We start from the raw sequence: 57,671 nt of genomic DNA, 5'->3' as shown, positions 1-57,671 counted from the left end.
TTATGTGTCAAAGACACAGATTTCGGAACAGGATTTCCATGACCAAATTTTCCATTCTCGACCTTTGTCCGGTTGTCGAAGGCGGCACCATTTCCGAGGCGCTGGATGCCACGCGGCAGATGGCAAGAAAGGCCGAGGAGGCGGGCTATACCCGCTTCTGGCTTGCCGAACATCACGGCATGACGGGCATTGCCAGTGCCGCGACCTCGCTGGTGATCTCGGAGGCCGCGCGGGCGACCAGCACCATCCGCGTCGGCTCCGGCGGCATCATGCTGCCCAATCATTCGCCGCTGGTGATCGCCGAGCAATTCGGCACGCTGGAAGCGCTCTATCCGGGACGCATCGATCTCGGCCTCGGCCGTGCGCCGGGTACGGACATGAACACGGCGCGGGCGCTGCGCCGCAATCTCGATGCCGGGGCCCAGACCTTCCCGAACGACATCGTCGAATTGCAGCAGCTCATGGATGATCCGGTCGAGGGCCAGCGGCTGCTTGCCAATCCCGGCGCCGGCGCGAAAGTGCCGCTCTATATTCTCGGCTCATCCACCTACAGCGCCCATCTGGCCGCCATGCTCGGCCTGCCCTACGCCTTCGCCTCGCATTTCGCGCCCGACATGCTGTTTGAGGCTCTTCATATCTATCGCACCAATTTCAAACCCTCGGCGCAGCTCGACAAGCCTTATGTGATCGTGGGCGTCATGGGGGCGATGGCGGATACCGATCAAGAGGCGGACTATCTATTCACCTCCGCGCTGCAGAGCTTTGTGGCGCTGCGCCGCAATGCCCGCGGCAAGACGCCCCGCCCGGTCGACAGCATGGACGGGCTCTGGACCGAGATGGAGAAAATGTCGATCGAGCACACCTTCCAGTTCGCCGTCGTCGGCGGGCCGGAGAAGGCGAGGGCCAAGATGGAGCGCTTCGTCGCCGACACCAAGGCCGACGAGGTGATCATCTCGGTGCCGGTGCATTCGGTGGAAGCGCGGCTGAAGGCCGTCGGCATGTTCGGCGCTTTGCGCAACGAACTGAAGGAAGCCGCCTGATCCCGCGCTATTTCGGGAACACGAAGCTGACCACGGCCCGGAGTCCCCAACCTTCCGGGCCGTTGTCGGGCGCGGTCGCCCAATAGCGGGCGCCAAGCGTCAGGCTGATCGGCTGTTTGCCCGCCATCACCAGCTTGCCGACCGTGAAGTCGATCGGTACGGTCCAGTCCTCGCCCACCCAGTCATACTGAGCCTCGCTGGTGAGCGAGAAGGTCCAGGCCGACTTCGTATTGTAGGAGATGAAGGGCTGGGTCATCGTGGTTGAGATGCGGCTCCTGTCATCCGCGCCGGCATAGGACCAGACGTGGTTGGTGAGAAGGCCCGTCGTCCATGGCCCGTGCTCAAAGGCGATGACGCCGGTCGGCCCTGCGCCCCATTTCTCAGTTCCGAGTAAATCATCGGTCGCCGTGGGCAGAAGGAAAACCGGTCCCGCGCCCCAGATCAGCCCGTCCACGCCGCTGTCGACGGGCGAGACGAACAGCGACAGCAACGTATCGCCAAGGCCGAACTGGTCGCCGGAAAGGCCGGCGATATCGCTCTGCTGCTCGATCGGCACGATGGTGCGGGTGATCAGATTCCAGTCCTCGTTGAGACTGAAGGGGATGATCGGCTGAACATTGAGCTGCAACTGGTCGCCCTTGTCGGGGCCATAGCCGCGATCGTAGTTGAACTGAAACGGCAGCACCGTCAGCGGCGCGACCGGATTCGAAAGCTGCTTGGCCAGCTTCGCCTGACTGTCGGCATCATCTGCCATGGCCGTGGATGCGGACAGAAGAATGAAAAGAACGCAGCCATATCTTTTGACAGGACAAGGCATTTTTCCGCACCATGACAACCTGAACTGAGATCGAGGCAATCAGAAGATGCGGATTTTTTCAATACGCACAATCATAGGCATGTGAAAGTAATACGGTCCGTTTCCGCTTGCGGGGACAAACGGGCAGACCGACACCCTAATCCGTCTGGTAGACGATCACAGCCTTGGAAAAGTCCCTGCGGCGCAGGTCGGTGCGGCGGATCATTACATAATAGGCGCCGTTCAGGTCGATCGTGTCGCTGTCATAGCCGAGGATCGATACCAGCGGTATCCAGTTCGTGATCGATCCCGCTATTGGGCGCGTTGCCTGGATGAACTGGTCGTTGCGCGGCAATTCCCGACCCGCATCATCCGCGCCGAGATCGATTGCAGGGTTGTACTGGATGATTTCGGGCCAGCCGAAAAGCTGGCTTCCCGACTCGCCATACATGGTTTGGGCGATGAGCCATTGCTCGTGCGGCGGAACATCGGGCCACGGCCAGCGCGTCATCATCTCATAGCTGCCGTGCCCCGGCAGCGTGTAGGAAAAAACGGGAGTGAGGCGCGCGGCGGAGAGTTGTTGTTCTTGCAACCGTTGCTCTTCGGTTTGCGGTGTGTCTCCGTCCGGCATATAGCCCCAGAGCGACAGGCCGAGATCCGGCGTCGGATGGCGCTCCAGAGCCGCAGCTTCGTCTTCGAGATAGATGAGACGGAAGGCCTTCTCGTCCTGCTGTTCGCCGAACCAGGGCAGGAACACGAAATCGAAAAATAACAGCAACCTGCCGCTTTGGGGGATATCGGGATCCATCGGTCCGGCTTTTGCGGCCTCGGCCAGATCGATCTGCATCAGGAAGGCAAGCGGTGCGGTCCGGCTCGCCAGTGCCTGTTTCCGGGCGATCTCGTCATCGAGATCATAGTCCGGGTGCTCCAGCGCCAGCTTCTTCAGCACTTTCACGTCGGTCACACCGGCCGAGGATTTGCCGCGCATCGGCCAGTCGAACCCCGGCGGCACGTCAGGCGCACCGCCGATCTTGGTCTTTCCGATGGCAATGGCGCTGTCGGGCATGGCCTTGGACACATACATCGTCGCCGGGCGCGCAAGCTTCAGGAGCTTGCGGCAGTCAAACCAGCCGACGCCGTGTTCCGCAAGCGAATCCTTCAGTGCGGCAAGGGTGGGGTAGAATGGTCGCGACAACGCCTGCGCTCGCGCGCCAGCCGCGGCCGCCATCGCCGTCAAGCCAGTCGCCAGAAACGATCTGCGCGTCAGCCGCGCCATTGTCACCTCACAGTCGCGGAGCGAAAATCAGGCCGAAAGCTTGGCCATGACCTCGTCATCTACCTCGAAGTTCGAGTAGACGTTCTGGACGTCGTCGTCGTCTTCGAGATTATCGATGAGCTTCATCAGCGAGGTGGCGCGCTCCTCATCGACGGGGATAGTGTTCTGCGGCTTCCAGATCGCCTTGACGCTTTCGGCCTCGCCGAGCGCCTTTTCAAGCGCGGAGGAGACCTCGTTGATATCTTCGAACGCGCAGTAGATGGTGTGGCCGTCCTCGTCGGAGACGACGTCTTCCGCGCCGGCCTCGATCGCGGCTTCCATGATCGCATCGGCATCGCCGGCTTCGGGCTTGTAGACGATCTCGCCGACATGGTCGAAGGAGAAGGCGACCGAGCCGGTTTCGCCGAGCGCGCCGCCGGCCTTGGTGAAGATCGAACGGACGTTGGAGGCGGTGCGGTTGCGGTTGTCGGACAGCGCCTCAACGATCACCGCGACGCCGCCCGGACCATAGCCCTCGTAGCGGACTTCATCGTAGTTCTCGGCATCGCCGCCGGCGGCCTTCTTGACGGCGCGCTCGATATTGTCCTTCGGCATCGACTGCGCCTTGGCGTTCTGGATCGCGAGCCGCAGGCGCGGGTTCATGTCCGGGTCCGGCGTGCCCATCTTGGCGGCGACGGTGATTTCGCGCGCAAGCTTGGAGAACATTTTCGAACGGACCGCATCCTGCCGGCCCTTGCGGTGCATGATGTTTTTAAACTGTGAATGGCCAGCCATGGCTCCGCCCTGTCTTTGTTTGTCTGAATGCGCGCCCTTATACGGGCGGCGGGCCGCGCATTCAAGCCTAGAGCGCCGTGCATCCATTCGGATGCACTAAGGACGCTCTAACCTATTGAATCTACGCATCGTGCTACCAAACGCCCTGCAGGAGCATGATCTGCGGCGGGCGCGGCAGAGAGGCGAGGGACAGCGTGATGGTGCGGCTGTCGGAATAGACGACCTCATAGTTCTCGGCGAACATGGCGGCGAAATCGCGCACCCTGGGGCCGGTGCGGTGCATCGGCAGCACCAGCGAGGAATGCAGGCGTTCAATCACGTTTTTCATGCTTTCCGCCCCCAGCGTCAGCCCGCCGTCAACAGGCACCATGACCACGTCCAGCCGGCCAATTTCTGCGATATGGCTGTCGGCAAGCTCGTGGTGGAGGTGGCCAAGGTGCCCGATGCAGAGGTCCGCCACCTCGAAGATGAAGACCGAATTGCCATCCTCCTCGAATGCGCCCCAGGCGCGGATATCGGTGGTGACGTTGCGGATATAGACGTCGCCGACGACCAGATCGTGGTCGATCGGCTCGCCGGGCGTGTCGCCCCAGCCATGCAGCACCATGCCGATGCCGGGATCGGGCGTCAGGGTGAAATGGCTTTCATGCGCCTTGTTCATGGTGGCGACATCCGGCGGGCCGCCGGGCAGCAGAAAACCGGAATAATCGGTGGCAATCCGCACCCCGCCGGGGCTTTCGATCAGGAAGGTCGAATGGCCGATGAAGCTGATCGAGACTTCCGGGGCCTCATAGGCGACTGGCGCGAAGCTTGCGAACTTCACATGGGGCAGGCGTTCGGCGATCGCCTGACACTGGCTGACGGGCGGGCGCGCCTCCTGGGCGAAGCCCGAAGCGGCGAGCGCCATAAACGCCGGGATAAGCATCGCGCATGAGCGAAGCATTGCCATTCCCCCGATTGTCCTGATCGGGCCAGTGTGCGGGAGAACCGCCGAAAGGTCCATGTGAGGCGGCGTTCCGGCACATCACACATTCGTGATTGCCGGCATTGTCGGCGCCTAAAAATGTCTCCGCCGCTCACTTGCTTTCGGCGCGACATTTCCCCATCTCGATGGCCGACCTGGGTTACTGCGGAGAGCGTGCGGACAATGCGTGAAAAGGTAAAGGCTTTGATGAGTTCCCGTTCCTGGGAGACCTTCATCCTTTCGGTTATCGTCATCAATGCCATCACCCTGGGTTTCGAGACGTCCAATACCGTCATGCAGAGCTTTGCCGGCCCGCTGCTGCGCTTCTTCGATGCTCTGGTGCTGACCATTTTCGTGATCGAGATCACGCTGCGACTTTATGCCCACCGGCTGCGCTTCTTTCGCGATCCGTGGAGCCTGTTCGATTTCACGATCGTCGCGATCAGCCTCGTGCCGGCCAGCGGCCCGCTTCAGGTGCTGCGCGCCTTGCGGATACTGCGTGCGTTGCGTCTCTTGTCGATGATCCCGTCGCTCCGGCGCGTGATCGGCGGGCTGGTGGCGGCGCTTCCCGGCATGGGGTCGATCATCGTGCTGATGGCGCTGGTGTTCTACATCTTCGCCGTGATCGCGACCAAGCTCTACGGCGAGGCCTTTCCCGAATGGTTCGGCTCGCTCGGCGCGTCGATCTATTCGCTGTTCCAGATCATGACGCTGGAAAGCTGGTCGATGGGCATCGTCCGCCCGGTCATGGATGTCTATCCAAATGCCTGGCTGTTCTTCGTGCCCTTCATCCTCTCAACCGCCTTCACCGTGCTGAATCTGTTCATCGGTATCATCGTCTCGGCCATGCAGAAGGAGCATGAGCAGGAACTGCTGGAGGAAAGCCGGCAGGCGCGGGAGCCGGAAATGCTGCAGATACTCTCCGAGCTGAAGGCGCTGAGGCAGGAGGTGGCCGCGCTGAGGAACGAGCGGTCCACGCCGTAAGCGCGGGCCGGTCTCGGTCGGACGACCAAAAGCCTATCACATGGTGGCGATGGTCAGCTTCTTGCCGGTCAGCTTGGCAAGCTGATCCAGTCTTCCTTCCACGCGTTCGCCGATAAAATCGGCGTATTGCTCGGGCACCACGAGTTCCAGATCGAAATCCGTGCTCTTTGCCGGCAGGAAGTCGAGCGCGCCAACGATGCCCGGCATGGAGGCGGAGAACAGGTAGGCGACGCGCAGGAGGCCGCCGAGCAGCTTGGCGCGTTCCAGCAGTTCGGGCGTTGAGATCGTGCCGAGATCGTCGGTGTGGTTGTCGTCGCGCAGGCCTTCATAGCGGTAGTAATTGGTGAGCGCGATGAAGGCGCGGCCGGGATGGGTGATGCCGGTCAGCGCCGAATGGGCGATCACGTTCAGCGATTGGGAGCCCCGGAAATCGGGATGGGCGCGCCAGCTGATATCGGCGAGCAGGCAGGCTGCCTGGCGGTAGCGCGCCTCTTCCGGCGTTTCCTCGATGCCGAAACGGCGCAGCATCAGCCCGGTCCAGGCGGCGATTTCGGCGGCGTGCTTGGGCGAGCGGGCGCGCAGCAGGGCAAGCTGGCGCGCGGCGACCAGCAGCGGGTCCTGGTCCTGTTCCTCCGCGCTCAGGAGCGAATAGAGCAGGCCCTCGCGCACGCCTTGCGCCGAAAAGCTGATCGATTTCGGCTGCATCACGCTCAGCACTTCGCGCATGGCGATCGCGCCGAACGGCAGCAGCATGCGGCGGTTCTTGGAAACGGCCTGCCAGGCCGGGTCCTTCTGCTCCTCGTCGGCGCCGATCCTGTCGAGGAAGGCCATCATCTCGTCGAAGCCGATCTCGTAACCCTGCATCATCGTCAGCGGATAATTGTTGATCTCCATATGGAGCCTGGCGATGTTGCGCCATGTGCCGCCAACGGCATAGAAGGTGCGGCCGCGTCCCTTTTCCAGAAAGGTGACCTTCTTGACCTGCTTTTTGGCGAAGTTGCGCGCCTTGGCAAGTGAGCCTTCCGAAAGCTCCGAAAGGCGGATGCCGCCGAGCGGCAGCGTGATGCCGTCGCCATAGGTCTTGTCCTTGATGTCGATGAGTTCGAGCGAGCCGCCGCCAAGGTCGCCGGCAATCCCGTCCGGCTCGTGAAAGCCGCTGATGATGCCATAGGCGGAATAAAGCGCTTCCTCGCGCCCCGTGAGGACCCGGACATCGATGCCGAGGATCTTCTCCGCCGCCTCGATGAAGGCCGGGCCGTTGCTGGCCTCGCGCGCCGCAGCCGTCGCCAGCACATGCATGGTGACCGAACGGGCCTGGGTGGCAAGCGCCTTGAAGCGCTTGAGAGCCCTTAGAGCCCGTTCCACGCCTTCCTCGTTCATCTTGCCGCTGGCCGCGATGCCGCGGCCGAGGCCGCACAGGACCTTTTCGTTGAAAAGCACGGTCGGCGCGCGCGACAGGCCTTCATAGATGACGATGCGAACCGAGTTCGATCCGATATCGACCACGGAGACAGGGGAGATTCCGCGAAGGCGCCCCTGCGCTTCAGATTCGACCATAAATACCCGGCTTATTTGGTGCGGCCCGAAAGCAGGCCGGCGATGAGCTTCGGCGCACTAGATTTCAGGGCTTCTCCGCGGCCGGACAGGCTCGGATTGGTCATGAAATACTCCTGCGCGTTGAACGGTTCCTCGCCCTCGCGCGGTTCCGTCCGCCGCGAGGTTCCGTCGGGGAGTATCTCGTAGCTCTGCTGATTGTCAATGATATTGCCCAGCATGATCTGGGACAGAACCTGTTCATGCACGGTGGGGTTGGTGACTGGCACAATCGTTTCAACCCGGCGGTCGAGGTTGCGCGGCATCAGGTCTGCGGAACCCAGATAGACATGGGCGTTTTCCGAGGGCAGGCCGTGGCCGTTGCCGAAGCAGTAGATGCGGGAATGTTCCAGGAAGCGGCCGACGATCGACTTGACGCGGATGTTCTCGGAAAGCCCCGGCACCTGCGGGCGCAGGCAGCAGATGCCGCGCACCACAAGCTCGATCTGCACGCCTTCGCCGCTGGCGCGGTAGAGCGCATCGATGATCTTGGGGTCGACCAGCGAGTTCATCTTCATCCAGATCGCGCCGGGAAGGCCGCTCCGGACGTGCTCGATCTCTTCCTCGATATGCTGGAGAATGCGCGGCCGCATGGTCTTCGGCGAGACCGCGATCTGCATGTTTTCTTCCAACTCGCCATAGCCGGTGATGAAGTTGAAGATTTCGGCGACGTCGTTGGCGATCTCGGGATTGCAGGTGAAATAGGACAGGTCGGTGTAGATCTTGGCCGTGATCGGGTGGTAGTTGCCGGTGCCGATATGGCAATAGGTCCTGAGGTTCTGCTCCTCGCGGCGCACCACCATGGAGAGTTTCGCGTGGGTCTTCAGCTCGATGAAGCCGAACACCACCTGCACGCCGGCGCGCTCCAGATCGCGCGCCCAGCGGATATTGGCCTCCTCGTCGAAGCGGGCCTTCAGCTCCACCAGCGCCGTTACCGACTTGCCGGCCTCGGCGGCATCGATCAGCGCGCGCACGATCGGGCTGTCATTGGAGGTACGATAAAGCGTCTGCTTGATGGCGAGCACGTTGGGGTCTCGGGCGGCCTGGATCAGGAACTGGACCACGACATCGAATGATTCGTATGGGTGGTGAACCACGAAATCCTTCTCGCGGATCGCTGCGAAACTGTCGCCGATATGCTCGCGCACGCGCTCGGGAAAGCGGGGGTTGAACGGCTTGAACAGAAGGTCCGGCCGCGGCGCCTTGGTGATTTCCGAAAGCGTGTTGAGCGCCAGCAGGCCGGGCAGCACGGCAACGCGGTCTTCCGGCACGCCGAGTTCGTGGATTACGAACTGGCGCAGCGATGCCGGCATTTCGCTGTCGGTCTCGATGCGGATCACCGAGCCGCGACGGCGGCGTTTCAGCGCGCTTTCGAAATAGCGCACGAGGTCTTCCGCCTCTTCCTCAAGCTCGATATCGCTGTCGCGGATGATCCGGAACGTGCCGTAGCCCTGCACCTCGTAGCCCGGATAGAGCCGGTGGATGAACAGGCCGATCACGTCTTCCATGGTGATATAGCGGATCGCGCCGTCGAGATCGGGGAGGCGCACGAAGCGGTTCATCGAGGGCGGCAGGCGCAGCATCGCGTTCATCGCCTCGCGGCCGTGGCGGCTGACGAGCTGAAGCCCCATGGTGAAGCCGAGATTGGGAATGAACGGGAAGGGATGCGCCGGATCGATCGAAAGCGGCGTCAGAACCGGGAAAATGCCCTGCTCGAACTCATTGGTGAGCCACTGCCGGTCCTCCTCGGACAGCACGCTTGGGCGCACGATCATCACGCCTTCATTTGCCATGTACTGCTGAAGCACGGCAAGGGCGGCCTGCTGCTCCATCTGCAGATTGTCGATTTCGCGCAGGATGTCGGACAACTGCTCGGCCGGCGTCTTGCCGTCGGCGGACAGCATGGTCACGCCCTGGCGCACCTGACCTTCGAGGCCTGCCACGCGGACCATGAAGAACTCGTCGAGATTGGCGGCCGAAATCGACAGGAACCGCACCCGTTCCAGCAGCGGATGGGCCGGGTTCAGGGTTTCTTCGAGCACCCGGCGATTGAACTGCAGCCAGGAGAATTCGCGATTGATGAACCGCGCCGGGCTCTTTGAGAGATCCTCGGCAGCGCCCAATTCGACGATTTCCGAAACGCTCGAAGACAGGTCGTTCATGATGTGCGTTCTTCCTCTTGCTGGCCGGATATCGGCATGCGGTCGTTGATCATTTGCCGCTTAGCCCAGTTTGGCAACGATACTATGACATATAGCAGGTTTGTGGCGATTGCTCCGCATTTCAAGCGGGAAATCGCGTTCAGCGTCTCAACCCGCAGCGGTGCCAAGGGAAGCGGGTTTCCGCCTCTCCTCCGCTTGCGCGGCGAGGGTCAGCGCCCGAAACCGCCCGGGCGGCATTCCGTAGGTCTTGGCGAAATGCCGGGTCATGTGGCTCTGGTCGGCAAAGCCGGAAGCGGCGGCGGCCTCGGCCAGCGGCGCGCCCGCAATGATCATCGCCCTTGCCCGCGACAGGCGGCGCTGGACGAGGTAGCGATGCGGGCTGGTGCCGTAGAGCGCGCGGAACTGGCGGGCGAGCGTGAACCGGTCGAGGCCAGCGATCGCCTCCAGCCGCTGCGAACCGATCGCTTCCTCCGCGCATTCGCTCAGGAAGTCGCGGCAAAGCGCGAGCGCCCGGCGGTCGATGGATTTCGCCGCGCGGCCCCGGCTATCGCCGAGGCGCAGCAGATGGTGGGCGATCTCGGCGATCAGGCCGTCGCGCTTCAATTCGCCCATTTCGCTGTCGAGTTCGTCGAGCGCCTCGATAAGGCTTGCCCTCAGCGACGCATCCTCGGCCACGGGATCGCGGACAAAGGGCAGGGCGGCGGCAAGCCCGTCCACGGCGGCCATGATCTTTTCCGGCGGCAGGTAGATCATCCGGTAGGTGAGCCCGTCCTCGCCGCCGGCGCCGCCGTCATGCAACTCGTCGGGGTGCAGGATGATCAGACGCCCGGGCGTCGAATAGCGCGCCGCGCCGCGATAGGAAAAGGTCTGGACGCCCGCCATCGTCAGCCCCAGCGCATATGTGTCGTGGCGGTGCGGCGAAAAGCCGTTGCCGGAAAACCGCGCCTCCAGCCGCTCGATGCCGTCTTCGGCGGGGGCGGCGATAATGGCGTCCCGCCTGCACGAACGTTCAAGATCGCCGCCCTTCGCCTTCGCTAGGGTGGCGTCTGACCGTTCAAATCCTTTTCCGGAGTTCGCATTCATGTTCGACACCAAATTCGTCATCGTCGTGCGCGAGGATCTCGCCCAATGGCAGAAGCTCAACGTCACCGCCTTTCTCGCGACCGGCGTCGCCGGGGCAGAAGAGGGGCTCTTGGGAGAAGACTACAGGGACGGCGCGGGCAATGTCTATCACCCGCTCTGCGCCCAGCCGATCATCGTGCTCGGGGCCGATGGCGACACGCTGAAGAAGGTGCAGAGCCGTGCGCTGGAACGCGGCGTGCCGGCGGCGCTTTATATCGAGGAGATGTTTTCGACGGGCCATGACGCCGCCAACCGCGCCGTCTTTGCCGAATTTTCGCCGGAGGATGCCAAGGTGGTCGGCATCGCCTTCCGGGCGGAAAAGAAGATCGCCGACAAGATCACGAAAGGCGCGAAGATGCACCCGTGAGGAGATGCCCGGACGTTTCCGGCCGGGCGCTGAGACTTACTTCGCGTTCAGGAAATCCGAGACTTCGAGGATCACGAATTCATTGTCGTCGGCGGCATTCAGGCTGCGGCCGGCCGAGAACGGCAGGTTGTTGTCGTTGCCGACGATGATGTGGCTGTCGTCGATAATATCGACATCCTCGATCGTCACGAACGGCATGGTGTAGACGCCGTCCTTGCCGCCCTGACGGGCGACGCCATCGGGATCGGCAATCGCCATCAGATCGATATAGCCGATCTTGCGGGCAGCGCCGTTGGCGTTGTCGTCGGTCATCTCGATCTTGTAGATGCGCTTCAGCATGGCCGGCTTTTCAAAGCAGCCGGCGGCCGCGTCGGAGGCGCAGGCCATCGACGGATCGCCTTCGCCGCCATCACGCTCGATGACGAGGCCGGTGGTGGCGTCGATCATGTTGAAATCGCCGATATTGGTGCCGCCATCGGCGAACGGATAGAGCCAGTATCGGCCGGTCCATTCCTTGGCGGCGGTGTCGAATTCCAGAACGCGCAGCGCCGGCTGGGCATCGGCCATCTCAGGTTTGCCCTCCACGACGATCGGTTTTTCGAGCATGGCGTAAAGATGCGCGCCGTCCGGCGAGATTGCCATGCCCTCGAAGCCGCCCGAGCGCGGCAGATTGTAGGCGGGCATTTCACCGCCCGGATTCGGCAGCGACAGCGCGACGTTGTCGGGCGACATCACCGGCTTGCCGTCGGCGAGCGTCTCATAGACCGCCTGCAACTCGCCCGCCTTGTTGAACTTCAGGAGATAGGGGCCGAGCTCGTCGCCGATCCAGAAGCCGTCCTCGACCGGCTGGATCGATTCGATGTCGAAATCCGCGCCGGTGAGATAGCGGCTGTCGGAGCCTTCGAGCACGATCGGGAAGGGCACGACCATGTTGGGGTCGGAGAGGAAGATGGTTTCCTTGCGGTCGACCGTGCCGGCATCCCAGTTGAAGCCGATGTGGTGGATCATCAGCGCGGCGTCGGAGGAGTTGGCCTTGGAACCGAAACCATTGTCGGAAAGCGACCAAAACGTGCCGTCGCCCATGGCTTTGATGCCGGAAAAGCCCTGCACCGGCTGGCCGTCGAAGGGCGTTGCGAGCCCGGTTTCGCGCTTGGCGGACATGCCCGGCACGCTGCCGATTTCGGTAACGCGCGGCTGGCCAGGCTTCAGGAACGTCGCCGATGTCTGGATATAGGCGGGCGCGTCAGCCGGCGCGGCGATGATCGTGTTTGCCGGCAGGATGGCGTGAGCGGTGAGCGTTGCCGTGAACTGGGTGTCGTCGGCAAGGGCCGTGCCGGCCATAAGCGTGGCGGCAGCGGCAAGAAAGAGGGTCTTCATGAAATATCCCCGTGTGTTGGAAAACACGGGGAGCGTTAGCGCCTGCTTATGTCGGAGATTTCACGGAGCGATGAAGCTTTCGTGTCAGACGTCGATCATCTCGACCTTCTTGTCGACGAAGCGCAGCGCGACGTCGCCGTTCAGGAGCTTGAGCGCCGGCTCGCCGTAAAGCTTGCGCCGCCAGCCCTTCATGGCTTCCACATCGGCGTTCTCGCCTTCGGCTGCGATCTTGTCGAGATCGTCGGAGGACGCGATCACGCGGGCGGCGACCTGGTTCTGCTCGGCAACGATCTTCAGCAGCACCTTCAAAAGCTCCGCCGCGGCGGCCGCCCCTTCGGGCATGTGCGGCTGGCGGGGCAGGCGCGGCAGCTCGGCCTTCGGAATGGCGAGCGCCGTCTTGACCGCTTCCAGCAGGCCCGCCGCCGGCTGCGAGCGTTCCCAGCCCTTGGGGATCATCCGAAGCTTTGCCAGCGCCTCCGGCTCGGTCGGGTGCTGCTGGGCGATTTCATAGATCGTGTCGTCCTTCAGCACCCGGCGGCGGGGCTGGTTGCGCTCGCGCGCCTCGTTCTCGCGCCATTCGGCGACCTTCTGCATCACCGCGAAATCGAGCGGCTTCTTGATGCGGAGCTTCAGCCGCGTCCAGGCCTGTTCCGGCGGCAGGTCGTAGGTCTGCGGGTTTTCGAGGATCGCCATCTCCTCTTCCACCCAGTCGGTGCGGCCCTCGCGCTCAAGCTCCTCTTTCAGCTTGAGATAGACATCGCGCAGATGGGTGACGTCGGCGAGCGCATAGGAAAGCTGCTTGTCGTTCAGCGGACGGGCGCGCCAGTCTGTAAAGCGCGACGACTTGTCGATATGCGCGCCGGTGATGCGGGAGACCAGTTGGTCATAGGAAATGCTGTCGCCGAAGCCGCAGACCATGGCGGCCACCTGCGTGTCGAACAGCGGCGCGGGCAGCATGTTGCCGAGATGATAGACAATCTCGAGATCCTGCCGCGCCGCGTGGAAAACCTTCACCACCGAAGTGTCTGCCATCAGCGCGAAGAACGGCTTGAGATCGATGCCCTTCGCCAGCGGGTCCACCAGCACTTCCAGATCGGGGCTCGCCATCTGGATCAGGCAAAGCTCCGGCCAGAAGGTGCTTTCGCGGATGAACTCGGTGTCGATCGTGACGAAGTCGGATTTGGCGAGCGTGGCGCAAGCCTCGGCAAGGGCGGCAGTGGTTTCGATCATCTTCAAATATCGTCTCGTTTTTCGCCACCTTTCCTTCGCCTTTGCGGCGGCGATGTCAAGGGAAGGGGCGGCGGGAGCGCGAAAACGCCACCCGTCGAGAGACCTCTCACCAGGCCGATTTCCGCCCTCCCGCGGGGCTTTTCCTTGACAAAATGGCCCCGTCATGCGCTTTTCCGCGCGAATTCATGATACGGGGCCGTTCCGCGCGCCCGAAAACCCGTTACGGAAAAGATTATGCACCGCTACCGCAGCCATACCTGTGCCGCCCTCAACAAGTCCGACGTTGGCCAGACCGCCCGCCTTTCCGGCTGGGTGCACCGCGTGCGCGACCATGGCGGCGTGCTCTTCATCGACCTGCGCGACCATTACGGCATGACCCAGGTGGTCGCCGATCCGGATTCGCCCGCCTTCGCCACCGCCGAGAAAGTGCGCGGCGAGTGGGTGATTCGCGTTGACGGCAAGGTGCGCGCCCGTACCGAGGACACCGTCAACAAGAACATGGCGACCGGCGAGATCGAGCTTTATGCTGAGGAAATCGAAGTCCTGTCGGCGGCCAAGGAACTGCCGGTTCCGGTGTTCGGCGAGCCGGACTATCCGGAAGACGTCCGCCTGAAATACCGCTTTCTGGACCTGCGCCGCGAGACGCTGCACGCCAACATCGTCAAGCGCACCAAGATCGTCGCTTCGATGCGGTCCGCGATGGCCGATGCCGGCTTCGGCGAATATTCGACGCCGATCCTGACGGCCTCTTCGCCCGAAGGCGCGCGCGACTTCCTGGTGCCGAGCCGCATCCATCAGGGCAAGTTCTACGCGCTCCCGCAGGCCCCGCAGCAGTACAAGCAGCTTCTGATGGTCGCGGGTTTCGACCGCTATTTCCAGATCGCGCCGTGCTTCCGCGACGAAGACCCGCGTGCCGACCGCCTTCCGGGCGAATTCTACCAGCTCGACGTCGAGATGAGCTTCGTCACCCAGGAAGACGTCTGGGACACGATGGAGCCGGTGATGACCGGCGTCTTCGAAAAATTCGCCGAGGGCAAGCCGGTCACCAAGAAATGGCCGCGCATTCCCTATGACGAGGCGATCCGCAAATATGGCTCCGACAAGCCGGACCTCAGGAACCCGATCGTGATGGAAGCGGTCACCGAACACTTTGCCGGCTCCGGCTTCAAGGTGTTCGCCGGGATGATCGAGAAGAACCCGAAGGTCGAGGTCTGGGCCATTCCCGCCAAGACCGGCGGCTCCCGCGCCTTCTGCGACCGGATGAATTCCTGGGCGCAGGGCCAAGGCCAGCCGGGGCTGGGCTATATCTTCTGGCGCAAGGAAGGCGAAGACCTGACGGGCGCCGGGCCGCTCGCCAAGAATATCGGTCCGGAGCGCACCGAGGCGATCCGCGCGCAACTCGGTCTGGATGAGGGTGATGCCTGCTTCTTCGTTGCCGGCGAGCCGGCGAAGTTCCACCGGTTCGCGGGCGATGCGCGCATCCGCGTCGGCGACGAATTGGGCCTGACCGACAAGGACCGGTTCGAACTCTGCTGGATTGTCGACTTCCCGTTCTACGAATGGCTGGAAGACGAAAAGAAGGTCGATTTCTCGCACAACCCGTTCTCGATGCCGCGGGGCGGCCTTGAGGCGCTTGAGAACGACGATCCGCTGACGATCAAGGCCTATCAGTATGACGCCGTCTGTAACGGCTACGAGATCGCCTCCGGCTCGATCCGTAACCAGCTGCCGGAAGTCATGGTCAAGGCGTTCGAGATCACCGGCAAGAGCGCTGCCGATGTGGAAGAGCAGTTCGGCGGTCTCTACCGCGCCTTCCAGTACGGCGCGCCCCCGCATGGCGGCTGCGCCTTCGGCATCGACCGTATCGTGATGCTGCTCGCCGGCGCGAAGACCGTGCGCGAGGTCGCGCTGTTCCCGATGAACCAGCAGGCCCAGGATCTGCTGATGGGCGGGCCCTCCGAGGCCGAGCCGGCGCAGCTTCGCGAACTCGGCCTGCGGCTGATACCGCAGAAGAAGGACTGAGAGTCCAGTCATTGCGTTTTGAGAAGCCCCGGTGAGCGATCGCCGGGGTTTTCCGTTTTGGGCGAAAGGTCTCCTGCCCGTATTGACGGGGCGGAGCGGGCCCTGTCTTTCCGCGCCCGCCGGATGAGCTTGTTATACTTTATGCTAATGCCCACCCGTGCAAAGCATAAAATGGCAAATAAATATTGAAGTGAAAAAGAATGGAATATAAATTCTTTTTCGAGCGGCACGGGGAGCGGGCCGCGTTTGGGAGAAAGCCGGCAGGCCGTGAGGAGATGGCCCCGGTTTTGAACGGGAGGAATCCATGAAGAAGCAATTACTGGCCCTTGCGGCCACGGCACTCGCGTTTGGCGCCATGTTGCCCGCCGCGGCCCAGGCCGAAGGCGAGCGTTTCGTGCTGATCTCGCACGCGCCGGACAGCGATAGCTGGTGGAACACCATCAAGAACGCCATCAATGTGGCGGGCGACCAGATGGATGTCGAAGTCGAATACCGCAACCCGGCCACCGGCGACCTTGCCGATATGGCGCGCATCGTCCAGCAGGCGACCGCCTCGAACCCCGACGGCATCATCGTCACCATCGCCGATTATGACGTGCTGTCCGGCCCGGTATCGGACGCCGTCGCCAAGGGCATTCCGGTCATCACCATCAACTCCGGCACCGAGGAGCAGTCCAAGCAGCTCGGCGCGATGATGCATGTCGGCCAGCCGGAATACACCGCTGGCAAGCTTGCGGGCGAGCGCGCCAAGAAGGAATCGGGCGCTTCGAGCTTCCTTTGCGTCAACCACTACATCACAAACCCGGCTTCGGTTGAGCGTTGCCAGGGCTTTGCCGATGGTCTCGGCGTCGAGCTCGGCGAGCAGATGATCGACAGCGGCATGGACCCGTCGGAAGTCAAGTCGAAGGTTTCAGCCTATCTCAGCTCTCACCCTGACACAGGCGCCATCCTGACGCTTGGCCCCAACTCCGCCGAGCCGACGCTGGCGGCGCTGGAGGAAAGCGGCCAGTCGGGCGAGATCTATTTCGGCACGTTCGACCTTTCGACTGCGATCGCTGACGCCATCAAGGCCGGCACGATCAACTTCGCGATCGACCAGCAGCCCTATCTGCAGGGCTATCTGCCGGTGGTCCTTCTGACGAACTACGCGCGTTACGGCGTCATGCCGTCCAACTCGATCAATTCGGGTCCCGGTTTCACCACCAAGGACAATATCGAACTGGTTGAGAAATACGCCGGTCAGTACCGCTAAATGACAGGCGCCGCGAGCCCATTGCGGGCGCGCGGCGTTTTCCTGCCAAACGCCAAGAGGATTGCGCGCCGCTGTGCTGCCGCCTCTTTGCCTGCCAGAAGGAATGATCGAGCCCATGTCCGAAACACGCAAGCCGATCGAGGAAATGGTCGCCGAGGAGCGCATGCGCGCGGTGCCACGCTGGCGCAAGGCGCTGGTGCGCCCGGAACTCGGCAGCATCTGCGGCACCATTCTTGTGTTCGTGCTGTTCATCTTCATTGCCGGCGACAGCGGCATGTTTTCCGCCGAGGGCTTCATCAACTGGGGCACCGTCTCGGCGCAGTTCGCCATCATTGCCGTCGGCGCCTGCCTGCTCATGATCGCCGGCGAGTTTGATCTTTCCATCGGCTCGATGATCGGCTTTTCCGGCATTATCATTGCGCTTCTGACGGTGCAGCTTGGCGTTCCGGCCTGGCTCGCCATTCTCGCGGCCTTCGCCCTGGCGCTCGCGATCGGCGCGCTCAACGGCTATCTGGTGATCCGAACCGGGCTACCCTCCTTCATCGTCACGCTCGCCTTCCTGTTCATCCTGCGGGGGCTGACGATCTATATCGCGATCGCCACCACATCGAAGACCATCATCGGTGGGGTGCGCGAGGCTGCCGAGGGCGACTGGCTGGCTTCACTCTTCGGCGGAACGGTGCTGAAGGGACTGTTCTCCTGGCTTGCTGAGCATGACATGATCGGCACGTTCGTGGCAGGCCCCCGCGCCGGCCAACCGGTGGTCGAGGGCATTCCGATGCTGATGGTCTGGGCGCTGGTGCTGATCATCATCGGCCATTTCATTCTTGTGCGCACCAAGTTCGGCAACTGGATCTTTGCCGCCGGCGGCGATGCCCAGGCGGCGCGCTATGTCGGCGTGCCGGTGAACCGGGTAAAGATCCTGATGTTCATGCTGACGGCGTTCTGCGCCACCGTTTTCGCCACCTGCCAGGTGATGGAGTTCGGCTCGGCTGCGGCCGACCGAGGCCTTCTGAAGGAGTTCGAGGCGATCATTTCGGTGGTCATCGGCGGCGCGTTGCTCACCGGCGGCTATGGCTCCGTCATTGGTGCTGCGCTCGGCGCGCTGATCTTCGGCGTGGTTCAGCAGGGCCTGTTCTTCGCCGGCGTCGAAAGCTCGCTTTTCAGGGTGTTCCTCGGCGTCATCCTGCTTCTGGCGGTGATCCTCAACACCTATATCCGCCGCCGCATCACGGGAGAACGCTGATATGAGCGAACCGCTGATCGAACTTGTCGATATCGAGAAACATTTCGGCCCCGTCATCGCGCTTTCCGGGGTGTCGCTTTCGGTTTTCGCCGGAGAATGCCATTGCCTTCTCGGCGATAACGGCGCCGGCAAATCGACCTTCATCAAGACCATGTCGGGCGTTCACAAGCCAAGTGCGGGGCGCATTCTTGTCGATGGCAAGGAGCGCAGCTTCAACGATCCGCGCGATGCGATGGCGGCGGGCATCGCGACCGTCTACCAGGATCTCGCGATGATCCCGCTGATGTCGGTCACCCGCAATTTCTGGATGGGCCGCGAGCCGGAGAAGCGCTTCGGCCCGGTCAAGGTCTTCGATCACAAGAAGGCCGGCGCGATCACGGTCGAGGAAATGGCGAAGATGGGCATCCACCTGCGCTCCGCCGATCAGGCCGTCGGCACGCTGTCGGGCGGCGAGCGGCAGACGGTAGCGATTGCCCGCGCGGTCTATTTCGGCGCGCGGGTGCTGATCCTCGACGAGCCGACTTCGGCGCTCGGCGTGCGCCAGACCGCCAATGTGCTCTCCACCATCGACCGGGTCCGCAAGGCCGGCGTCGGGGTGATCTTCATCACCCACAATGTCCGCCACGCGCTCGCCGTCGGCGACCGCTTCACCGTCATCAACCACGGCCACACGCTCGGCACCGCCAAACGCGGCGAGATCGGCGCGGAGGAGCTGCAGGACATGATGGCCGGCGGCCGCGAGATGGTTGAACTGGAAAGCTCGCTCGGAGGCACTGTGTGACGTAACGGCGACGCACCAATCGTGCCCGGTTCGCGGCCGCATAGCCCCCCAATCTTCTCGCCCCGGCGGGGAGAGATGTCGCGAAAGCGACAGTGAGGGGGGAGTCTATCGCCGCGAACGCCCTCACGAGACGAAAAGCCGCGCCACCCTCACTGCCCCTTTCGGGGCATCTCTCCCGCCAGCGGGAGAGAGTATTTGGGGGCTATGCGGTAAGGCCATGCGCGATAGCCTTGCCCGCAATGTCCAAACCTGACGCCGTCAGATGCGCTCGCCGGTCTCGGCATCGAACAGGTGGATCTTGTCGAGATCCGGTCTGATGACGAGGCGGTCGTGGGAACCGACGGTCAGCCACTCGCGCTGGGCCACCATGATTTCGTCCTCGCCGATGCGGCAGATGATCTGGGTTTCGGCGCCGGTCGGCTCGACCACAACCACCTCGACATCGATCCCGCTTTGGTCGAGCAGGATGTGCTCCGGACGGATGCCGTAGATCACCTTCCGGCCGCGTTCGACCGTGCAATCTGCTGGCAGGGGCAGCCGTCCGCCGCCATTGCCGACAAATTCAAGCGGACCGTCCGCGCTGATGCGGCCCTCGATAAGGTTCATGCCCGGCGAGCCGATGAAGCCCGCCACGAACACGTTCTTCGGGGTCGCGTAAAGTTCGAGCGGCGTACCGTACTGTTCCACATAGCCATCGCGCATCACCACGATCCGGTCGGCCATGGTCATGGCCTCGATCTGGTCGTGGGTGACGTAGACGATGGTGGTCTTGAGCCGCTGGTGGAGCTGCTTGATCTCCGAGCGCATCTGGACGCGCAGCTTGGCGTCGAGATTGGAGAGCGGCTCGTCGAACAGGAACACCTGCGGCTGGCGTACGATCGCGCGGCCCATGGCAACGCGCTGGCGCTGGCCGCCGGAGAGATTGCGGGGATAGCGGTCGAGCAGCTTCTCCAGACCGAGGATCTGGGCGGCCTCGCCGACCCGGCGCTTGATCTCGTCCTTCGGTGCTTTCGCCAATCGCAGCGAAAAGCCCATATTTGCCTCCACCGTCATGTGCGGGTAGAGCGCGTAGGACTGGAAAACCATGGCGATATCGCGCAGCTTCGGCGCGACGTCGTTGACGACCTTGCCGCCGATCGCGACCTCGCCGCCGCTGATTTCCTCAAGTCCCGCGATCATGCGCAGGAGCGTCGATTTTCCGCAGCCGGACGGGCCGACCAGAATGACGAACTCGCCCTCCTTGATGTCGATATCCACGCCATGCAGGACTTCGACATGTCCGTAGCTCTTGCGGACCTTTCTTACGTCTACTGAAGCCATATCGGTTTCTCACTTGCCAGTTTGCGGCGCGTAGCACCTATCATGTTCATGCGGCCTGCCTCGTCTTTGTGCCGGTGGCTTGAGCGTAGGGCATAAGGGCCGCGTCGATCGCGGCAAGGCACAGATCGCGCGCGCGCGGCGCGACCTTGCCGGTCACCACGTCCGGATAGATCCGGGCCATATGCTGGCTGATCAGCGTTTCGGGGATGTCGCCGGCAAGGCGCGCAAACAGCGCATCGATTGCCGTGGCGGCTTCTTTTTCCGGCCAGTAATAGCGGATCCGGTCGCTGTAGCTGAAATGGCGCTGCAGCCGCTGTTCCGCATCCGAGCCCGTGTAGTGGGAGCGCCAGTGGCCGGGTTTTTCCAGCATCAGGCTTTCCATGGCGGTAAACAGCGGCCCGTGGCCATCCGTGCCATCAAGCGTGGCGGCAATCGCGTCGAGGCCGTAAAGCGCCTCGCGGAGCGCAAAGGTCAGGCCGGGACCGACCTTGAGGATCGCGAAGCCGTCATCGACGAGTTGCGTCAGCGCCTCCACCGGCTGGTAGTCGGTGGAATGGGCCTCGTAGATCAGGCCGGGCAGGTCACTGAGCGCGCCGACCAGCGCGCGGGCCCGCTCGGGCTTGTAGATCGCCACATTGGCATTGCCGAACTCGACGCCCGGCTGCACGACGATGCCCACCACGCGGTCCAGCGCTTCGGCAATGCCGGCGCCGGCGAAAGCATCGCGGTGAACGGCATAGGTGTTCTTCACGGCCTCGGCATCGGTCGGCTCGATGTCGTCAAGGGCGTGGGTCGCCCCGCCCGGCGGCGGCACCTCTGTGCCGATGATATAGACCCGCGGCCGGTGGCCGGCGTCTTTGGCTGCCTGTTCGGCGACCTTCGCCAACCTCGCGGCGCGTTTCGCCGTCAGCTCGTCGGCAAGGGCTGTCGGTTCTCCGGCGCAACCCATCGAGGTGTCGAGGTGGAGCTTCTCGAAGCCCGCCGCGGCGTAGGCTGCGATCATGGTTTCGGCCCGCGCCATCGCGTCGTCTGCGGCGAGGTTCTTCCACGGGTTGGGACCAAGATGATCCCCGCCGAAAATGATGCGCTCGACCGGAAAGCCGATCCCACCGGCGATCTTTTCGACAAAGGCGCGGAAATCCGCCGGCGTCATGCCGGTATATCCGCCGTCCTGATTGACCTGGTTGCAGGTGGCCTCGATCAGCGCCACCGCGCCATCCGCAGCAGCGCGCCTGAGTGCTGCCTCGATCACCAGCGCATGGGCGGAACAGACCGAGGTGATGCCGCGCGGCAGGCTGCCGCCGCGCGCGCCGAAAAGACGGGTGAGCGCGGCGTGGCGGTTTTGTTCGACAGGCTCGGTCATGCGAGCTTCACCACCTTGGTCAGATGGCGCGGGGAGACGGTGTCGAGACCTTTCATCTGCGCCACCCGCTCACCGAGGATCTGCAGCGCCGGCAGCACGGCAAGCCCCGCAAGCGAAAGGCCGGTGTCGAGATCGAGCGAGAGATCGCCCGGACCGCCGAGGCCGATCACCACCGCGCCCTTGTCCTGAAGCTCCTTGACCACCTTGGCCTCCTCGGCCTTCTGGTCGGAATAGAGCATGACGACGGCGGTATCCTCACTGACGAGGCTGATCGGGCCGTGACGGTATTCCAGCGGGTGGAAGGCCTGGGTCACGGTCTGGCTCATCTCCATCAGCTTCAGCGCGCCTTCAAGCGCGATGCCGTAGAGCGGGCCGCCGCCGAGGAAGACGAAATGCGAGCGGTTCTCGATCAGCTGCGGAAGGGCTGCGTCGAGATCGTCCATCAGCTTGCGGGCGGTGTCGATGATGCCGGTGGTCATGTCCTGGCCGATCATGCGCTGACCGAGCAGCAGCATGAGGCTGGCGGACACCGACATCACGATGCCTTCGTCGGGATGGGATGGCGAAACCACCAGCGTATCGCAGTTCTTCGCAAGCGGGCTTTCCGGCTCGACGGTAATGGCGGTCACATGGGCGCCGGCGGCGCGGCTTGCCTTGGCGGCCGCCACCGTTTCGGTGCTTTCGCCGCTGCGCGACAGCGCGATGACATGGGTGTTCTGCCAGTCGGGGAAGAATGCCTCCGGACGGCTCAGCCATTCGGCGCCCGGAACCGCGATCGCTGCGCGGCCGGCGAGATTGAAATAGGCCGCGAGCGACAATGCGAGGTTATAGGATGTGCCGCAGCCGACGATGACGGTCAGCGCTGCGTCATGCGAACCGGGTTTCCAAGTGATCGCCTTTTCCCAATAGGGGAATTGCTCGAAAATCACTTTTTCAGTCGTGTTCATGTTGTCTCCGGTTTATTTGACCGAACCTGCCAGCAGACCGCTGACGAGATATCGGTTCAGGAAAATGACGACGAGGGCAGGGATGATGATGGCAACGGAACCGCTTGCCGTGATCAGGCCGTAGTCGACGAAGTTTTTTGTTACGAATTCGGGGATCAGCACCGTCAGCGGCTTGGTTTGCGCCGGCGAGAAGATCAACGGAATGAGGTACTGGCCCCATGCGCCGAGGAAGGTGAGGATGGCGGTTGCCGTCAGCCCCGGTCCCGCCAGCGGCAGCACGATGTTGAAGAAGATGTAGAGCCGACCCGCGCCATCGAGCTGGGCTGCTTCCTCGAGCGCGATGGGAAGAGATTCGAACACGCTTCGAAGCAGCCAGAGCGACAGCGGCAGATAGGCCGACACATAGATCAGCGCGATGCCGGTATAAGTGTCGATCATGTGCAGGCTGATCAGGATCCGGTAAAGCGGGATCAGTACCGCATAGGCCGGGATCGCAAGCGTGGCCACCACCAGGATGAACAGGGTCTTGCGGCCGGGAAATTCGAGCCGGGTGAAGGCATAGGCGCCGAGCGCGGAGATCGCCACGCACAGCACCGTCGCCAGCGCCGAGGTCACGATCGAGTTGAACAGCGCCGCGCGGAACTGCGCCCAGACCTCGACCCCGCCGATGCGATCGATGCCGATGCCGAAAATGCGGGCGAAGTGATCGAAGGTGATGTTTTGCGGGAAGAAATGGATCGGGCGGGCCGAGAAATCCTCGGTCGGCGTCAGCGCGCTGGCGAAGGTCCAGTAGACCGGTCCCAGCGACCAGATCAGCAGCACGGCCAGGCCGACCCAGATCATCATCCGATAGGCAAGAGACTGTTTCATCAATCATACCGAGTGTTGCGATAGACGCGGAGGACATAGACCAGCGACACCAGAAGGGAGACGAAGGTGATCGTCAGCGAAAGCGCCATGCCGTAGGAGAAGCGCAGGTTCTGGAAGGTCTCGAGATAGATCTGCACCAGCACGGGCCGTGTTTCGAGACTTGCGCCGGCGAGAACCCATGCCTCGTCGAAAAGGTTGAAGGCCTGCACCGTGGCGTTGGTCATCGAGACCGCGATCGCGCTACGCACCAGAGGAAGCGTCACCAGCGTCAGCATCTGCAGATTGGTCGCGCCATCGATGCGGGCGGCCTGATAGAGATGGTCGGGAATGCTCTGCATGGCGGCGAGAACGATGACGATGGTGAGCGGCATCATGCGCCAGACATGGACCACGGTGACCGCCATGATCGCGCTGGTGCGGTCGTTGAACCAGATGTGGTTTTCGAAGGGCAGCCCAAGGGAGGTGAGGATACCGTTCAAAAGGCCGGCGCCCGGCTGGTAGATCCAGAGCCAGATCACCGCGTTGACCACGCCGGGCAGCGCCCAGGGCAGGATGACGGCGGCGAGGATCCACTGGCGCCCGACCTTGACCTGATTGATCAGGGCGGCGGCCAGCACGCCGAAAACGGTCTCGGCGAGAACGGCGAGGATCACGTAGGAAAACGTGTTCATCCAGCTCATACCGAGCTGTTTGTCGGAGAGCATGCGGGTGTAGTTGGCAAGGCCGACGAACGGCGTGCCCGGCTGCATCGGATTGACGCGATGCAGGCTGTCCCAACTCGTGACCAGCATTGGATAGAAGACCAGCGACGCCATGGTGATCAGGATCGGCGCGGCCAGAAGCAGGCCGAGCATGGTATCGGCATTGAAGCCGATACCGCGCTTGCCTCGCATTGTGGAGGCGGCAGATGTCATTGGGCCATGGCCTGCTCGGCTGCATCGGCAATGTTCTGCATTGCTTCCTCAACCGTGATCTGGCCCTTGGCGGCGCTGTTGATCGAGGTGTTCACGGCGCTCGAAAACTCCGGATACCACTGCGGCGTGCCCTGCTGGAACAGCGGCTCGACCGTGGTTGACTGTTCGACAAGCACGTCGCCCGAATGCATCACGCCGGTCTCGTTGACGGCCGAGAGCACCGAGGTGCGGGTCGGCAGGAAGCCGTTTGCGTAGTTTTCTTCCTGGAAGTCCTTGGAGGTGAACCACTTGATGAACTCGACCGCCGCTTCCTTGTTCTGCGAACTTGCGGGAATGCCGAGCGCTTCAGGCAGGCCGAAGCTGCGTGTCTCGCCGCTTGCCGTCGGCACCAGAATGGCCTCGACCTCGCCGGCGACCTTGGACTGATCCGGATCGTTCATCTGGCCGAGGCGGCCAGGCTCGCCCGAGATCATCACGCTGGTCTGGCCCTGCGAGAACATGCTGTCATTGATCTGGCTGTCGGTAAGGCTGACCGACGCGGGATCGATGAGACCTTCTTCCAGAAGCATCAGTTCGAATTCCAGCGCCTTGTAACCGGCTGAATCCGGTGCGGTGAACAGCGGCTTGAAATCGGCGTCGAACAGCTCGCCGCCAAAGGCCTTGGTCAAAAGATACCAGCTCGTGGATGCGCCTTCGGTCGCCGAAAGCGGCAGGCCGATCGGATATTCGACGATGCCGGCTTCCTTGATCTTCTTGGCGTCGGCGACAAGTTCGTCCAGCGTCTTCGGCGCTTCGGTGATGCCGGCTTCCTCGAACTGGGCCTTGTTGATCAGCATGACGCGGAAGTCGTTGGTGTAGGGAATGCCGAGGACTTCGCCATCAACGGTGAAGATCTTGGAAACGCCGATATCCTCAATCGTTTCGGCGTCAATCACGTCGTTCAGCGGTGTGTACCAGTCGGCGGCTGCGAACTGGCCGGTCCAGGACCAGTCGAACTCGGTCACATCGGCGGGCGCGGTGCCGGCAACGAGGCCGGTAACGAGCTTGAGGCGGATATCGTCCCACGAGAGCGTCTGCAGGTCGACGTGGATGCCGGTGTCTTCCTCGAAGTCGGCGGCGATATTGGCGCCCTGCGGGGAGGGCAGAAGCACCGTGATGGATTCGCCGGCAAGCGGCTTGGCGTCATCGGCCATCGCCGGGATGGCGAGCAGCATGGCTGTCGAGGTTGCGAGTGATAAAAGCAGTCTGTTCATGTTCCCGTCCTGTCTGGTTTTTGGAGAGTTCAATCCGTCCCGTTTCGGGCGGAGGCGATTTGCCCGACAAAGCCATCTTCGAGCGGCCAGCCGAGACATTGGGCGGCCGCCAGCAGCGCGCCGCCAATGGGTGAAAGTCGGGGTGGAACCGGCGCGCGGCCGATCCGGCGCGTCAGCGCGGCAAGCAGAACCGGGCTTGCGAACGTGCCGCCGGCATAGCTCCAGTCGGCATCGCTCGCGCAGTGCGGGGCGATGGCCGTGAAATGCCGCGCAAGATCGTCGGCGGCCTGTTCCATCAGCGCGTTTGCGCCTTCATCGCCGGTTCGGGCGACGCGGTCGACCACTTCTGCAAGGGCAGCGATACCGGCGCGCGGACGTTCAAGACCGGTCACCCAGCCGCCGAGCGCGTTCATCGGGTCGGCCCTGTCGAGGGAAAGGGCCTCGAAGACCGCGTCGGTCAGCGCGGTCGGTTGCGCTCGTCCGTCGATCGCCTGGCTGACGAGGCTGAGGGCGGTGCGGCCGATGGCGTAAGCGCTGCCCTCGTCGCCGATCATATCGCCCCAGCCGCCGACGCGGGCGGAGCGGCCATCTGCATCGCGCGCCCAGGCCATGGAGCCGGTGCCGGAAAGGATGAGGATGCCCGGACGGCCAGACAGCGCGCCGAAATGGGCGGCTTCCACGTCGTTCAGCACATGTCGTTTCGCCGCCGGGAAGGCCTCGGCAATCGCCTGTTCCTGAAGGGCGGAGAGTCGGGCCACCTCGCCATAGGCCGGCAGCGCTGCCGCCACCGCCTGGATTTCGGCGGTCTCGGTAAAGGGACGCAGCACCATATCGAGGACTTCGCGCCAGCCGGGGTTGTCCATCGGATTGACGCCGCCGCCGCGGGCCGTCTTCACGATCCGCCCCGTCCTGTCGGCAAGGGCGACGAGCACCTTCGTGCCGCCGCCGTCAATGCCGAGGATCAGGCCGTCGGTCATCCGTTCGCTCCTGCCTCGACGATCGTGTTCTCGATCCCGTTGTCGCCGAAATGATCGCGCCACTTCTGCGAAATGGCGGAATCGGTGATGACGTGAGCTTCGGTGAGGGGGGCGACCTTGTAGGTCGCCATCGTGTCGAACTTGGTGGCGTCGGCCAGCACGAAGCAGCGCGCCGAGCGGGTCAGCATGCGCCGGTTGAGATGGGCCTCGCCATTGTCGATGCTGTAGATCGCGCCATCGGAGCCGATCGCGCTCGCGCCCAGGAAAAGCTGATCGAACCAGATCAGGTCCAGCATCGCTTCCGCCTGCGGGCCGACCAGCGAGGCATTTTCGCTGCGCAACTGGCCGCCGAGCAGCGTGACTTCGAGATTTGGAATGTTCAGAAATTCCTGCGCGACGATCAGGCCGTTGGTGAAAATGCGCAGCGGGATCGGGCTGATGCGGATCAGCCGGGCAAGCTGCAGAACCGTGGTGCCGGCATCAAGGAAGATTGCGGAGCGCGGCTGAAGCGTCTCATAGGCCGCCGTGGCAATCGCCCGCTTGGCGGCGAGATTGCGCTTCTCGCGGGCCTGGAACGCCATTTCCACCGAGGAGCCCTCGGCGATGCGCGCGCCGCCATGGACCCGCACGATCGAGCCTTCCTGTTCGAGGATTTGCAGATCGCGCCTTACGGTGGCGAGCGATGCGCCGATCGCATCCGCCAGATCCTGGATCGCGGAAAACCCGTTCACATAAAGATGGCTGCGTATCGCTTCGAGACGATCGACCTTGACGCCCTGTGGCTGTGACATCCGCATTCCCCGTGTTATTTTCGATCACAATGATGATCGAAACGATCATTGTCAATCAGTTTTGTGATTTATTATGATCGAAAAAGCCGGCGACATTGCTGTCGCCGGCTCAGACTGCTGGCAAAGCCCCAAGCTTTGACCATCGTCTGTCATCGGCCCTTCATTCTTGCGTCATGCTCGGACTTGATCCGAGCATCCAGGCGGTTAAGCTACTGAAATTGCTAAACTCTATAACCAGCCCTTGCCGGGCGGCCTGGATCCTCGGGTCAAGCCCGAGGATGACCCGGAATATGGGAGACGCTTCTCAAAAAGCTGAGCCGGCGACATTGCTGTCGCCGGCTGCGGGAACCGAATGGAATGGTCGTGAATAGCGATATCGCGGCATCGCCTCCCACTCTGTCGTCATCCCGGCTCAAGGCGGGCATAACGGAGGTGAGGAAGGCGCAGCCAGTGTGCACGAGTCTAGCTATAGGCCGGCAGCAGGTCCCCATGTCGCTCTATCAGCCCGTCGACCAGTTTCCAGATTTCATCCGGGGAAAGCTCGGCCGATGTGTGCGGGTCGAGCAGGGCGGCCTGGTAGATGCGGTCGCGGTCTTTGGTCAGCGCGGCCTCTACCGTCAGTTCCTGCACCGAAATGCTGAGTTTCATCACCGCCGCGAGCTGGGTCGGGACCCGGCCGATCTGCATCGGCTGAATGCCGTTATGGTCCACATGGCAGGGCACTTCGACGATGCATTCATCCGGGAGATTGGAGATCAGGCCGTTATTGGGCACGTTGCCGTAGATCAGCGCCGGCTTGCCGGTGACGGCGGCGTGGATGATGCCGGCGGCATATTCATTGCTGCGGCACACCTCGATCGGCTTGTCGCCCTCAAGCTCCTTGCGCAGCGCGTGCCATTCGGCGATCTGCTCCTTGCAGCGGCGGATATATTCGTCGAGCGGAATGTTGAACTGGTCGATAAGGTCGTTCCGGCCATCCTTGATATACCAGGAGGTATATTCCGAAAAATGCTCGCTGGATTCGGTGACGAAATGGCCAAGCCGTTTCAGCGCGTCGAAGCGCACGCGGTCGTCGTCCGGCACCTTGCCGTCCGCGAGAAGCTGGCGCAGGCGCGGATAGAGATCCTCGCGGGAGCCGTCGGCGTGGAGCTTTTCATATTTCAGGAAGAAGGCGATGTGGTTGATGCCGGCCGAGAGGTAATTGATGTTCGCGACATCCTCGCCGAGATAGGAGGCGAGCTGGCCGGCGGTGTGCTGCACGCTGTGGCAGAGGCCGACGGTGCGGATTTCCGGCGCGATCTCCTTGATCGCCCAGCAATTGATCGCCATCGGGTTCACGTATTGCATCAGAAGCGCGTTCGGGCAGACATCCTCCATGTCGCGGCAGATCGCCTCCAGCACGGGGATGGTGCGCAGCCCGCGGAAGATGCCGCCGATGCCGAGCGTATCAGCGATCGTCTGGCGCAGGCCGAACTGTTTCGGCACGTCGAAATCGGTGACGGTGGCGGGTTCGTAGCCGCCGACCTGCATCATCAGGATCACGAAATCGGAGCCCTTCAGAGCCTGCCGTCGGTCAAGCGTCGCCTCGACGCGGATATCGGCAAGGCCGAGCGCCGCGCAGATGCGGCGGGTGACGATTTCGGAGGTCTTCAGCCGCTCGGAATCGATGTCGAACAGGCTGATGGCGATTTCGCCGGGGAGATCGGAGGACAGTACATCGCCGAGAATGTTCTGGGCGAAAACGGTGCTTCCCGCGCCGACAAGGCAGATTTTGGTCATGGTGGGTTCCTTTCTTTTCGGCGAAGCTATATCTCCAAAACAAGATTTTCCTCCGGCGATTGTATGGATTAGTCCGGGATTGGAGTGGCGAGCGATGACCTCGGATAATAATGAGGTGGACGACCTGACGCTGGCGCGCGGCGATTTCATGATCGAGCGCCATATCGCGACCGCCATGCCGGCGGCCCACTGGCACGATCACGTCGAGCTCAACCTGCTGCTTGAAGGTGAGATGACCTACCTCTTCAACGGGCGGCGAGAGGAGGTAGAGGCGGGCCGGCTGGTGCTGTTCTGGGCCGCGATCCCGCACCAGACAATTGCGGTCACCGACAACGCGGCCCTGATCGTCATCTACCTGCCGCTTGCCGATTTTCTTTCGCTGCCGGTTGATCGCGACGCGCGGCGCTTCACCATGCAGGGCGGCTTCCTGTCAGATCCGACGTCAACGCGCCATGATGGCTTCGTCGCCACGCGCTGGGTGGAGGAGTGGAACAAGGGCGGGCCGCAACGCAGGAGCCTGCTGCGGGAGGAAATCGCGCTGAGGGTGCGCCGCTTCATCCTCGATTGCGTCGAAACCGGCCGGCTTTCAGGCGGGGAGGCGGGGACGGCAGCGGTCGCTGCCGCCGTCCGCCATGTCGAGGCGCTGACCGATCTGGTCAACAGTCATTACGGCGAGCCCGTTTCGATGCCGGATCTCGCCGCCCGCGCCGGCATCCATCCGAGCACCGCCAACAAGGCCTTCCGCGACGTGCTCGGCCTTTCGGTGAACGAATATCTCACCCGCTACCGGGTGGCGCGCGCCATGCAGAGGCTGGTCGACACCGAGGACCCGATCCTCACGATCGCCTATGATTGCGGTTTCGGGTCGAGCAGCCGGTTTTACGAATTGTTCAAGGCGCGCACCGGCCAGACCCCGCTTGCCTTCCGCAGGGCGCTGTCGCGTAAGGATGAGGTGGGCGTTGAAAAGCCCCGGCAGACGTTCCGCCGGGGCTTTTCTTTTTACTGATTGGCCTTGATCTCAAGATTGAGAAGCTGGGGGATCGCCTTGGGCGCGGCGGCGCCCGCCATCACCACGGCCAGCACCGGCATCTGCATCTGCGGCTTGATGCTGACGGAGAAGTTCTGCGGGTTGGCCAGATAGCTGTCGACCGCGGACGAGACGGAGGCGGCAAGGTCCGGCATTTCCAGCCCGGCGAGGCCGGCCGTCATCTGCCCCTTCCACTCGGAAATCAGCGCATCGGTCGAGAGGTTCTTCTCTTTGGCGATCGTTTCGATCAGACGGTTGGTGATGCTGTCATCGGTGAACTTGATCGACAGGCCGCTGACGCCGATGGTCTGGCCGAGCTGCATCAATTCGGCTTGGTAGGGATTTTCCTGTTCCGATGAGGTACCGTCCGCAGGGGCCTCCTCCATCTCCTCGCTTTGGGCGATCTCTGAAATCTTCTGCAGCGTTTCCAGCGTTTCCAGCGTGACGCCGGTCAGTCCCATGCCGAAGTCGAGCGTGCCGACATTTTCCGTGGCGAGGCTGTAGGTGGCGACATTGAGATCGCCCGTTTCCAGATCCCAGTTCCCGCTGATCGTGAATGTGGACGTGGTCTGCAGGAGATCGAGTTCCTCCAGCGTCGCGCGGGCGTCGGCCTTCAGGTCGTCGACTTGCGAAAGGTCGAGCGAAATCCCGGTGACGTCCGCGAGATAATCGGCCTTGGTCCGCGCATCGTTGAAATTCTGCTTGGCGGAAGCATCATCGATCGTCAGCAGCTTGTCGCCGTCGACGGTGACGCTGATGTTCTTGACCTCCGTGCTTTCGCCATAGCCCCAGCCGGAAAGAACCGCGAGATCGGCGCTGGCGGGAACATGGATACTGGTCTCGGTGTACGAGGCGATGGCGATTTCCGCGTCTTCCATCATGAAGGCCATGTCGGACGCCATCGACTTGCCAATTAGGTAGCTGCCGTCGGCATTTTCCTGAACGTCCTGAAGGTTGAGCGTGATCGGCGTCTTCTGCTTGAACTCTTCCATCTCCTCGCCCGCGCCGGCCACGGGGGCGAATTCCATGCCGGAGATCGTCACGCTGCCATCCGAACCTTCCTCGACGCTGTCATAGGTGAAGGTGATGTTCGACTGTTTTTCGGTGACGGCTTTCAGCTTGGCCATCAGATCATCGGTATCGAGAGCAAACGCGGGAGCGCCCGATGCGGCCAGAAAACTGCCTGCGAGAAGAAGCTGCGTGAGACGTGATGTGGGCATGAAGTGCTCCCTGAAAATTAGATGTTGCGTTGCGGTTTATTGGCCATATAAGGCCGAATTGCAATTTTGCTATGAATGCCCGGTGAATGCGGCGCGTTTTCCCTTGTTTTCAGGGGATTGCGGGCAGCCGCGCCTTGCGGGCAAGGGTTGTATCCTCTAACAGAAACCCATGGGAAAAGAAATTACGCCGCCTGAAAATGGCGATGGACACACTGACGCGGTCGACCTGCGCAAGGCCCTTGAGGAACGCTACCTCGCCTATGCCCTTTCGACGATCATGCACCGGGCGCTGCCGGATGTGCGCGACGGGCTGAAGCCCGTGCACCGCCGCATCATCCACGGCATGAGCGAGATCGGCGTGCGCCCGAACGCCGCCTACAAGAAATGCGCCCGCATCGTCGGCGATGTCATGGGTAAGTTCCACCCCCATGGCGACGGCTCGATCTATGACGCGCTGGTGCGCCTGTCGCAGGATTTCGCCCAGCGTTATCCGATGGTCGACGGACAGGGCAATTTCGGCAATATCGACGGCGATAGCGCGGCCGCCATGCGCTACACCGAGGCGCGCATGACCGATGTCGCGGCGCTGATGCTGGAAGGCATAGGCGAGGATGCCGTCGATTTCCGGCCGACCTATAACGAGGAGGACGAGGAGCCGGTGGTGATGCCCGGCGCCTTCCCGAACCTGCTCGCCAACGGCTCCACCGGCATCGCCGTCGGCATGGCGACCTCGATTCCGCCGCACAATGCCCATGAGCTGTGCGAGGCGGCGATCTACCTGATCAAGCATCCCGATGCCACCGTCGAGGACATCATGACGCTGCCGGATGCCGACGGGCCGAAGGCGAACATGATCCAGGGCCCGGATTTTCCGACCGGCGGGATCATCGTCGAGGATTTCGCCTCGATGGTCGAAACCTACAAGACCGGCCGTGGCGGCTTCCGGCTGCGCTCGCGCTGGGAGAAGGAAGATCTCGGCCGCGGCAACTATCAGATCGTTGTCACCGAAATTCCCTATGGCGTGCAGAAATCGCGGCTGATCGAGAAGATCGCCGAACTCCTGATCGCCCGCCGCCTGCCGCTGCTGGAGGATATCCAGGACGAATCGGCCGAGGACATCCGCGTCGTTCTGGTGCCGAAATCGCGCGCAGTCGACCCGGCGCTGCTGATGGAATCGCTGTTCAAGCTCACCGATCTCGAACAGCGCTTCTCGATGAACATGAATGTCCTGTCGCAGGGCAAGGTGCCGAAGGTGATGGGCCTTGTCGATGTGCTGAAGGAATGGCTCGGCCACCGCCGCGAAGTGCTGCAGCGCCGCTCCCGCCATCGCCTTGCCGCGATCGACCGCCGGCTTGAAATCCTCGGCGGCCTGCTGGTCGCCTACCTCAACCTCGACGAGGTGATCAAGATCATCCGCGAGGAGGACGAGCCCAAGGCGGTGATGATCGCCCGGTTCGAGATCACCGACGTCCAGGCCGAGGCGATCCTCAACATGCGGCTGCGCGCTCTGCGCAAGCTGGAGGAAATCGAAATCCGCAAGGAATTCGATGCGCTGACGGCGGAAAAGGCCGATATCGAGGCGCTGCTCGCCTCCGAGGAAAAGCAGTGGCAGACGGTCGCCTGGGAGATTGGCGAGGTGAAGAAAACCTTTGCCAAGGCCACCGAACTCGGCCGCCGCCGCTCGACCTTCGACATCGCGCCAGATACCGACGTCGAGGCGATCCAGCAGGCGATGATCGAGAAGGAGCCGATCACCGTCGTCATCTCCGAAAAGGGCTGGATCCGGGCGCTGAAGGGCCATGTCGACACCTCCGGCGTCTCGTTCAAGGAGGGCGATGGCCTGAAGCTCGCCTTCCCGGCACAGACCACGGACAAGCTTTTGATCGTCACCACCGGCGGGCGGGCCTTCACGCTCGGCGCCGACAAGCTGCCCGGCGGGCGCGGCCATGGCGAGCCGCTCAGGATCATGGTCGATATTGACGCCGATCAGGACGTCGTCACCGCCTTCGTGCATGAGGCGGGTCGCAAGCAACTGATCGCGTCCACCGCCGGCAACGGCTTCATCATCGAGGAAGACCAGATGGTCGCCAACACCCGCAAGGGCAAGCAGGTGATGAATGTTTCGGCGAAGGACGAGGTCAAGCTTTTGACGCCGGCGGCGGGCGACCATATCGCCGTCATCGGCGAAAACCGAAAGCTGATCGTGTTCCCGATGTCGCAGGTCGCCGAGATGGCCCGCGGCAAGGGCGTGCGCCTGCAGCGCTACAAGGATGGCGGCCTCTCGGATGCGAAATGCTTCGCGATCGCCGACGGACTTAGCTGGACCGACAGCGCCGGCCGCACCCATATGCGCACCGCCGATGAACTGCTTGAATGGCGCGGCGACCGCGCCATGGCCGGCCGCATCGCGCCCAAGGGGTTCCCGCGGAACGGCAAGTTCAAGGGGTAGGGGCCCTCACACCTTCGCCGTCAGCAGTTTCACGCCGGCGAAGACGAAGAAGCCGCCAAGCGCGGCTTCCACCACGCGGCGGAAGCGGGTGAGGCCGGCGTGCACCATGGCGCTGGAGAGCAGCAGGGCATAGGCGCCGTGGGCGGTGAAGGACAGCATGAACGAGCCCGCGACGAACAGCACGACGATATGGGCGGGGGCATCGCCAACGCCGCCGACGCCGGCGATCGCCAGCCAGAACATGATCGCCTTCGGGTTGGAGACCTGCAGCAAATAGCCGCCGGCGACCTGCCGCCGGAACGATCGCAGCCCCGGCATGAGCGGCGAAAGCGGCGGCGGTTTGAGCATCTTGCCGAAGGATTTGAACGCCAGGAAGAACAGATAACCCGCGCCCACGAAGCGCACGATCTCCATCGCATGGGCAATCTCTGCGAAAATGATCGAGAGCCCGAGCACGGTGGCGATCGAAAGCGTCATGCTGCCGCAGGCAACCCCCAGCGCGGTTGCCACAGCAGACCCGCGCCCCTGACCCATCGCCACGCCCAGGATCAGCATCACGCTCGGCCCGGGGGAAAACACGCCCACCAGCAGGATGGACCATGCGAGCATGAGTTGCGGGAGGTAGTAGGTGAGCATGGTAGTGCCTTTATTTCCGTTCAGGCGAATCGTTCGATGTAAGGTAAGCTCAGATCTACACTGCGTCACGATCGAGTGCATCGCGCCGAGGAGTTATTCAGTCGTCATTACTATCTTCGAGTGGTTCTAGCTCGTCCCCGATATCGGAGTCCTCTTCAGACGGACCATCGTCGTTTCCATTGCCGTTGTTTTGTGGTTCTCTTCCTTTCTCTTGGTCAAAGTGTGTTGCGATCAAATCTCTAAGCTTTTGGTAGCTCGTTGGAGGGGGAATGGTCTCGCTTTCGTTGTTTTCTGGTAGTACGATTTCATCCGTTCCAACTACTTCACAGTAGGCTTGAAGATATTCAGAAATACTTTCATTGCTAACGTTGCCAGAAAGTTGAAGTATTTCTCGCTCTTTCGTTCTAAATTTTTTTGTAGTCAAATGATTCATTGTGTCTATATAGATCATAGGGTAGGGTATTCCCTTGTTTACTCCTTTTAGTTCAGTTGGGAGGTCTATTCGTATTTGATAAGATAGTCCTGAGCCTTCAGGTATGCTAGTAAATAGTCTTGCCAGCTGTACGCTCAGCGTAAAACGTTCGCGCGTCGCGGTGCTGGCGACACGAAACCCGGTGTCTATGGCTTTTCCTAGGAAATCGTAATCAAATGGTCGGGTGTCGGCTGCATTTTCGAGGGCTTCTGATGCTGAAAAAAACTCTTCATCACTTTCTGTTTTTTTCAGCTGAACAGCCCGGTTCGGTTCCGGAAATGCGGCGAGCCAAGCAGAGCCTTTGACGTTAAGATCAATTCCTTCGTCAACCAGGTGCTTGCGATAATCATGCAGTGTATCGATGAAAGCGCTAACCGCAGTTACTACAGCCTTTTTGTTTTTCACGCGAGAACAGAAAACAAGTTCGTCTCCGACCGCTTTCCATATCACTGGACACTCATGGTCGCCGTCGAGTTCATTAGCTTGCTTCTGGTAATTTCCGCGGTAGCGGCTAGGGAAATCGCCATAAAACTGCTGAAAAACCGTCACCCACTTAGGTGTGATACCCTCTTCTCGATCCTCGCCAGCCGTTGAATTTTTGAACGCTGTGGAGCCGCTCAAATCGACAGACAGGAATAACCGAACGCGATACTCAGCAGGGTCGTACCGCTTCGGAGAAGACTCAGATTCCAAGAGCTTTGGCCCTTACTTTCACAGCCGCTTGTGTGACGCCAAACGTGTCGCTCGCGACCCCTAAGGCGTATGCTTCTCTAAATTCTTGTTCCGGCATCAAGAATGCTGACGCAAACCAGTTTGCTTCCCATTCGCATCTGACGAGGTCAGAATCGCTTTCATCAACGCTTCGGGTTGCCTTCATGCCTTGTCCAGGAAAGGTCCTCCGGACTTTAGGCCAATGGACTAATTTATGGCCAAGCTCGTGGGCCAGAGTAAAGTTATCTCTTAATGAACTAGTATGCGAGGACAGGCGGATCAGGAATTTACCATCCGGCTCGACCACTACCGCGTCGGTCTGGTCTTCATCAAACGCACTTATATATTCGATCTCGCCGCCATTTCTGCGAATCAAATCGGGTAGGTCAAACCCGTTCGATATTTTAGCAATTTTTCGCTGCTTTTCAGCGAATGCAAACATGTTGGCTTTGCTGACCCGAGAAGGTATGGGGGGGTGGTAGGTCACAAGTTTATTCTCAATATCCATACTGGCACTCATCGCTCTCTCTCCCTCTTCGAGTGACGATGCAGGGGATGTTCCTAATTCGTTCCTTTATTCTATATATAGGAAGAGATTCGGTAAAGTTGAGATTAATGGGTTTCAGTTTAAAGAATAATCGATTTCAATGGTGTCTGAACTGCCCCGCACGTATCAAATCCGTTCGAATTGGCCCGGCAAGCCATCGACCGCAAATCGCTTGATCTCAAACGCATCGGCTTTGCCGTCATCGCCAGGGAAAAATGATCGGCGAACCTGCGCCGATCATGGCCGGGCTCTTTACGCTATACCGGATTTCACGATGCAGCGTTGGCGTCCCGCTTTCTCAACTCGTCGCGAATTTCGAGCAGCACCTGAAGTTCGCTCGGGCCGGGCGGCGGATCGGCCACGGCGGCCTGCTCCTCGGCGGCCTTCCTGTGGGCCTCGGCGGCCGCGCGCATGCGGTTGATCGCCTTGACCAGCATGAACACGACGAAGGCGATGATCATGAAGTTGATGACCGCTGTGATGAAGGCGCCATAGGCGAAGATCGCAGCTCCTTCCTCGCGCGCGGCCGCAAGGCTCGCGCCGTCCGGCACGCTGCCGCTCAGAACCACATACATGTCCGAGAAATCGATGCCGCCGATAATCAGGCCGATGACCGGATCGATCAGGTCGGAGACCACCGAACGGACGATCGCGGTAAAGGCGGCCCCCACGATAATGCCGACCGCCATATCGACGACATTGCCTCTTGCGATGAAATCACGGAACTCTTTCAGCATGCGTTCTGACCCCTGTTCGGCGATGCGCTGGCGCATCGCATTGATAATCGTCAGGGAATTTAGCGCAGGGACACGCCGGCTTCTACATGGGGCGGGCGAAAAATACGGAACGGCGTGACGGGCTAGGCTTCGAAATCGCCCGGGTCGGCGCGTTCCCAGCCTTGGCCGGTCAGATGTTCCTGCGGCTGGAAGCGTTTCTTGTAGTCCATCTTCCGCGAGCCCTTCACCCAATAGCCGAGATAGACGTAAGGCAGGCCCATCGCCTGGGCGCGTTCCACATGGTCAATGATCATGAAGCTGCCGAGCGAGCGCTTCACATAGGCGGGGTTGAAGAAGGAATAGACCATGGACAGCCCGTCGACCATGAAATCGGAGAGCGCGACCGCCACCAGTTCGCCCTCTTCCTCCAGAAGCCCGGTCGCCACGCGATACTCGATCAGGCGGGTCTCCACATGGGTTTCCTCGACCATCACCTTGTAATCGTCGAGGCTCATATCGGCCATGCCGCCGCGCTGGTGGCGGCTGTCGAGATAGGTGCGGAACAGGTCGAACTGCTCGGCGGTGGCATAGGCCGGGCGTTCGACGCCGACGAGATCGGCGTTCCTGGCCTGGGTCTTGCGCAGCGAGCGGCCGGGAACGAATTCACTGGCGACGATGCGCACGGAAACGCAGGCGCGACAATGTTCGCAGGCCGGGCGATAGGCGATGTTCTGCGAGCGGCGGAACCCGCCCTGGGTCAGAAGGTCGTTCATCTCGCCGGCGCGCGGGCCGACGAGATGGGTAAACACCTTTCGCTCGCGCTCCGCCTCGAGATACGGGCATTGCGCCGGCGCTGTCAGATAGAACTGTGGCGACTGAGTGGTTTGCGTATTCATGCCCGGCGCACCATGCAACGAAACTTAATCACAGGATGGCGCAATTCGCGGGAACGTCAACCTTCTGATTTGCGGGATGAGCGTTTCCCGCAGTTCAATAGCGCGCTTCCTCGCGCACCACGACGGCGCCGATCAGGAAATCATGCAGCAGGCGCTTGCGGTCGGTGAACAGGCCAACCAGCAGGATCAGCGGCGTCAGCAGCGAGTTGAAAAGCCAGAACAGCGCCAGATGCACCAGCGCGGTCAGAAAATCGATCCTGAGGCCGTCGGTGCGCAGCATCCGAAGGCCCATCGCCCGCATGCCGGGCGAGGCCTGGGCCGCACCGCCGAGGCTGAAGCCGAAATAAAGTCCCGCCACGATGAAATAGAGCACCGGATAGAGAAAGAATGCGAGGCCGAGCGTGGCGATACCGACGAAAAACAGCAGCACCGCGGCCGGCACCCAGAGGATGGCGATCACGATATAATCGAAGATGAACGCCAGAACGCGCCGCGACAGCACGCCGGAATAGGCGTCGCTGGCCGGCGGGGCCGAATAGGTCATGTTGCGTTCGAGGCTCATCGATGTCTCCGTTGCCGTTAAGTGGTTTAGGCGGATGTGGGGATTTTCCGGTGGAATGCAACAAACCGGGCCAGCCGCGGCCGATATTTTGTCTGTGCCTTGGCGTCTTTCTAATTGCCCCTTCAGTCTATCGCGTCTTGAAGAAATTCGTTTATATCTGCCCGGTTCTTTAAAAGAAATTTGGGACCGCTGTGGAACTCAAAGAATTTCTGATGGGCATCGTATGAGTTCCAATTGTTTTTTCTGCTGCGATATTCGGCGATCCAGGAGATGAGGCTTGAAAAGCTGTCTTCGCTTTCTCCGCCCTGTATACCCCTGTCCTTAACATTTTTGATGCATGCCGCTTCAGGCAGATCGAGCCAAATCAAGGTTGTCACGCGACGAAAGACGATATTTATGAGTTGGCCGTAAACACCCTCCATGACCCATTCATCCTCCAGAGACGCCGCGTGGACATCGGCATCCCGCAAGGCCCTGTCTCTTGCGACGCCATACCGGTTCGGCTCCCAATGGAGGTCATCAAAGTGAACGGCTTTCAACGAGAAGGCGTCGGCCAGCCTAACCGCCAGCCAAGTCTTGCCCGACCCTCCGTTGCCCATGATCAGTGTACGCTCAAAAGGAAAATCCGACGTTCTTGCTGCCACCTCGACTCGTCCTTTGACATCCGTGATCCGTATATGGTCGGCTGAGCGCCACCTTGGTAGTGATCAACCCTTCGCCAGCTTTTCCGCGACCTCGATCGCGAAATAGGTCAAAATCCCGTCGCAGCCGGCGCGCTTGAACGACAGCAGCGTTTCCATCATCACACGGTCGCCGTCGATCGCGCCGCGCTCGGCGGCCATCTTGATCATCGCGTATTCGCCGGAGACCTGATAGGCGAACACCGGCAGGCCGAAGGCTTCCTTGATGCGCCAGCAGATGTCGAGATAGGGCAGGCCTGGCTTGACCATCAGCATGTCGGCGCTTTCCTCGACATCGAGCGCTGCATCGCGTAGCGCCTCGGTGCCGTTGGCGGTGTCGATGTAATAGCTCGCCTTGTCGCCCTTCAAGAGACCCTTGGTCGAGATCGCCTCGCGATAGGGGCCGTAAAAGCCGGAGGAGAATTTGGTGGCATAGGACATGATTCCTACGTCTTGAAATCCCGCCATGTCGAGGCGTTCCCGGATCGCGCCGATGCGGCCGTCCATCATTTCCGAAGGGGCGATGATATCGGCGCCGGCCTCGGCCTGGGCGACGGCGGCCTCGCAGATATGGTCGACGGTCGCGTCGTTGACGATTTCCTCGCCGGTGAGAATCCCGTCATGGCCATGGCTGGTGAACGGGTCCAGCGCCACGTCAGTGATCACCCCGAGCGAGGGCGCGGCCTTCTTCAGCGCCCGGGTGGCGCGGTTGATGAGGTTGTCGGGGTTGAGGATTTCCGAGCCCGACATGTCGCGCTTTTCGAGCTCGATATTGGGGAAGGTGGCGATCGCGGGAATGCCGAGATCGGCAGCCCTCTTCGCCGCTTCCGCCAGCCGGTCGACGCTCATGCGGGAAACCCCCGGCATGGCCGGGATTGGTTCCTCGATATTGTCGCCCGGAATGACGAAGACCGGCCAGATCAGGTCGTCGACCGTGAGCTTGTTTTCGCGCACCAGCCGGCGGGTCCAGTCAGCCTTGCGGATGCGGCGCATGCGGCGGTGACCGGTGATCCTGTCCACGAGATGGGTCTTGTCGTTCGGCTCGTTCATTGTCTTCTCCGGCGCTTTCCTGTTCAGGTCCGGCTTGTAGCATGTCGCACCGCCCGGACAAACACGCCATTTTGTCGCTTAACGGCGTTGCGTCAGGGTTTGTAACTTCGATTTTTGAAGCGTATAAGGCGGCGATGAATTCCGAGCAGAACCGTCCGCCACAACCCAGTTTTTCGCAGATGGCCTTCATGGTCTTCAAGCGCTGCGTGGCCGCGTTCTTGATGGCGATCGCGCTCTACAACTGGGCGGAGCTGATCGGCCTTGCCGGCACGGGCCGGTTCGATCTCGTCAGTTCCAACGAACGCATCGTCGAGGTCGTGCTCGCGGTGGCCTATCCCGCCGCCGCGGCGGGGCTCTGGTTCGGCGTCGGCTGGGGGCTGGTGCTGTGGGCCATCGGAGCGGCCGTCGAAATGTTCCTGGTCGGGACCGCCGCCGCACTCATCGGCATTCACGTTTTGTTGTTTGGCCTCTACGCCGCTTTCTGGATTTACCTTGCCTTCATTCGTCGGCGCTAGAATCTGCCGAAAAATGCCGTCGGGAACGATTTGAAACCCGACAACAATTGGCCATATTGATGTGCAAGGCACATCCATAGAGGCGTCCTCGACGCCCGCGGGACAGAAGAGAACTGGATTCTATGACAAAAGACCTGAACAAGACCGTCAGGACCGTGTCGCGACGCGGTTTCATCGCCGCCGCTGCGGGCGCTGTGGCGCTGCCAAAGCTTGCCGCCGCGCAATCGGCCGTCGACGCTTTGATCAACACGCCCGGTCGCGGCAAATGGGACGAGCAGTTTGACGCCGTCACCTCGCGCGCGCAGGCCGCCGTCAGCTCCAACCAGCCGATCCTCAGCCCGAACGCGCCGATGAACATCATGCAGGCGATGGCGGAGTATCAGCGGATCAACGCCAATGGCGGCTGGCCGGAAGTCCATCCCAATGTGCCGCTCCAGTTCGGCGTCTATGATCCGTCGGTGCGCCAGCTGCGCCAGCGCCTGATCGTCTCCGGCGACCTGCCGCAGGAAGCGGGCATTTCCGATTCCTACGATTCCTATGTGCAGGGCGCGGTGAAGCGGTTCCAGGCCCGTCACGGCCTCGCCGAAACCGGCTATATCGACGAGTACACGCTGAAGGCGCTCAACGTCAGCGCAGCCGTACGTCTCGCCCAGCTCGAAACCAATCTGGCGCGCGTCGAGGATCTCGGTTCCGATCTCGGCCAGCGCTACGTTCTGGTCAACATTCCGGCGGCCTATTGCGAAGCGGTGGAAAACAATGTCGTGGCGCTGCGCAATGTCGCCATTGTCGGCCGTCCGTCGCGACCGACGCCGCTTCTAAACTCGAAGATCTTCGAGATCATCTTCAATCCGCCCTGGACCGTGCCGCGCTCGATCATCCAGAAGGATATCATGCCGCTGATGCGCGAGGACCCGAACTATCTGGTCGACAACAAGATCCGGCTTTATGACAACAAGGGCCAGGAAGTCGATCCGCTGACGGTGGACTGGAACGCCGAGAAGGCCCCCAACCTGACCTTCCGTCAGGATCCGGGCCCCAACAGCGCCATGGCCTCGACCAAGATCAACTTCCACAACAAGCATGCCGTCTACATGCATGACACGCCCAGCCAGTCGCTGTTCAACGACATACTGCGCTTCGAATCATCGGGCTGCGTGCGTATCGAAAACGTTCGCGATCTCGATGTCTGGCTGTTGAAGAACACACCCGGCTGGAACCGTCAGAAGATCGAGGAAACGATCCATGCCGGCATTTCCACGCCGGTGAACCTTGCCGATCCGGTGCCGAACCATTTCGTCTACATCACCGCATGGTCGACCAAGGACGGGATCGTGCAGTTCCGCGACGACATCTACAATCTCGATGGCGCGCCGGAACTGGCGCTGCAGACCACGACCGGCATCGAATAGGCCTTTCCTTCGTATTGAGCATTGAAAATGCCGCCGCTGAGCAATGCTTGGCGGCGGCATTCGTCTATTGCACGTTTTGAAGGCCGGCGTTAGAACGCAAGCGCCTTTACGGAATGCTTCCGCGATAAACCCTGAGGAGCCCGCGATGACCAGTCAGACCGCGTTTACCGAGAACTTTTTCAACCGTTCGCTTGCCGACACCGATCCCGATATCTTTGATGCGATCGGCAAGGAACTCGGTCGTCAGCGTCACGAGATCGAACTGATCGCGTCCGAGAACATTGTTTCGCGTGCCGTGCTCGAGGCTCAGGGCTCGATCATGACCAACAAATATGCCGAGGGTTATCCGGGCAAGCGCTATTATGGCGGCTGCCAGTTCGTCGATATCGCCGAGGAACTGGCGATCGAGCGCGCCAAGAAGCTTTTTGGCGTCGAATTCGCCAATGTTCAGCCGAATTCCGGTTCGCAGATGAACCAGGCCGTGTTCCTGGCGCTGTTGCAGCCGGGCGATACCTTTATGGGTCTCGATCTCAATTCGGGCGGTCACCTGACCCACGGCTCGCCGGTCAACATGTCGGGCAAGTGGTTCAACGTCGTCTCCTACGGCGTTTCCAAGGACGACAACCGCATCGACATGGACGAGGTCGCTGCCAAGGCCGAGGAGCATCGTCCGAAGCTGATCATCGCAGGCGGCACCGCTTATTCGCGCATCTGGGACTGGAAGCGTTTCCGCGAGATCGCCGATTCGATCGGCGCCTATCTCATGGTCGACATGGCCCATATCGCCGGTCTCGTCGCCGGCGGCGTGCATCCGTCTCCGTGTCCGCATGCCCATGTGGTTACCACCACCACCCACAAGTCTCTCCGCGGCCCGCGCGGCGGCGTGGTGCTGACCAATGACGCCGATATCGCCAAGAAGGTCAATTCGGCCGTGTTCCCCGGCCTGCAGGGCGGGCCGCTGATGCACATCATCGCCGCCAAGGCCGTTGCCTTCGGCGAGGCGCTGCAGCCGGAATTCAAGCAGTATGCCGAACAGGTGGTGAAGAACGCCCGCGCGTTGGCCGCCTCGCTGATGGAAGGCGGGCTCGATGTCGTCTCCGGCGGCACCGACAACCATTCCATGCTGGTGGACCTGCGCAAGAAGAACGCCACCGGCAAACGCGCGGAAGCCGCACTTGGCCGCGCCTACATCACCTGCAACAAGAACGGCATCCCCTTCGATCCGGAAAAGCCGTTCGTGACCTCCGGCGTCCGTCTCGGCACGCCGGCCGGCACCACGCGCGGCTTCACCGAGAAGGAATTCGCCGAGATCGGTTCGTTGATCGTCGAGGTTCTCGACGGGCTGAAGCAGGTCAATTCGGACGAGGGCAATGCCGCCGTTGAAGCCGCGGTGCGCGACAAGGTGGTCGACCTCACCGCGCGCTTCCCGATGTATGGCTATATGGGCTGATGCGCTGCCCGTTCTGCAATTCGCCTGATACCCAGGTCAAGGATTCGCGCCCGGCGGAGGACAACACGTCCATCCGCCGCAGGCGCGTCTGTCCGGATTGCGGCGGGCGCTTCACCACGTTCGAGCGCGTGCAGTTGCGCGAGCTCGTCGTGGTCAAGAAGAACGGCCGCAAGGTGCCGTTCGACCGCGACAAGCTGGTGCGCTCCTTCGAGATCGCGCTGCGCAAGCGCCCGGTCGAGCGCGAACGCATCGAGCGGGCCGTCTCCGGCATCGTCCGGCGTCTGGAAAGCTCGGGCGAGCCGGAAGTGCAGTCGGAGGAAATCGGCCTTCTGGTGCTGGAAGCGCTGAAAAACCTCGATGACGTCGCCTTCGTGCGCTTCGCCTCGGTCTACCGCGATTTCTCCACCACGGAGGATTTCGAGGAGATCATCACCGAGTTTTCGGCCAAGATTGCCCGCGAAACCGGCGTCCAGCACGACTGAAATTTGCCAAAACACTTGCAAGCCGCCTGCGCCCATGGTTTAGCGGCACAACGAGCGCTGTCGCGCAAAATTACTGACCGCATCCTGACAGGATTGCGAGGAGCATCATGACCACGGAAAAGACCGCCAACCAGCGGGGCGCAGCACGCCTCGCCGCCGTTCAGGCCCTCTATCAGATGGATATCGGCGGAACCGCGCTTGCCGATGTGCTGGCCGAGTATGAGGTCTACCGTCTCGGCAAGGAAGTCGACGGCGATACCTATCTGAAGGCCGACCCGGCCTGGTTCCGCGCGATCGTCACCGGCGTCGTCAAGGATCAGAAGACCCTCGACCCGATGATCGCCGGCGCGATCTCCGAGGGCTGGACGCTGTCGCGCCTCGATTCGACGCTGCGCGCCATCCTGCGCGCCGGCGTTTTCGAAATCGTCACCAAGCCCGACGTGCCGACCGCCGTCATCGTCACCGAATATGTCGAGATCGCCACCGCCTTTTTCGAAGGCGAAGAGGGCAAGCTCGTCCACGCGGTGCTGGACCGCATAGCCCGTCGCGAACGCGGTCAGCCCAACGCCAACTGATCCTGACAGACTGCGTATCATCTCCGCAAACGGCGCCGCATAGCCCCCGATCTTCTCGCCCCGGAGGGGAGAGATGTCGCGAAAGCGACAGTGAGGGGGGAGACCATCCCCACGAACGCCCTCACGATTTGAAACGCTGAACCACCCTCACTGCCCCTTTCGGGGCATCTCTCCCGCCAGCGGGAGAGAGTATTGGGAGCAAGGTTCGGGTCCCGTAGTCAATCGTCGACGCCGGTTAGCGGGGCGTCGCTGTTACTCACCGATCGCGATCCCCTCTCGCCTCGGATCGGCTCCGCCATAGAGCATGCCGTTTTCGATGGCGATCGCCTGCAGGCCGGACGTCTGCGGACCGATCTTCACCTCATATCCCATAGCTTCCAATGGCCCAGCCATCGCCTCCGCATCGGTTCCGGCCTCGATGTCGTAAGTGCCGAAACGGTTGAGGAGATGCGGCATGGCGGTGGCTTCCTGCACATTCATGCCCCAGTCGAGATAGGCGATGATGGCCTGGGCCACATAGCCGATGATCGAGCTGCCGCCCGGCGAGCCGATGACCAGCGCCGGCTTGCCGTCCTTCATCACGATGGTCGGTGCCATCGATGAGCGCGGCCGCTTGCCGGGTTCCACGCGGTTGGCGATCGGATAGCCGGCATCGTCATGGGTGGCGAAGGAGAAGTCGGTGAGCTCGTTGTTCAGCAGAAAGCCGGACTTGGTCATCAGCCGGCTGCCGAAGCCGTTTTCGATGGTGGATGTCATGGAAAGCGCATTGCCGTCGCCGTCGACAATGACGATCTGGGTGGTGGAGGGGAGTTCGATGGCTGTCCCGTCGCCATAACGGATCATGGCGTGATCCCAGGCGGGAAGGCCCGGCTCCACCGTCTCCAGAGCCTTGTCGCCGTCGAGCAGCTTTGAGCGCATTCTCAGATAATCCGGCGCGACCAGCCCTTTCAGCGGCATCGGCACAAAATCAGTGTCGGCCATGTAGCGGCCGCGATCGGCGAAGGCGAGGCGCGAGGCATCGCCGATCAGCCGCCAGCTTTCCGGATTGTCCGGGCCCAGCGTTGCGAGGTCCTTGTCGGCGGTGAGGCCGAGGATCTGGCCGACGGTGAGCGCGCCGGAGGAGGGCGGCCCCATGCCGCAGACGTCATAGCCGTGATAGGCAACGCAGACCGGGTCGCGTTCGATCACCCGATAGGCGGCGAGATCCTCCAGCGCCAGCACGCCCGGATTACCCTCGGCGCCCCGCACGGTGTCGACGATGTCTTCGGCGATCGCGCCAGAATAGAACGCGTCAGCGCCATTTGCCGCGAGCGCCGTCAGCGTCTCCGCATAGGCCGGGTTCTGGAGCAGGTCGCCCGCGGCAAGCGGCTCTCCACCCGGCAGGAAATAATCGGCGGTGGTGGTGAAGCGGCCGAGGCGTTCGCTGTCATCGGCGATCTGGCCGGCAAGGCGGGGCGAAACGGCAAAGCCATCTTCGGCGAGCGCGATGGCCTCGTCGAACAGGGCCTGCCATTCGAGCTTGCCCCAGCGCTCATGCGCCGCTTGCATCAGCATCGGCGTGCCGGGCGTGCCGACGGAACGGCCGCCGACCACGGCATCGTAAAACTGAAGCGGTTCGCCATTGTCGTCGAGAAACAGTTTCGGCGTTGCCATGCGCGGCGCGGTCTCGCGGCCGTCGAGCGTCGTCAGCCGGTTTTCCGCGGCGTCGTACCAGACCAGAAACGCCCCGCCGCCCATGCCGGAGGATTGCGGCTCGACAAGGCCCAGAACCGCCTGCACGGCCACCATCGCATCGGCGGCGCTGCCGCCCTCGGCGAGCACGCGCGCGCCGGCTTCCACGGCCAGCGGATTGGCGGCGGCGACCATCCATTTCTCGGCTTCGACGGGCCGGCCTTCCGCCTTGGCGGCAAGGGCCGCTTCGACCTCGGGCGAGACGGCGGAAAAGCCGACCTCCGTCGTGCCGATTTCCGGGGCAACCGAGTCGGCGGCCTGCTGGGCCGCGACCGGAACAGTCAACAGCGCCACCAAAGCGCTGCCTGCGATCAATCTCATCATTCCCCTGTCTCCTCTTTCTGCGCTTGATGCGCGCAAGCTTGAGCAGAGTGCGCCAGAAATACTCGGCCGCGTCAAGGAAGGCTGCGGCAAAGCGGGAACTTATGGGGCCGCTCGACTGTTACAGTAGTGATAGTTCTCCAGAGGTTCTCCTCAATGTCTTCCAAAATCGCGATCATCGGCTCCGGCCCCACCGGGATCTACACGCTCAAGGGGCTGATCGGCGAGCACGCGCCGCTCGAGATCACGATTTTCGAGCGCGAGGACATGCCGGGCAAGGGCATGCCCTACCAGCCGCACATCAATGACCGGGCGATGCTCTCCAACATCGCCAGCATCGAGATTCCGCCGATCTGCGAGAGCCTGACCGCGTGGCTGCGCCGCCAGGACGACGATGCGCTCCAGGCTTTCGGCATCCCCCGCGACGCCATTGCCGAACGCACCTTCTACACCCGCGTGGTGCTCGGCGAGTATCTTCAAGCGCAGTTTTTCGGGCTCGTTCAGCAGGGGTGCGAAAACGGTCACCGGATCGTAGTGAAGGCGGCGCACCGCGTTTCCGACATCGCGCTGATGCGCGACGCTATCGAACTGACGGTGGAAACGCCGGCCGGCGACTACGAAAAGGCGGTCTTCGATCATGTGGTGCTGGCAACCGGCCATGACTGGCCAGAGGCGACAGAAACCCGTCCGGGCTATTTCGTCTCGCCCTGGCCCGCGCCGGCGCTGAAGTCGATCCCGGCCTCAAAGGTCGGCATACTCGGCACTTCACTCAGCGGCATCGATGCGCTGATCACGGTCGCGACCGCCCATGGCGGTTTTCTTCTGGATGATCACGGCGATCTGCAATATCAGCCGCATGCCGATACGGAAGGCTTCCACGCGACGATGATGTCGCGAAAGGGCATTCTGCCGGAAGCGGATTTCTACTGCGAAATTCCCTATCGCCCGCTGGTCTTTTGCACCGAGGAGGCGATCGAGCGGCTGATCGCCACCCATGAACACGGGTTGCTGGACGCCATTTTCGAGCTTTTCAGGCAGGAGCTGACGCTCGCCGATCCTGATTATGCCGCACGCATCGGGCTTTCCATGCTGTCGGTCGAAACGCTGGCGCCGGCCTATTTCCACGAACGTCAGACGGCTGATCCCTTCGCCTTTGCCGCGCGCAACCTCGCGGAAGCCGAGATGAACCAGCAGCGCCGGTATACAGTCGAGTGGCGCTATGCGATTCTCCGCATGCATGAGGTGATCGCAAAGGCGATTCCGCATCTGGACGCCGCCGATCTCGAGCGCTTCCACAAGCATTTCAAGACCGTGTTCGTCGACGACTATGCCACCGTGCCGCATGATTCGATCCGCCGGTTGCTGGCGCTGCACCGCGCCGGTAAGCTTGAGGTCCGCGCCATCGGCGACGATGCCGAGATCGACAATGAGAGCGTTCAGCGCGGCGCCGTCGTGCGTTTTGCGGGGCAGGAGCTGGGCTTCGACGCCTTTATCGACGCGACCGGCCAGAGTTCGCTTTCCGCCCGCGATCTGCCGTTCCCGACGTTGGTGGGGCAGGGCGTTGTCAGCGCCGCGTCGACGCGAGGCAGTCTTATGGCGGACGAAATGGTGCGCACCGGCGGCGTCGATCTTGATGCGGCCTTCCGCCCGATCTTCACCGAAAACCTCTCGCGCAACCTCTATTGCGGTTCGATCTCCTTCCTGCTGCACAAGCTGCCCTTCGTGCAGGGCATTACCTCGGCCCGCGATATCGGCGTGGTGATCTCGGCCGCGATCCTCGAAAGCGAGGCTGAGGACGCGCTGACGGCCGCCTGAATGCGATCAGGCGGCGCGGCTTGCGATATCGCCGGTGGCGATGAAGCCAGGTTGCTCGACCGTGCAATAGATGCCGAAATTGCGCCGGTTGTGGCGCAGCAGCGAGCGCAGGATATCGGCATTTTCGGAAATCTCCGGCTGTGGCGCGATCGTCATGCCGCAGCGGCGGGTCTCCTCGAAGGCAATGATCATCGCCTCGCCGAGCTGCAGCCGCTGCGTCAGCCATTCCTTCTCCGGAAAACCGGCGAGGCCCGGCGTCTTGAGCACCACATTGGGGCGAAAGCGTCGGCTAGAAACCTCATCGCTCCCGGCAAGGGTGGCAAGGTGCTTCAAGCCATCGGTGGTGACCAGATGGAGCGGAGAAGGGAGGTAGCGGTTGGTTGCCGTGGGCCCGGCATCATTGCGCGCATAGGGGCGCACCTCAACGGCGAAACCGAAATGCTCCGCAAGCTTTTCGGCAAGCGCCGCATCGTCTACGCCCATCCATTCAGCATCGGGAAAACCGATCTCTGGCCGGTTGTCCTCGCCAAGTCTGGCGCCGAGAAATAGCGCCGGCCGCCAGCGCAATTCCTTTTCGGGGGCCGCGGGCGCGCCGGTGTCGGCATCGCAGATGCACCAGGCGCGGTCGAAGGCAATGCCGTCGCTGCCGAGCACGGCGGAGGTCAATCGCTCCCCGCCGAGCGAACTGACGGGGTAACGCCAGATTTCAATGATTTCACCGAGCGGCTCCATTCCGACCTCCTGATCAATTTCCGGAATGTGTTCGATTCCGATCGGTTCGTCCATGCCTCAAATCTTCTTTGCCCGTTTCACCGCCGCATCGATAAGCTCGATCCCGCGCGGGATATCGGACGAATCGATCGAGCCGTAGCCGAGCCTGAACAGCGGGCAGGGCTCGGGCGGGTTTTCGAAGAACACCGCGCCGGGTTCGATCAGCACGCCGTCGGCCTTCAACTCCTCGGCGAGCCTCGCGCTGTTGAGCCCGTCGGGGCCTCTCAGCCACACGCTCGCGCCGCCTGCCACCGCCGCGCTTTCGAGCGTCAGGCAGCTTTTCGCAAGCGCCTGATCCAGAACCGCGCGCCGCTTCACCATCGCGCCACGCAGCCGCACGATATGGGCGTCATAATGGCCGAGCGCCAAAAAATAGGCGGTGATGCGCTGCAGGTGGCCGGGCGGATGGCGCAGCAGCATGGTTCTCAGCGCCCGCGCCTTCGCGATCAGCGGGGCCGGGGCAACCAGATAGCCGATCCTGAGGCCGGGAAACAGCGACTTCGAGAAACTGCCGATGTAGAGAACGCGGCCCTCGGTATCGAGCGATTTCAGCGCCGGGGCGGAGGGGCCGAGATAGGACATCTCGAAATCATAATCATCCTCGACGATCACGAAATCCTGGGCGGCCGCGCGGTTCAGCAGCGCCTGGCGGCGGCCGAGCGGCATGGTCGAGCCGGTGGGGATATGATGGCTGGGCGTGATCATCACCAGCCGCGTATCCTCCGGCAGCGTTTCCGGATTCAGGCCGAGCGAATCGACGGGCAGGAAGGTGACCGGGCTTTGCGAGCGGCGCAGCGTCTCGGCGATATCGGGGTAGCCCGGTTCCTCGGTCACGGCCCGCCGGTCGGCCCGGCACAGAAGCTCCACCGCGATATAGAGCGCGTTTTGCGCGCCGAGCGTGACCAGCACCTCATCCGGCCGGGCATGGATGCCACGCCGCGGCAGGGTGTTGGAGCAGATATAGTCGATCAGCAGCGGATCGTCGTTGCCGTAGCGATCGGTGGAAAGATCGCCGAAATCGCGGCTGCCGAGGGCCCGGCGGGCGCAATCGCGCCAGGCGTAGTGATCGAAGAGCCGCGGATCGGGCTGGCCGTAGATGAAGGGATAGCGATAGCTGCGCCAATCCGCCGGCTTGCGGATCACCCGCCGTGGCGGCGGATGGTCGGCAAGCCACTGCGACCAGTCAAGGGAAGCGTCGCCCGCGGTCGCGCCGGCGATCTTCAATCCGCGATGGGGCGCGGTGGCGGCGACCGCGACGCCCGAGCGCGGCAGGGTTTCGAGATAACCCTGGCCGACAAGCTCCTGATAGACCAGCGTCACCGTCATGCGCGACAGGCCCAGCGCTTCGGCAAGTTTGCGGCTCGACGGCAGACGGGTGCCGGGCCGCGCACCGCTTTCCAGGATCGCGCGCACAAGGGCTGCCGCGAGCCGCCCCTGCAGGGTCGACGCGTCGGCGGCGCGCAGGAAAATGCTCTCGGCTGCGATCGTGTTTTTCATCTGGACCTAACGAAGCTGCAAACTGGACATATCGCGGAACCGCGCTTGCTGCAATCTTGACGGCCGTCAAGCGACCGCGATCTCAATCAAGCGGCGTACAAATCCAAAAGTAGGGGACTACAAATGACCATTCTCACCCGTTTTGTGACCGGCGCCGTGGCCGCGCTCGCGCTGAGCCTGCCGGCCGCCGCAACCGAATACCGCATTGCCGTGGGCGACGGCGCGGGCGGCACACAGGAAGCGCTCGGCCTTGCTTTCATCGAAGCGCTGGAGCAGGAGTCCGGCGGCGAGATGACCGGCAAGCTGTTCCTCAACGGACAGCTCGGCGACGAGCAGGATACCGTGACGGCGGCTGCCACCGGCACGCTCGATTTCTCGATCCTCGCGATCAACAACATCACCCCGTTCTCGCCGTCGGTCGGCACGCTGACGCTGCCTTACGTGATCCTCAGCCAGGAAGACGCCGAGCAGCTTACCCAGGGCGAGATCGGCCAGCAGATGATCGAGCAGACCATCGAGGATGCCGGCGTGCGCATCATCGGCTGGGCCTATTCCGGCTTCCGCGTTCTGACCAACTCCAAGCGGCCGGTCTCGACCGTGGAGGATCTGCAGGGCCTGGTGATCCGCGTTCCCAAGAACGAGATCATGATCGAGACTTACAAGAGCTGGGGCGTCAACCCGACGCCGATGGCCTGGGGCGAAACCTTCGCGGCCCTTCAGCAGAAGGTCGTCGACGGCCAGGACAACCCCTACATGACCGTCTATGCGATGAAGTTCGACGAGGTGCAGAAATATATCACCAACCTGCACTACATCTTCTCGATCGAGCCGCTGATCATCTCCGAAGCGCTGTTTGAAAGCCTTTCGGAAGAAGAGCAGCAGCAGGTGCTGGCGGCAGGCGAAGCCGCGACCAAGGCCTCGTCGGAATTCCTGCGGGCGGAAGAGTCCAAGATCAAGGAAGAGCTCGTCAGCCGCGGCATGGAGATCACCGATCCGGCCAATAACGAGCAGGAATTCATCGACCTCGCTACCACGGCCGTCTGGCCGAAATTCTACGACCAGATCGGCGGCAAGGAAGTGCTGGATAACGTGCTGACCTCGCTCGGCCGCGAACCGGCGAAGTAATGGGTGAGGGGCGCTGACCTCAACGGTACGCTCCGCCCGTCCTCTCTCTCATGCGTCACCCTCGGGCTTGACCCGAGGGTCCAGGCAGCCTGTTCCGTGTCGCCTGGATGCTCGGGTCAAGCCCGAGCATGACTCGAGAGGAGGAGGGTGCAGGCCGTACACCGACAGGCTCGCGCCCCTCCCGCCATCGCCGTCCACGCCAATCCTCCCGAGGTTGCCATGTCCGCATTCTGGTCATTTGTCGACAAGTTCGAAAGCCATGTGTGCCGTGTGCTGCTGGCCGTGTTCGTGACGCTTCTGTTCGTGCAGATCGTCGCCCGCCAGTTGTTCGGTTTCTCGATCACATGGATCGAGGAACTGTCGGTCATCCTGTTCGTCTGGTTCGCTTATTTCGGCGCGTCCTATGCGGCGCGGATCGCCGCCCATAACCGCGTTACCTTTCAGTTGAACGCGATGTCGCGCAAGAAGGCCCGCATTGTCGAGGCGATCGGCGATGCGTTCTGGATCGCCTTCAACATCGTGTTCATCATCGAATCGATCGATTTCATCGGCCGTCTGAAGCCGTTCGTTAAGGCCCAGACGCTGGGCTGGGAGATGCGTTACATCTATCTGGCGCTGCCGATCGCCTTCACGCTGATGACGATCCGCATCCTGCAGGTCAACTACATGAAACTGGTCATGGGCATCGACCCGGCCGATCCGGACAAGGCAAGCGTCGAGGCGGCGATGGAATTCGCCGCCGACGAGAAGCGCGCCTATGCGCGGAGGCACCCCTGATGGACGGCCTGCTGATTGAAATCCTGTTCGGCTCGTTCTTCGGTCTTCTGATCCTCGGCGCGCCGATCACCGTGGCGCTTGGCGTCGCCTCGCTCGCCGCCATGCTCTATCTCGGCGATAACCCGATCAAGATGGTGCAGATGGCGTGGTCGTCGGTGGGTTCATTCCCGCTGATGGCGCTGCCCGCCTTCATCCTGGCCGGTGCGCTGATGGAGGCTGCCGGTCTGTCGCGACGGCTGATCGCCTTTGCCGAAAGCCTTGCCGGTCCGTTTACCGGCGGGCTGGGGGCAGCAACCATCATGGCCTGCCTGTTCTTCGGCGCGATCTCGGGTTCCGGCCCTGCAACCACGGCCGCCGTCGGCATGCTGATGATCCCGGCCATGGCGCGACAGGGCTACGGCCCTGGCTATGCCGCCTCGGTGACGGCGGCGGCGGGCGGTCTCGGAATCATCATTCCGCCCTCGATCCCGATGGTGATCTTTGGCATTTCGGCCATGGGCATGCAGCCGCCTCCGGAAGCGGTGGAAGCCCATGGCGTGTTCCAGTCGGTGTCGATCTCGAAGCTGTTCATCGCCGGCGTGTTGCCGGGCGTGGTAATGGCGGGCGGTCTTTTGACCATGAACTATATCCGCTGCCGGATCCGCGGCTTCCACGGTTCCGACGAGCCGTTCTCGCTGCGTCGCGTCGCCAGTGCCGGCTATCACGGCTTCTGGGCGCTGCTTGCGCCGGTCGTGATCCTCGGCGGCATCTATTCAGGCTATTTCACGCCCACCGAGGCCGCGATCGTGGCGATCTTCTACACGCTGTTCGTGGGCGCTGTGATTTATCGCGAACTCGATGTCCGTCAGGTGATCAAGGCGCTCGACACCACGACCTGGCTTGCCGGTCGCGTGTTGCTGGTGCTGTTCGCGGCCACGATCTTCGGCCGGATACTGGTCGAAAACGACGTGCCGGGCGTGATTGCCGGAGGCATCCTGTCGCTCACCGACAATCTCTATGTGATCTGGGCCATGGTCATCGGCCTGCTGCTGATCATCGGCATGTTCATGGAAACGCTGGCGGCGATCATGATCCTGGTGCCGGTCATGCTGCCGGTGGCCTACATGATGGGCATCGACCCGGTTCATTTCGGCATCGTGATGATCTGCACGCTTTCGGTCGGCTTCCAGACCCCGCCGCTTGGCGAGAACCTGTTCATCGCATCCGGCATTTCCGGGATTTCGATCGAGCGGATCAGCCTGCGCGCAATACCGTTCGCGATCGCCTCGGTCATCGCAATCTTCATCATCGCAAGCTTCCCGGCAATCTCTCTCTGGCTGCCGAGGATGATGGGCTACTAGGGCAAGGAAAATTCCCATGACTGCACATAACAAGAAACTGTCCGCCGACGATCTGAAGGCCACGTTCGACGCCTTCAACCGCCACGATATCGACGGGGTGATGACCCATTTCGCCGATGACTGCGTGTTCTTCACCGTCGCCGGCGATCATGAATACGGCAACCGGATCGAGGGCAAGGAGGCGATCGCCAAGGCCTTCGTCGGCGTCTGGACCGCGATGCCGGACGTCCAGTGGGCCGATCACAGTCATTTCCTGTCGGAGGACGGAACCCGGGGCGTCAGCCAGTGGACCTTCCGCGCCACCAATCCCGACGGCACCCGAACCGAGGTTCAGGGCGTCGACCTGTTCCGGATCAGGGACGGCCAGATTGTCGAAAAGCAGGCGATCCGCAAGCAGCGGCCTGCAATACCCGCCAAGTGATGTGAGACGATCATGCAGGTCAATGCAAAACGCCTGGGATCGAAACCCTTCGATCCGCATTATGATCCCCTGACCGACCGCACCCTCGGCCCGGGCAGCGATTACGCGCCGACCTACTGGATCGGCACCGCCGGTGATTTGCCTGAGGATGACGGCCCCGTGACCGGCGACATGGACGTCGACGCGGTGGTGATCGGCTCCGGCTATACCGGGCTTTCGACCGCGATCCACCTTGCCAAGATGCATGGCATCAAGGCGACCGTGCTGGAGGCCAACGGCGTTGCCTATGGCTGCTCCACCCGCAATGGCGGGCAGGCGCAGATCAGCGCCGGTCGGCTGAAGCGCAGCCAGTGGATCGAGCGCTGGGATCTTCCGACGGCGCGCGCGCTGCACGACGAGATGGTCGAGGCCTTCGACCTGTTTCGCGGGCTGGTGCGCGACCACGCCATTGCCTGCGAGCCGCAGGATGGCGGTCATTACTATATCGCCCACAAGGCATCCGCCATGCCGTCGCTGGAGGCCGAGACGCGGCTTTTGAACGACAAGTTCGGCTATGGCGCGCGGATGCTCTCCCGCGAGGAACTGCATGAGACGGTCGCCCGCGACATGGAGGCCCATGGCGCGATGTGGGAGCCGGACGGCACCGGTATCCATGCCGCCAGGCTCGCCTTCGGCTATCTGCGCGTTGCCCGAGAACTGGGCGCGAAGGTGCATACCGACAGCCCGGTCCAGGCCTGGGAATACAGGGACGGCGTCCACTATCTGAAGACCCCGCGCGGCACGGTGCGCACAAAGCGCGTGGCCGTTGCCACCGCCGCCTATGCGCCGCGCGGGCTGCATCCACGAGTGAAAGACCGGCTGCTGCCGATCATGTCCAACAGCGTCGTCACAAGGGTTTTGACCGATGACGAACTGAAGTCCGTCGGGATCAAGAAACTTTCGCCGCTGACTGATACCCGCACGCTGCGCAACTACTACCGGCTGCTGCCCGACAACCGGCTGCAGATCGGCTCGCGCGCGGCGATCACCGGGCGCGATGCCTCCAATCCCGCGCATCTGAAAGGGCTTCGCGATGCCATCGCCCGCAAGTTCCCGGCGCTGGCCGATGTCGAGCTCGACTACAGCTGGTGGGGCTGGGTGGATGTTTCCCACGACATGATGCCGCGCATCACCGGCATGCCGGACCTGCCGGGCGCCTATTATTCGCTCGGCTATGGCGGCAACGGGGTGATGTATTCGGCCATGGCCGGCCGCCGCATGGCGCAGCTTGTTGCCGGCGAGCCGATTCCCAATCTGCCGATCTACGGCAATGAACTGAAACACGAGGGCTGGAAGACGCCCTTCCGCCGGCTCGGACAATGGGGCCTCTATCAACTCTATCATTACCGTGACGAGCGGAAATAAGGAAAAATACCGATGAAAATGACCACCGAGGAAGCATTCGTCAAAGTTCTGCAGATGCACGGCATCGAGCATGCCTTCGGCATTATCGGCTCTGCCATGATGCCCGTCAGCGACCTGTTTCCGAAAGCCGGCATCACCTTCTGGGACTGCGCCCATGAAACCAATGCCGGGCTGATGGCCGACGGCTTCACCCGCTCCACCGGCAAGATGTCGATGGCGATCGCCCAGAACGGCCCCGGCGTCACCGGCTTCGTGACCCCGGTCAAGACCGCCTACTGGAACCATACCCCGCTGCTGCTGGTGACCCCGCAGGCCGCCAACAAGACGATCGGGCAGGGCGGCTTTCAGGAAATGGAGCAGATGCGGCTGTTCGCCGATTGCGTCTGCTACCAGGAAGAAGTCCGCGACGCGTCGCGCATTCCCGAAGTGCTGAACCGCGTGATCATGGAAGCATGGCGCAATTCCGCGCCTGCGCAGATGAACATTCCGCGCGATATGTGGACCCAGGTGATCGATGTCGATCTGCCGCAGGTTGTCGCCTTCGAACGACCGGCGGGCGGCGAACAGGCGGTTGCCGAGGCCGCGAAGCTGCTTTCGGAAGCGAAGTTCCCGGTGATCCTTTCGGGCGCTGGCGTCGTGCTTTCCGGCGCGATCCCGGACCTGATCCAGCTTGCCGAGCGGCTCGATGCGCCGGTCTGCAGCAATTACCAGCACAATGACAGCTTCCCCGGCTCCCATCCGCTGGCCATGGGCCCGCTCGGCTATAACGGTTCCAAGGCCGGCATGGAGATCATCGCCAAGGCCGATGTCGTGCTGGCGCTCGGCACCCGCCTCAACCCGTTCTCGACGCTGCCGGGCTATGGCATCGATTACTGGCCGAAGGATGCGAAGATCATCCAGGTCGACATCAATGCCTCGCGCATCGGGCTCACCAAGAAGGTGACCGTCGGCATTCAGGGCGATGCGGGCAAGGTGGCGCGCGGCATTCTGGCCGGGCTTTCCGCCAATGCCGGAGATGCCGGGCGCGAGGATCGCAAGCATCTCGTCTCCCAGACGAAATCGCGCTGGGCGCAGGAGCTGACGAGCCTCGATCATGAAGACGACGATCCGGGCACGGAATGGAACGCGGGCGCGCGTGAGCGCGATCATGACCTGATGTCGCCGCGCCAGGCCTGGCGGGCGATCATGCAGGCTGTGCCGAAGGAGGCGATCGTTTCCTCTGACATCGGCAACAACTGCGCGATCGGCAACGCGTACCCGACCTTCGAGAAGGGCCGGAAATATCTGGCGCCCGGCCTGTTCGGCCCCTGCGGCTATGGCTTCCCGGCGATCCTCGGCGCCAAGATCGGCAACCCCGATACGCCGGTGATCGGCTTTGCGGGTGACGGCGCGTTCGGGATTTCCATGAACGAGATGACCGCCTGCGGGCGCGATCACTGGCCGGCGATCACCATGGTGATCTTCCGCAACTATCAGTGGGGCGCGGAAAAGCGCAACACGACGCTCTGGTACGACAACAACTTCGTCGGCACCGAGCTCGACCGCGACACCTCTTATGCCGCGATCGCCAAGGCCTGCGGCGCGCATGGCGTCCAGGTCCGCAGCCAGCAGGAACTGACCGAGGCGCTTGCCGCCGCCGTGGAGCGCCAGCTTGCCAACAGGGAAACCACCTTCATCGAGGTGCTGCTCAACCAGGAACTCGGCGAACCTTTCCGCCGCGACGCGATGAAGAAACCCGTCGTCGTCGCCGGCATCGATGCCGCCGACATGCGCCCGCAGAAGGGCGCTGCCTGAGCGGGGATCTGAGGCCAAGCAGAAAACAATCTCCCCCCTTGAGGGGGAGATGCCCCGACAGGGGCAGAGAGGGGTGAA

At 62.2% G+C, this 57,671-nt stretch carries 51 protein-coding genes; 21 read left to right on the top strand and 30 right to left on the bottom strand.

All coding sequences use genetic code 11. The annotated features are described in order from the left end of the window. The first annotated feature begins 38 nt into the window (after positions 1-38). A complete protein-coding gene (locus V6765_RS17305) occupies positions 39-1,040 on the top strand; it encodes an LLM class flavin-dependent oxidoreductase (protein ID WP_448431032.1) in 1,002 nt (333 codons plus the stop codon). Between the two features lie 7 nt (positions 1,041-1,047). Here V6765_RS17305 and V6765_RS17300 read toward each other — a convergent pair whose 3' ends face one another. The 4 genes from V6765_RS17300 to V6765_RS17285 form a co-directional block, all read right to left on the bottom strand. Beyond that, positions 1,048-1,794: a transporter gene (locus tag V6765_RS17300; RefSeq protein ID WP_448431030.1), complete on the bottom strand. Its 747-nt coding sequence runs from the start codon at positions 1,792-1,794 to the stop codon at positions 1,048-1,050. 199 nt (positions 1,795-1,993) lie between these two features. Then, positions 1,994-3,112: a DUF1963 domain-containing protein gene (locus V6765_RS17295; RefSeq protein ID WP_448431028.1), complete on the bottom strand. Its 1,119-nt coding sequence runs from the start codon at positions 3,110-3,112 to the stop codon at positions 1,994-1,996. A gap of 27 nt (positions 3,113-3,139) precedes the next feature. Further along, positions 3,140-3,886: a YebC/PmpR family DNA-binding transcriptional regulator gene (locus tag V6765_RS17290; RefSeq protein ID WP_448431026.1), complete on the bottom strand. Its 747-nt coding sequence runs from the start codon at positions 3,884-3,886 to the stop codon at positions 3,140-3,142. A 133-nt stretch (positions 3,887-4,019) separates the two neighbouring features. Then, a complete protein-coding gene (locus V6765_RS17285) occupies positions 4,020-4,829 on the bottom strand; it encodes an MBL fold metallo-hydrolase (protein WP_448431509.1) in 810 nt (269 codons plus the stop codon). 204 nt (positions 4,830-5,033) lie between these two features. Between V6765_RS17285 and V6765_RS17280 the strand changes: the two genes are divergently transcribed. Continuing rightward, entirely contained in the window at positions 5,034-5,834 is an 801-nt protein-coding gene (locus tag V6765_RS17280) for an ion transporter (protein ID WP_448431024.1), read from the top strand. A gap of 36 nt (positions 5,835-5,870) precedes the next feature. On the opposite strand, the gene ppx is transcribed toward V6765_RS17280, so the two are convergent. From ppx to V6765_RS17265, 3 genes are all read right to left on the bottom strand, one after another. Continuing rightward, the gene (gene ppx / locus V6765_RS17275; RefSeq protein WP_448431022.1) at positions 5,871-7,391 is read right to left on the bottom strand and encodes an exopolyphosphatase; all 1,521 of its coding nucleotides are present in this window, start codon (positions 7,389-7,391) and stop codon (positions 5,871-5,873) included. A gap of 11 nt (positions 7,392-7,402) precedes the next feature. Further along, complete coding sequence (locus V6765_RS17270; protein WP_448431020.1) at positions 7,403-9,589, bottom strand: RNA degradosome polyphosphate kinase; 2,187 nt, start codon at positions 9,587-9,589, stop codon at positions 7,403-7,405. A 147-nt stretch (positions 9,590-9,736) separates the two neighbouring features. After that, the gene (locus V6765_RS17265) at positions 9,737-10,672 is read right to left on the bottom strand and encodes an AraC family transcriptional regulator (RefSeq protein WP_448431018.1); all 936 of its coding nucleotides are present in this window, start codon (positions 10,670-10,672) and stop codon (positions 9,737-9,739) included. Between V6765_RS17265 and V6765_RS17260 the strand changes: the two genes are divergently transcribed. Beyond that, positions 10,671-11,078: a DUF2000 family protein gene (locus V6765_RS17260; protein WP_448431016.1), complete on the top strand. Its 408-nt coding sequence runs from the start codon at positions 10,671-10,673 to the stop codon at positions 11,076-11,078. The two genes, V6765_RS17265 and V6765_RS17260, sit on opposite strands and share 2 nt — an antisense overlap. Before the next feature lie 36 nt (positions 11,079-11,114). Here the strand turns inward: V6765_RS17260 and V6765_RS17255 are convergent, their stop codons facing one another. Next, positions 11,115-12,455 carry an esterase-like activity of phytase family protein gene (locus tag V6765_RS17255; protein ID WP_448431014.1) on the bottom strand — a complete coding sequence of 447 codons (1,341 nt, stop codon included), beginning with the start codon at positions 12,453-12,455 and terminating at the stop codon, positions 11,115-11,117. An 84-nt stretch (positions 12,456-12,539) separates the two neighbouring features. Then, positions 12,540-13,685: a ribonuclease D gene (rnd, locus tag V6765_RS17250; protein WP_448431011.1), complete on the bottom strand. Its 1,146-nt coding sequence runs from the start codon at positions 13,683-13,685 to the stop codon at positions 12,540-12,542. A 234-nt stretch (positions 13,686-13,919) separates the two neighbouring features. Between rnd and aspS the strand changes: the two genes are divergently transcribed. The 4 genes from aspS to V6765_RS17230 all read left to right on the top strand — a co-directional run bounded on the left by aspS (position 13,920) and on the right by V6765_RS17230 (position 18,986). Then, positions 13,920-15,707 carry an aspartate--tRNA ligase gene (gene aspS / locus V6765_RS17245; protein ID WP_448431009.1) on the top strand — a complete coding sequence of 596 codons (1,788 nt, stop codon included), beginning with the start codon at positions 13,920-13,922 and terminating at the stop codon, positions 15,705-15,707. Between the two features lie 304 nt (positions 15,708-16,011). Continuing rightward, positions 16,012-16,959 (top strand): sugar ABC transporter substrate-binding protein, encoded by a 948-nt coding sequence (locus V6765_RS17240; RefSeq protein ID WP_448431007.1) that lies wholly within the window; start codon positions 16,012-16,014, stop codon positions 16,957-16,959. Positions 16,960-17,104: 145 nt separating this feature from the next. Further along, positions 17,105-18,205, top strand: coding sequence for an ABC transporter permease (locus V6765_RS17235; RefSeq protein WP_448431507.1), 1,101 nt, complete (start codon positions 17,105-17,107; stop codon positions 18,203-18,205). A gap of 1 nt (position 18,206) precedes the next feature. Then, the gene (locus tag V6765_RS17230) at positions 18,207-18,986 is read left to right on the top strand and encodes an ATP-binding cassette domain-containing protein (RefSeq protein WP_448431005.1); all 780 of its coding nucleotides are present in this window, start codon (positions 18,207-18,209) and stop codon (positions 18,984-18,986) included. Between the two features lie 258 nt (positions 18,987-19,244). Here the strand turns inward: V6765_RS17230 and V6765_RS17225 are convergent, their stop codons facing one another. The 9 genes from V6765_RS17225 to melA all read right to left on the bottom strand — a co-directional run bounded on the left by V6765_RS17225 (position 19,245) and on the right by melA (position 29,200). Further along, entirely contained in the window at positions 19,245-20,306 is a 1,062-nt protein-coding gene (locus V6765_RS17225; RefSeq protein ID WP_448431003.1) for an ABC transporter ATP-binding protein, read from the bottom strand. A 46-nt stretch (positions 20,307-20,352) separates the two neighbouring features. Then, positions 20,353-21,669, bottom strand: a complete 1,317-nt coding sequence (locus tag V6765_RS17220; RefSeq protein ID WP_448431001.1) for a D-tagatose-bisphosphate aldolase, class II, non-catalytic subunit — start codon at positions 21,667-21,669, stop codon at positions 20,353-20,355. Continuing rightward, on the bottom strand, positions 21,666-22,616 hold the full coding sequence (locus V6765_RS17215) for an SIS domain-containing protein (protein ID WP_448430999.1): 951 nt from the start codon (positions 22,614-22,616) through the stop codon (positions 21,666-21,668). Before V6765_RS17215 ends, V6765_RS17220 begins: the two co-directional genes overlap by 4 nt. Before the next feature lie 12 nt (positions 22,617-22,628). After that, positions 22,629-23,462: a carbohydrate ABC transporter permease gene (locus tag V6765_RS17210; RefSeq protein WP_448431505.1), complete on the bottom strand. Its 834-nt coding sequence runs from the start codon at positions 23,460-23,462 to the stop codon at positions 22,629-22,631. Between the two features lie 23 nt (positions 23,463-23,485). Further along, positions 23,486-24,400 (bottom strand): carbohydrate ABC transporter permease, encoded by a 915-nt coding sequence (locus V6765_RS17205; RefSeq protein WP_448430997.1) that lies wholly within the window; start codon positions 24,398-24,400, stop codon positions 23,486-23,488. Further along, entirely contained in the window at positions 24,397-25,653 is a 1,257-nt protein-coding gene (locus V6765_RS17200; protein ID WP_448430995.1) for an ABC transporter substrate-binding protein, read from the bottom strand. The genes V6765_RS17205 and V6765_RS17200 overlap by 4 nt, the downstream gene beginning before the upstream one ends. Before the next feature lie 29 nt (positions 25,654-25,682). Then, complete coding sequence (locus V6765_RS17195) at positions 25,683-26,630, bottom strand: N-acetylglucosamine kinase (protein ID WP_448430993.1); 948 nt, start codon at positions 26,628-26,630, stop codon at positions 25,683-25,685. Continuing rightward, positions 26,627-27,421 carry a DeoR/GlpR family DNA-binding transcription regulator gene (locus V6765_RS17190; RefSeq protein ID WP_448430991.1) on the bottom strand — a complete coding sequence of 265 codons (795 nt, stop codon included), beginning with the start codon at positions 27,419-27,421 and terminating at the stop codon, positions 26,627-26,629. Before V6765_RS17190 ends, V6765_RS17195 begins: the two co-directional genes overlap by 4 nt. Before the next feature lie 462 nt (positions 27,422-27,883). Further along, the gene (melA, locus tag V6765_RS17185; RefSeq protein WP_448430989.1) at positions 27,884-29,200 is read right to left on the bottom strand and encodes an alpha-galactosidase; all 1,317 of its coding nucleotides are present in this window, start codon (positions 29,198-29,200) and stop codon (positions 27,884-27,886) included. Between the two features lie 94 nt (positions 29,201-29,294). Here melA and V6765_RS17180 point away from each other — a divergent pair, with 94 nt between their 5' ends. Beyond that, the gene (locus V6765_RS17180) at positions 29,295-30,206 is read left to right on the top strand and encodes a helix-turn-helix domain-containing protein (protein WP_448430987.1); all 912 of its coding nucleotides are present in this window, start codon (positions 29,295-29,297) and stop codon (positions 30,204-30,206) included. On the opposite strand, the gene V6765_RS17175 is transcribed toward V6765_RS17180, so the two are convergent. Then, positions 30,200-31,447, bottom strand: coding sequence for a hypothetical protein (locus V6765_RS17175; RefSeq protein WP_448430985.1), 1,248 nt, complete (start codon positions 31,445-31,447; stop codon positions 30,200-30,202). The genes V6765_RS17180 and V6765_RS17175 overlap by 7 nt on opposite strands. 169 nt (positions 31,448-31,616) lie before the next feature. Here V6765_RS17175 and parC point away from each other — a divergent pair, with 169 nt between their 5' ends. After that, positions 31,617-33,896, top strand: coding sequence for a DNA topoisomerase IV subunit A (gene parC, locus V6765_RS17170; RefSeq protein WP_448430983.1), 2,280 nt, complete (start codon positions 31,617-31,619; stop codon positions 33,894-33,896). 6 nt (positions 33,897-33,902) lie between these two features. Here the strand turns inward: parC and V6765_RS17165 are convergent, their stop codons facing one another. The 8 genes from V6765_RS17165 to hemB form a co-directional block, all read right to left on the bottom strand. After that, complete coding sequence (locus tag V6765_RS17165) at positions 33,903-34,532, bottom strand: LysE family translocator (RefSeq protein ID WP_448430981.1); 630 nt, start codon at positions 34,530-34,532, stop codon at positions 33,903-33,905. Positions 34,533-34,629: 97 nt separating this feature from the next. Beyond that, entirely contained in the window at positions 34,630-35,697 is a 1,068-nt protein-coding gene (locus V6765_RS17160; protein WP_448430979.1) for a hypothetical protein, read from the bottom strand. Continuing rightward, complete coding sequence (locus tag V6765_RS17155) at positions 35,687-36,235, bottom strand: ImmA/IrrE family metallo-endopeptidase (protein ID WP_448430977.1); 549 nt, start codon at positions 36,233-36,235, stop codon at positions 35,687-35,689. The genes V6765_RS17160 and V6765_RS17155 overlap by 11 nt, the downstream gene beginning before the upstream one ends. A gap of 296 nt (positions 36,236-36,531) precedes the next feature. Continuing rightward, on the bottom strand, positions 36,532-36,999 hold the full coding sequence (gene mscL, locus V6765_RS17150; RefSeq protein ID WP_230718992.1) for a large conductance mechanosensitive channel protein MscL: 468 nt from the start codon (positions 36,997-36,999) through the stop codon (positions 36,532-36,534). A 122-nt stretch (positions 37,000-37,121) separates the two neighbouring features. Then, on the bottom strand, positions 37,122-37,874 hold the full coding sequence (locus V6765_RS17145) for an arginyltransferase (RefSeq protein ID WP_448430974.1): 753 nt from the start codon (positions 37,872-37,874) through the stop codon (positions 37,122-37,124). Between the two features lie 94 nt (positions 37,875-37,968). Beyond that, a complete protein-coding gene (locus V6765_RS17140) occupies positions 37,969-38,436 on the bottom strand; it encodes an RDD family protein (RefSeq protein ID WP_448430972.1) in 468 nt (155 codons plus the stop codon). A 122-nt stretch (positions 38,437-38,558) separates the two neighbouring features. After that, positions 38,559-39,080: an AAA family ATPase gene (locus V6765_RS17135; protein WP_448430970.1), complete on the bottom strand. Its 522-nt coding sequence runs from the start codon at positions 39,078-39,080 to the stop codon at positions 38,559-38,561. Positions 39,081-39,143: 63 nt separating this feature from the next. Then, positions 39,144-40,166 carry a porphobilinogen synthase gene (hemB, locus tag V6765_RS17130; RefSeq protein ID WP_448430968.1) on the bottom strand — a complete coding sequence of 341 codons (1,023 nt, stop codon included), beginning with the start codon at positions 40,164-40,166 and terminating at the stop codon, positions 39,144-39,146. 134 nt (positions 40,167-40,300) lie between these two features. Here hemB and V6765_RS17125 point away from each other — a divergent pair, with 134 nt between their 5' ends. The 5 genes from V6765_RS17125 to nusB all read left to right on the top strand — a co-directional run bounded on the left by V6765_RS17125 (position 40,301) and on the right by nusB (position 44,597). Continuing rightward, a complete protein-coding gene (locus V6765_RS17125; protein ID WP_448430966.1) occupies positions 40,301-40,681 on the top strand; it encodes a DUF6163 family protein in 381 nt (126 codons plus the stop codon). Positions 40,682-40,803: 122 nt separating this feature from the next. Continuing rightward, positions 40,804-42,090 (top strand): L,D-transpeptidase family protein, encoded by a 1,287-nt coding sequence (locus V6765_RS17120; RefSeq protein WP_448430964.1) that lies wholly within the window; start codon positions 40,804-40,806, stop codon positions 42,088-42,090. A 145-nt stretch (positions 42,091-42,235) separates the two neighbouring features. Continuing rightward, on the top strand, positions 42,236-43,540 hold the full coding sequence (gene glyA / locus V6765_RS17115; RefSeq protein ID WP_448430962.1) for a serine hydroxymethyltransferase: 1,305 nt from the start codon (positions 42,236-42,238) through the stop codon (positions 43,538-43,540). Further along, a complete protein-coding gene (gene nrdR / locus V6765_RS17110; RefSeq protein ID WP_018067664.1) occupies positions 43,540-44,022 on the top strand; it encodes a transcriptional regulator NrdR in 483 nt (160 codons plus the stop codon). The genes glyA and nrdR overlap by 1 nt, the downstream gene beginning before the upstream one ends. A 107-nt stretch (positions 44,023-44,129) precedes the next feature. Next, a complete protein-coding gene (nusB, locus tag V6765_RS17105) occupies positions 44,130-44,597 on the top strand; it encodes a transcription antitermination factor NusB (RefSeq protein WP_448430960.1) in 468 nt (155 codons plus the stop codon). 252 nt (positions 44,598-44,849) lie between these two features. Here the strand turns inward: nusB and ggt are convergent, their stop codons facing one another. Beyond that, a complete protein-coding gene (gene ggt / locus V6765_RS17100) occupies positions 44,850-46,652 on the bottom strand; it encodes a gamma-glutamyltransferase (protein WP_448430958.1) in 1,803 nt (600 codons plus the stop codon). Between the two features lie 153 nt (positions 46,653-46,805). Between ggt and V6765_RS17095 the strand changes: the two genes are divergently transcribed. After that, positions 46,806-48,464, top strand: coding sequence for an FAD/NAD(P)-binding protein (locus V6765_RS17095; RefSeq protein ID WP_448430956.1), 1,659 nt, complete (start codon positions 46,806-46,808; stop codon positions 48,462-48,464). A 6-nt stretch (positions 48,465-48,470) separates the two neighbouring features. On the opposite strand, the gene V6765_RS17090 is transcribed toward V6765_RS17095, so the two are convergent. Both V6765_RS17090 and pdxR read right to left on the bottom strand, forming a co-directional pair. Then, complete coding sequence (locus tag V6765_RS17090; RefSeq protein ID WP_448430954.1) at positions 48,471-49,250, bottom strand: MOSC domain-containing protein; 780 nt, start codon at positions 49,248-49,250, stop codon at positions 48,471-48,473. 3 nt (positions 49,251-49,253) lie between these two features. Further along, positions 49,254-50,732: a MocR-like pyridoxine biosynthesis transcription factor PdxR gene (pdxR, locus tag V6765_RS17085; protein WP_448430952.1), complete on the bottom strand. Its 1,479-nt coding sequence runs from the start codon at positions 50,730-50,732 to the stop codon at positions 49,254-49,256. A gap of 123 nt (positions 50,733-50,855) precedes the next feature. On the opposite strand from pdxR, the gene V6765_RS17080 reads away from it, so the two are divergent. The 6 genes from V6765_RS17080 to xsc all read left to right on the top strand — a co-directional run bounded on the left by V6765_RS17080 (position 50,856) and on the right by xsc (position 57,593). Then, positions 50,856-51,857, top strand: coding sequence for a TRAP transporter substrate-binding protein (locus V6765_RS17080; protein WP_448430950.1), 1,002 nt, complete (start codon positions 50,856-50,858; stop codon positions 51,855-51,857). A gap of 219 nt (positions 51,858-52,076) precedes the next feature. Next, positions 52,077-52,634: a TRAP transporter small permease gene (locus V6765_RS17075; protein WP_448430948.1), complete on the top strand. Its 558-nt coding sequence runs from the start codon at positions 52,077-52,079 to the stop codon at positions 52,632-52,634. Further along, positions 52,634-53,974, top strand: coding sequence for a TRAP transporter large permease (locus tag V6765_RS17070; protein WP_448430946.1), 1,341 nt, complete (start codon positions 52,634-52,636; stop codon positions 53,972-53,974). The genes V6765_RS17075 and V6765_RS17070 overlap by 1 nt, the downstream gene beginning before the upstream one ends. A 37-nt stretch (positions 53,975-54,011) precedes the next feature. Then, complete coding sequence (locus V6765_RS17065; RefSeq protein WP_448431503.1) at positions 54,012-54,395, top strand: nuclear transport factor 2 family protein; 384 nt, start codon at positions 54,012-54,014, stop codon at positions 54,393-54,395. 12 nt (positions 54,396-54,407) lie between these two features. Next, complete coding sequence (locus V6765_RS17060; protein WP_448430944.1) at positions 54,408-55,799, top strand: NAD(P)/FAD-dependent oxidoreductase; 1,392 nt, start codon at positions 54,408-54,410, stop codon at positions 55,797-55,799. A 12-nt stretch (positions 55,800-55,811) separates the two neighbouring features. Next, positions 55,812-57,593, top strand: coding sequence for a sulfoacetaldehyde acetyltransferase (xsc, locus tag V6765_RS17055; protein ID WP_448430942.1), 1,782 nt, complete (start codon positions 55,812-55,814; stop codon positions 57,591-57,593). Positions 57,594-57,671: the final 78 nt, after the last annotated feature.

Source organism: Martelella sp. FOR1707, assembly GCF_053484265.1.
The sequence above is the reverse complement of the archived record's forward strand: the minus strand, read 5'-3'. Positions and strand labels throughout refer to the sequence as shown.

Coding starts and splice junctions, on each gene's coding strand:
- V6765_RS17260 (WP_448431016.1), top strand. CDS start 10,671: ATGTTCGACACCAAATTCGTCATCGTCGTGCGCGAGGATCTCGCCCAA.
- aspS (WP_448431009.1), top strand. CDS start 13,920: ATGCACCGCTACCGCAGCCATACCTGTGCCGCCCTCAACAAGTCCGAC.
- V6765_RS17210 (WP_448431505.1), bottom strand. CDS start 23,462: ATGATGATCTGGGTCGGCCTGGCCGTGCTGCTGATCTGGTCGCTGGGA.
- nusB (WP_448430960.1), top strand. CDS start 44,130: ATGACCACGGAAAAGACCGCCAACCAGCGGGGCGCAGCACGCCTCGCC.
- V6765_RS17225 (WP_448431003.1), bottom strand. CDS start 20,306: ATGGCTTCAGTAGACGTAAGAAAGGTCCGCAAGAGCTACGGACATGTC.
- V6765_RS17125 (WP_448430966.1), top strand. CDS start 40,301: ATGAATTCCGAGCAGAACCGTCCGCCACAACCCAGTTTTTCGCAGATG.
- V6765_RS17270 (WP_448431020.1), bottom strand. CDS start 9,589: ATGAACGACCTGTCTTCGAGCGTTTCGGAAATCGTCGAATTGGGCGCT.
- ppx (WP_448431022.1), bottom strand. CDS start 7,391: ATGGTCGAATCTGAAGCGCAGGGGCGCCTTCGCGGAATCTCCCCTGTC.
- V6765_RS17255 (WP_448431014.1), bottom strand. CDS start 12,455: ATGAAGACCCTCTTTCTTGCCGCTGCCGCCACGCTTATGGCCGGCACG.
- V6765_RS17215 (WP_448430999.1), bottom strand. CDS start 22,616: ATGAACACGACTGAAAAAGTGATTTTCGAGCAATTCCCCTATTGGGAA.
- hemB (WP_448430968.1), bottom strand. CDS start 40,166: ATGAACGAGCCGAACGACAAGACCCATCTCGTGGACAGGATCACCGGT.
- V6765_RS17155 (WP_448430977.1), bottom strand. CDS start 36,235: ATGAGTGCCAGTATGGATATTGAGAATAAACTTGTGACCTACCACCCC.
- parC (WP_448430983.1), top strand. CDS start 31,617: ATGGGAAAAGAAATTACGCCGCCTGAAAATGGCGATGGACACACTGAC.
- mscL (WP_230718992.1), bottom strand. CDS start 36,999: ATGCTGAAAGAGTTCCGTGATTTCATCGCAAGAGGCAATGTCGTCGAT.
- V6765_RS17200 (WP_448430995.1), bottom strand. CDS start 25,653: ATGAACAGACTGCTTTTATCACTCGCAACCTCGACAGCCATGCTGCTC.
- melA (WP_448430989.1), bottom strand. CDS start 29,200: ATGACCAAAATCTGCCTTGTCGGCGCGGGAAGCACCGTTTTCGCCCAG.
- V6765_RS17145 (WP_448430974.1), bottom strand. CDS start 37,874: ATGAATACGCAAACCACTCAGTCGCCACAGTTCTATCTGACAGCGCCG.
- V6765_RS17075 (WP_448430948.1), top strand. CDS start 52,077: ATGTCCGCATTCTGGTCATTTGTCGACAAGTTCGAAAGCCATGTGTGC.
- V6765_RS17300 (WP_448431030.1), bottom strand. CDS start 1,794: ATGGCAGATGATGCCGACAGTCAGGCGAAGCTGGCCAAGCAGCTTTCG.
- glyA (WP_448430962.1), top strand. CDS start 42,236: ATGACCAGTCAGACCGCGTTTACCGAGAACTTTTTCAACCGTTCGCTT.
- V6765_RS17090 (WP_448430954.1), bottom strand. CDS start 49,250: ATGGACGAACCGATCGGAATCGAACACATTCCGGAAATTGATCAGGAG.
- V6765_RS17205 (WP_448430997.1), bottom strand. CDS start 24,400: ATGACATCTGCCGCCTCCACAATGCGAGGCAAGCGCGGTATCGGCTTC.
- rnd (WP_448431011.1), bottom strand. CDS start 13,685: ATGATCGAAACCACTGCCGCCCTTGCCGAGGCTTGCGCCACGCTCGCC.
- V6765_RS17195 (WP_448430993.1), bottom strand. CDS start 26,630: ATGACCGACGGCCTGATCCTCGGCATTGACGGCGGCGGCACGAAGGTG.
- xsc (WP_448430942.1), top strand. CDS start 55,812: ATGAAAATGACCACCGAGGAAGCATTCGTCAAAGTTCTGCAGATGCAC.
- V6765_RS17080 (WP_448430950.1), top strand. CDS start 50,856: ATGACCATTCTCACCCGTTTTGTGACCGGCGCCGTGGCCGCGCTCGCG.
- V6765_RS17175 (WP_448430985.1), bottom strand. CDS start 31,447: ATGCCCACATCACGTCTCACGCAGCTTCTTCTCGCAGGCAGTTTTCTG.
- V6765_RS17230 (WP_448431005.1), top strand. CDS start 18,207: ATGAGCGAACCGCTGATCGAACTTGTCGATATCGAGAAACATTTCGGC.
- V6765_RS17290 (WP_448431026.1), bottom strand. CDS start 3,886: ATGGCTGGCCATTCACAGTTTAAAAACATCATGCACCGCAAGGGCCGG.
- ggt (WP_448430958.1), bottom strand. CDS start 46,652: ATGATGAGATTGATCGCAGGCAGCGCTTTGGTGGCGCTGTTGACTGTT.
- V6765_RS17070 (WP_448430946.1), top strand. CDS start 52,634: ATGGACGGCCTGCTGATTGAAATCCTGTTCGGCTCGTTCTTCGGTCTT.
- V6765_RS17180 (WP_448430987.1), top strand. CDS start 29,295: ATGACCTCGGATAATAATGAGGTGGACGACCTGACGCTGGCGCGCGGC.
- V6765_RS17235 (WP_448431507.1), top strand. CDS start 17,105: ATGGTCGCCGAGGAGCGCATGCGCGCGGTGCCACGCTGGCGCAAGGCG.
- V6765_RS17240 (WP_448431007.1), top strand. CDS start 16,012: ATGAAGAAGCAATTACTGGCCCTTGCGGCCACGGCACTCGCGTTTGGC.
- V6765_RS17295 (WP_448431028.1), bottom strand. CDS start 3,112: ATGGCGCGGCTGACGCGCAGATCGTTTCTGGCGACTGGCTTGACGGCG.
- nrdR (WP_018067664.1), top strand. CDS start 43,540: ATGCGCTGCCCGTTCTGCAATTCGCCTGATACCCAGGTCAAGGATTCG.
- V6765_RS17165 (WP_448430981.1), bottom strand. CDS start 34,532: ATGCTCACCTACTACCTCCCGCAACTCATGCTCGCATGGTCCATCCTG.
- pdxR (WP_448430952.1), bottom strand. CDS start 50,732: ATGAAAAACACGATCGCAGCCGAGAGCATTTTCCTGCGCGCCGCCGAC.
- V6765_RS17120 (WP_448430964.1), top strand. CDS start 40,804: ATGACAAAAGACCTGAACAAGACCGTCAGGACCGTGTCGCGACGCGGT.
- V6765_RS17305 (WP_448431032.1), top strand. CDS start 39: ATGACCAAATTTTCCATTCTCGACCTTTGTCCGGTTGTCGAAGGCGGC.
- V6765_RS17280 (WP_448431024.1), top strand. CDS start 5,034: ATGCGTGAAAAGGTAAAGGCTTTGATGAGTTCCCGTTCCTGGGAGACC.
- V6765_RS17095 (WP_448430956.1), top strand. CDS start 46,806: ATGTCTTCCAAAATCGCGATCATCGGCTCCGGCCCCACCGGGATCTAC.
- V6765_RS17220 (WP_448431001.1), bottom strand. CDS start 21,669: ATGACCGAGCCTGTCGAACAAAACCGCCACGCCGCGCTCACCCGTCTT.
- V6765_RS17285 (WP_448431509.1), bottom strand. CDS start 4,829: ATGCTTCGCTCATGCGCGATGCTTATCCCGGCGTTTATGGCGCTCGCC.
- V6765_RS17265 (WP_448431018.1), bottom strand. CDS start 10,672: ATGAATGCGAACTCCGGAAAAGGATTTGAACGGTCAGACGCCACCCTA.
- V6765_RS17060 (WP_448430944.1), top strand. CDS start 54,408: ATGCAGGTCAATGCAAAACGCCTGGGATCGAAACCCTTCGATCCGCAT.
- V6765_RS17140 (WP_448430972.1), bottom strand. CDS start 38,436: ATGAGCCTCGAACGCAACATGACCTATTCGGCCCCGCCGGCCAGCGAC.
- V6765_RS17190 (WP_448430991.1), bottom strand. CDS start 27,421: ATGTCACAGCCACAGGGCGTCAAGGTCGATCGTCTCGAAGCGATACGC.